The following is a 57442-nucleotide window of genomic DNA, read 5'->3' as shown; positions in this document are numbered from 1 at the left end:
CTTCCCGAAGAACATTCTGTCACCGACCAACAACCTGACCGCAGCCATTGCAGCAGATATGGGCAATACTGCCAACGGCGGCCTTCATAATATGGCGCTTTGGTCCATGGCACTGCTGCTGTACCTGATTTCCATTCTGCTGATCTTCATCATCCATCGTATGTCCAGGAAAGGAAAGAACGCATGAATAAACAGAACGAATCGCTTTATAAACATGCACGTGCTACTGATTGTGCCATGACCGGCATCTTCGGGGCAGTCGGCATCTTCATGGTTGCGTTCCTGATCCTGCTGACAGGATATATCATCATCAATGGATTCCGTGGTTTCATGCCGGAAATGCTCTCCACCGGGCAGAATGGCATTCTCAACCAGCTGTTCAATACCATATATCTGGTTATCCTTTCACTGCTGATCTCCGTGCCTCTTGGCATTGGTGCCGGTGTTTACCTGGCAGAATACTCGCGTCCAGGCAAACTGCTGGATTTCCTGGAAATCAGTATTGAGTCGCTGTCATCTCTGCCTTCCATTGTCATCGGCTTGTTTGGTTATCTGGTCTTCATCCTGATGACCGGTATGAAATGGAACCTGTTTGCCGGTGCACTGGCTGTGTCCATTCTGTCACTGCCATTGATCACCACGGAAACCAACAGTGCCATTCGTTCTCTGCCGCCGGAGTATAAAGAAGGCTCTCTGGCAACGGGAGCGACACTTGCGCAGACCATCCGCCACGTACTGATCCCGGCTGCGATGCCGCAGATCCTGACGGGTGTGATCATGGCAGCAGGACGTGGCTTTGGTGAAGCGGCTGCACTGCTGTACACCAGCGGTCAGTCCACCGTCATCAACTGGTCTAACTGGAATACTACATCGCCAACCTGTCCGCTGAACCCGTTCCGTACAGGTGAAACGCTGTCATTACACATCTGGGTGCTGCGTACAGAAGGATCTCTGAATCCAAATTCCGAGGCCATTGCCGGTTTTGCATCAGCTGTGCTTGTGATTCTGACACTGTGTGTCTCTGTCATCACAAGAAGACTTTCCGACAGTATTCGAAACAAAAATCAGAAGGGAAAATAGTCTATGAGTAAGATCAGTGTTCAGAATATGAATCTCTGGTACAGTGACTTCCATGCACTGCACAATATCAATATAGAGATTGAACCAAACGAAATCACCGCATTCATCGGTCCGTCCGGATGCGGCAAAAGTACGCTTCTGCGCTCGCTGAACTGCATGAATGACCTGGTCGAGGGGTGCCGCATTGAAGGAAAGGTTCTGCTGGACGGGGAAGACATCTATCACGGAAACCTCGATGTCAATGTGCTCCGCAAGCGGGTTGGCATGGTGTTCCAGAAGCCAAACCCATTCCCGATGAGTGTCTATGACAACATTGCCTATGGCCCGCGCATTCATGGTATCCGCAATAAGAAGATGCTGGACGAAATCGTTGAAAAGGCTTTGAAGGATGCGGCGATCTTTGATGAACTGAAGGACCGTCTCAAGAAGAGTGCCCTTGGTCTTTCCGGCGGCCAGCAGCAGCGTCTGTGCATTGCAAGAGCACTTGCATGTGATCCGGAAGTACTGCTGATGGATGAGCCAACCAGTGCTCTTGACCCGATCAGTACTTCCAAGATCGAGGATCTTGTGACAGACCTGAAGAAAAAATATACGGTTGTCATCGTTACTCACAATATGCAGCAGGCTGTGCGTATCTCCGATAAGACAGCATTCTTCCTGCTTGGTGATCTGATTGAGTATGGACCTACAGACAAGGTCTTCTCTACGCCGCAGGACAAGCGTACAGAGAATTACATTACAGGAAGGTTCGGTTGATAACTTATGAGAAATCGTTTTGATAATGAACTGCAGACGCTGGATGAGACAATGCATGAAATGGGTGAGCTCTGTGAGAGTTCCATTTCACTCTGCATCGAAGCACTGATGGATGGCAATCCCAAGAAAGCACAGGAAGTTGTAGCCAAGGCTGTGACCATTTCCCGTAAAGAGCGTGAGGTTGAGAATATGTGCCTGAAGCTGCTGATGGAACAGCAGCCGGTCGCCACTGATCTGCGTGTGATCTCCGCTGCACTGAAGATGGTATCTGATCTGGAAAGAATCGGTGACCAGTCCAATGATATTGCTGAAATTGTGATCACAGAGAATCTGTCTGCTGCCAATGATATTCTGAATCTGCGCCGCATGGCAGATGTCGTCAATGATATGGTCACAAGTTCCATTGAAGCATTCGTGAATAGAGATGCCCAGCTTGCACGTCACGTCATTGCAAGAGATGATGAAGTTGATGAAGCTTTCAATGATGCCAAGCAGAAGCTGATCGAAGTCTTCGGCGGCAAGAACAACGTCAATATGGAATACGCTCTGAATCTGCTGATGATTGCCAAATACTTCGAGCGTATTGGCGATCATACCGTAAACATTGCCCAGTGGGTTCTGTTTGCCATCACCGGTGTGCGTGAAGGCAATACCAACTGAGAACACATGAGCTGCCTGCGGGCAGCTTTTTTCATTTTGTCATGTATCTTTGTTTCGTGTATAATCGGCTCCATTGATGGAGGCGTGCATATGGGAATTGTTGTATTCGGAGCTTCTTTGATGGATATCAAGGGATATCCATTTGGAAAGTATGTGGCAGATGGCCGCAATGCCGGCAAGGTTGTTGAGGTACAGGGCGGTGTCAGCCGCAATGTAGCTGAAGATATTGCCAATGTGGAACTGAAGCCAACTTATGTCTCAGTGCTGGATCATTCATCCGCTTCAGAAGAAATTATTGCGAAATTGAAACGCCATAAGGTCAATACAGACTATATTGTTCAGCGCGATGGGGGCCTGGGCAAATGGCTGGCAATCTTTAATGAAGAAGGAGATGTGGTTGGTTCCATCTCCCAGCGGCCGGATCTCTCTGCCATCAGCGAAACATTGAAACAACATGGCGATGAAATCTTCTCCAAATGTGACAGTGTGGTTGTTGAGATTGATATGGAAGCTGATCTGCTCAAAGCAATCTTTGCACTGGCAGATAAGTATAACAAGAAGGTTTATGCACTTGTCTCCAATATGTCCATTGCCATGGAACGCCGCGATCTGATGATGTGCACGGACTGTGTTGTCTGCAACCAGGAAGAGGCAGGACTTTTGTTTTCAGAAGATTATGCCGGCATGAAGCCAGAAGAGCTTGCACCGGTGATCTGCCGCAAGGTGCAGCAGGCAGGCTATAGGCAGATGGTTGTCACCATGGGCGCACAGGGGGCAGTCTATGCATGCCATGGCAGGGAATATGGCATCGTACCTGCTCAGCGTACTGCTGTGGTGGATACAACCGGCTGCGGTGATGCGTTCTTTGCCGGTGTTACTATCGGCCTGACCTATGGCAAAACACTTGCCCAGGCATGCCGCATCGGAACAAGACTCGCATCAAGTGTCATCGCAACCACTGAAAACGTATGCCCGCGCTTTCAGCCATCCGAATTCAACCTGTTTCACTGCGCAGAATGAAACGTTTCCATTGCATTTTCCTTTGCAATTCTTATAATAAAAACCGGTAAAGGAAAACCGGTTTCCTCAGGTAGCGTATGAATGATTTTCTTACAAAGGAACAATGCAATATGAGTCATTATGCCCATGAAGTGCAGGCTGTCATGCATCACCGCTGGGCGATGACGGAAATCAATGGTATGTATTATCACATTCAGATCAAGCCGGATATTGTTGTGATTCAGGATCCGAATAATAGAAAAAATGATCAGGTCATGCCTACGGCAGAATTTGCAAGAATGCTTGATGCATTCCTTGCCAAAGGGGCACTCTGATCTTTTTTAGTTTTGGAATGCTTTGTGTCATATAATAGAAGACGTTGAGGAAAGAGGAATAAGAAATGGCGGATGAAGAAAAAGTTTATCATGTCCTGGTCATTAATCCGGGATCTACTTCTACCAAGATTGCTTTGTTTGAAAATGAGAAATGCGTCCTTTCCAGAAGTGTATTTCATGACAGTTCTGAGCTGCTGAAATTTCCGACGATCAATGATCAGCTGAATTACCGCATGCATGTCATGCGCAAATTCCTTCAGGATTCTCATGTTGACCTGCATCATATTGATGCTGTGGTTGGCAGAGGCGGACCATGCTATGCATGTGCTTCCGGCTGCTATACCATTGATCAGAAGCTCGTGGATGATACACGTGAAGTCAAGGGACATTTCTATCACAGTTCCATGCTTGGCGTCCAGATGGCGTATGAGTTTCAGAAGCTGTATGGCGGTATTGCCCTGATGGTGGATCCGCCTGTCGTGGATGAACTGTGTGATGAGGCCCGTATCACGGGTGTCAAAGGCATCTACAGAAGAGCGACTGCCCATGTGCTGAATGCCAAGGAAACAGCCCGCCGCTATGCTGCATCTATTGACAAGAAGTATGAAGATCTCAATCTCATTGTTGCCCATATTGATGGCGGTATCTCCATTACCTGTCATAAGCATGGCCGCATGATTGACGGCAATGATGCCGGCGGCGGTGAAGGTCCGTTCACACCAACCAGAATGGGTTCCATGGCCGTGACGGATGTACTGGATTATCTGTTTGACAAGGATAAATCTGAGGTCAGAAAGCTCTGTTCACAGGCAGGCGGACTGTCTTCCTGGTTTGGTACTTCCGATTCAGCAGATATCTTTTATAACAAGGTGCGCAAAGGCGACAAGATGGCAGCGCGCGTATGGACAGCCATGGAGTATCAGTGTGCCAAGTGGATCTGCATGATGGCAGCACCGCTGGAAGGCCACGTGGATGCCATTCTGCTGACAGGCGGCCTGCTGCGTATTCCTGGCGTCACGGATTATATGAAAGAACACTGTGAATGGATTGCGCCGATTCAGGCTTATCCAGGCGAGTTTGAACATGAGTCTATGGTTGCTTCAGCCCTTGCTGTGCTGCGCGGACAGCTGAAGCCGATGACCTATACAGGCAAACCTGTATGGGATGGCTTCCATGACAATTGATCGATGATTCATAAAACGAGCATTCCTGCGTGGGATGCTTTTTTCTTTGCCGGCAGGGCTGTGATACCATAGTAAGGCATACAAAAAGCAAAGGAGAAGTGAATCTATGCCGGAAGTCAGTATCATTCTGCCGGTTTATCAGGCTGAAAAATATCTTGTGAGGTGCATTGATTCCGTACTGCACCAGGAATATCAGGATTTTGAACTCATCTGCGTGGATGATGGTTCCAGGGATCACAGCCCATCCATTCTGGACGATTATGCACAAAGAGACAAACGTGTTGTTGTGATCCACCAGGCCAATGCCGGTGTTTCCACGGCCCGCAACAACGGTCTTGCCAGGGCGAAGGGGACATATATTCAGTTTCTGGATGCGGATGACTGGATTGCGTCCAATGCGACAATGGAGCTGGTACGCTGTGCCAAACAAAGCAATGCGGATATGGTCGTGGCAGATTTCTACCGGGTTGTTGGCACCAAGGTGGCACGCAAAGGATCCATTATATCCGATGATGTGCTGACTCTGGAGGAATATGCCGACTGCATGAAGCTGTCTCCGGCTGACTTTTACTATGGTGTTCTCTGGAACAAGCTTTACCGCAATGACATTATCCAGAAGTATCATCTGCAGATGGATCCCAAGGTCAGCTATTGTGAAGATTTCATCTTCAATCTGGAATATCTGCTGCACTGCCATGCCATTGCACCTTTGCAGATCCCGGTGTATTACTATGTCAAAACCGAAGGGTCACTGGTCACCCAGAGCCTTTCACCAAGCCGCATGCTGCAATCAAGATCACTGGTGTTTTCTTACTATGATGCCTTTTTCCGCCACGTTCTGAATGAAGAAGAATACCGCCGCTCGCGCCCAGAAATTGCCGGCTATCTTGTTTCCGCCGCCTCTGATGATCTGGTGATGCCGATGGCACCAGGCACCATGAAGCTCGGCAAAGAGACAGTGCAGGCTGTATGGCGCACCGATGGCAGCTTTCACTATGCAGTGCTGCTGTTCTATCTGCGCAAAGCCTATGAGACCCAGCTGAATACCGTGGCGATCAAGAACAATCTCGATCTTGAAGATGTCCTTGTCTTTGAAGCTGTGCGCAACTCCAATATGTTCTCCACCATGCGGGAAATCATGGATTTCACCGGTCTGTCCTATGCAGCCACAGCAGGCAGCGTGCAGAAGCTGGTATCCAGGCATCTGCTGCATGTGGAAATCATGAACAGCTTCCACATCAAGACAGGATCCCGCAGCCAGGATCTCAGTCATGATATTGATGTTGCACTGTCTGATCTGAATCAGGTTGAAGCAAAGGGACTGGATGACAGCAAGGCACAGCAGCTGATGCAGTTTCTGCGTGTGATTGTGCATAATCTGGAAAACTTTGTCAGTCATGTCTGAGGTGCATCACCTTAAGAATGATCTGGTCATTTTCTGTTGCTTTCCGCAAGAGCCCTGCTACAATACCAACCGTATGGAAGAAATGACAGAAAATAAGAATATCAGTGTCATGCTTTGTTCCGTAGGTGATGCGTATTACAGCGGACTTGGCATGAAGTCAAATCATAAAGAGGCAATGCGCTTTTACCGCAAAGCAGCTTCGCTGGGCAACAGCTATGCGATGTTCCGGATGGGAGAGTGCTATGAAAACGGGACCGGCACAGATAAAGATACTGAAGAGGCATTTCAGTATTACCAGAAATCGGCAGAAACAGGCTGCATTCCCGGTATGCTGAAAGTCGGCGATTATTACTGGAGCGGCATGGATGGCATTGTTGCCCAGAGCAAAGAAAAAGCGGCCCAGTGGTATCTGCAGGCTCTGAAAAAGAATGATGCCCAGGAAGAGAGTCTGGATGAGCCGTTTGTATATGTCAGAATAGCTGACTGCATGAAAGACGGTATCGGCATGGAGAAGAACCTGCAGGCTGCCCATGAGCTGTATCAGGCCGCTGTAGAGGATATGATGGACATCATGCCATATGACCGCATGTTTGATTACAGCATGCTGGAACGTGCTGAAAAAGGGGAAGAAGAACTGCGCAGCAAGCTCCACCTGCCCAAGAGCGAACCGGTAGGTGAGCTGATTTCCTGAAATCTTCTCTTTCCTTTTCTAAAAACTATGGTATCATTAACAAGCGTCATTAATGAGACCACATGCAGGAATACCCAAGTGGTTGAAGGGGCAGGCTTGGAAAGCTTGTAGATCGGTAACACGGTGCCAGGGTTCAAATCCCTGTTCCTGCGCCATGAAAAAGTCACTCGTCTGAGTGGCTTTTTTCTTTCGCTATATGCCTGCACCCAGAAAAAAAGCATCCGCTTGGGATGCTCATGCACGGCCGCAGTACTTACCATCAGCAGTGGAAACTTCCACAGTATCACCAGTGTTGATGAACAGCGGAACTTTGATCACCAGACCTGTTTCCAGAGTAGCATTCTTCTGGGCAGCTGTTGCTGTATTGCCTTTGACAGCAGCTTCGGCTTCGGCAACTTTCAGGTTGACCTTGTCAGGCAGCTCAATGCCAAGGATCTCACCATTGTAGAATTCAACCTTGACCATCATGCTCTCTGTCAGGAACTGCTTCTCCCATGTCAGACGGTCGCTCGGAATCTCAATCTGCTCGTATGTTTCTGTATCCATGAAGCACAGTGTTTCACCGGCATCATACAGATACTGCATCTCACGCTTGTCGATATTAGCTTCTTCGACACGGTCGGAACCAAGCAGGCCAAGCTCCTTGACAACACCTGTCTTTGGACTTCTGACCTTGATGGCAACCTTCATTTTTGCCATGGCTGTTTTATTACGGTCAACCGTAATTGCCTGGTAAAGTTCTCCATCCCAGACAAAACACTGACCTGGTTTGATTTCTGTTGACTGAATCATGATTTCACGCTCCTTTGATATCGTTCATATTTTCTTCAAATCCGGCAATATTGTCAATCCTTACTCAACATTGGGAAACGAACTGTTGACGATTCGTTTCCGCTCAGAGAATATTCTGCTAAAATACAGGTAAAAGACAGAGAGAAGAACTGATATGGACACAAAGGAGAAGCTTGCGGAAGCCCTCCGTGCAAAAATGAAGGAGAAGCCGCTTTCCAGAATTACAATTTCTGATCTGACCACTGCTGTTGGCATCAACCGGCAGACATTTTATTACCACTATCATGATATCTATGAACTCATTGAGGATATTTACTACCGGGAAACCATGCGGGCAATCGGAAATGATAATACGATTGAGACATGGCAGACAGGCCTGGCAAAATTGTTCCATGCCGTACAGAACCAGAAAGATTTTGTCGAGCAGACATTCCGCTCGATCTCGCGGGAACACATTGAGGATTTCCTGTACAGCATCATGGAAAATCTGATTATCAATGCAATCAATGCCACTTCAGCCGGGCTGCTGCTGAAAGAAGAGGACAAGAAGCTTGTTGCAGACTTCTATAAACATGCATTGATCGGGATGCTTCTGTCATGGGTGAAGGATGGCATGCGGCGCAATCCGGATGAAATTGTTGCAAAAATTGAAATACTGGCAAGGGATGGCTTCACACCAGCGATCTCGACATTTGTTAAAAACAGACAGCAGTGCTGAGAGCAGCACTGCTTTTGTCATTCTGGCAGAATTGACTAAATCTGTTTCAATGTAAGCACTTTCAAAGGCGACTGGAACTTCTTATAATAATACGCAGAGAGAATTTGAAAGGACGGAATCATTATGTACGATGTCATTGTGATTGGCGCTGGCATTACGGGATCTTTGCTGTCATACCGTCTGAGCCAGTACAAACTGAATGTATTGACAGTGGAACGCTGCCACGATATCGCGGATGGTGCAACCATGGCAAACTCTGCCATTGTACACACCGGATACGATCCGGAAGACGGTACCCTGAAGGCAAAACTCAATGTGCAGGGTGCCAGAATGTATGAGCAACTGACGAAAGAACTAGGCTGTGTGCGCAAAGTTGTCGGAGCCTATATTGCGGCTGTGGGACCAGAGGAAGAAGAAAAGCTGGATGTGCTTGCCGACCGGGCAGAGCGGCGCGGCATCACACATGCGTTCCTAAGCGGTGAACAGGCAAGAACAGAAGAACCAAATCTCTCTGATGCTGTCACCAAGGTGCTCAGCTTTCCGACAACAGCTGTCATTTATCCATGGGAAGTTGCCATTGCGGCCATGCAGGCATCCATTGGCAACGGCACAGAACTGAAGCTGGATACAGAAGTACGGAACATCGAAAAGAAGGATGGCTTCTTTACCATAGAAACAAACCAGGGCAGCTTTGATGCAAAGATGGTCATTAACTGCAGCGGCACGCATGCCGATACCATTGCACGCATGGTATCCGGCAAGGTTCCGTATCATATCACACCAAGACGCGGTGAATACTATGTCCTGGATCAGGATACGAACTTTGTCCACCATGTGATCTTCCCGGTGCCTGGCAAAAAGGGCAAGGGCGTTCTGGCAGTGCCAACTGTATATGGCAATGTACTGCTGGGACCGAACAGTGACTATTGCGATGACCCTGATGACAATGAGAATACTGTGCAGGGATTGGATTATGTCCGCACAGAGATCAATAAGACAATGAAGAATGTGCCATTCCAGCATGCCATCCGCACATTTGCAGGTCTGCGTCCAAGCTCTTCAAGCAAGGACTTTGTCATTCAGGAATATGAAGATGCCCCGGGTTTTGTGGATGTGGCATCTATTGAATCACCGGGCCTTGCCAGTGCACCAGCTGTTGCTGAATATGTGATTTCCAATTTTGTTGAAAAACATCTGTCTCTTGAAAAGAATCCCGATGCCGTGATGACAAGGAAACGGCCGCTGGTGATGGCAGAACTGACACCAGAGCAGCGCAATGAAGCCATTGCAAAGAATCCTGCCTATGGCCGCATCATCTGCCGCTGCGAGCAGATCTCCGAAGGTGAGATTGCTGACTGCATCCATGCTGTGTGCGGTGCACGCAGCGTCAAAGGCGTCAAGAAGAGAGTACGTCCGGGTATGGGCAAATGCCAGGGCGGTTTCTGTGAACCACGCGTTGTAGAAATTCTTGCCCGCGAGCTGAAAGAATCACCACTGGAAGTTGTTCTGGATGGCGAAAAGTCAAAAATCCTGGAAAGTGAGAACCGATAATGAGGAAATATCAGGCTGTAATCATCGGCGGAGGCAGTGCCGGCCTTTCCGCTGCAGTAACGTTGAAGGAAAACGGCATCGAAGATATTGTCGTCATTGAAAAGGACAGTGAACCAGGCGGCATTTTGGAACAATGCATCCATAATGGCTTCGGTCTGCAGACATTCCATGAACAGCTCTCCGGTCCTGCCTATGCGGAACGGTATGTAAACATGGCAAAGAAGCTGAATGTTCCCTTCAAGCTCAACACGATGGTGACCGCACTGCACCCGGACCGTACCATCGAATACGTCAATGCAGAAGAAGGCTATGTCACGGTACAGGCGGATGCCATCATCCTGGCAGTCGGCTGCTATGAAAGACCGCGCGGCGGCGTCAATATCATGGGCACAAGACCTGCCGGCATCTATACAGCCGGACAGGCACAGCGCTATCTCAACATTGACGGTTACCTTGTAGGCAAAAAAGTCTTCATCCTGGGATCTGGCGATATCGGCCTGATCATGGCAAGAAGAATGACACTGGAAGGCGCAAAGGTCTATGGTGTTGCAGAAATCATGCCATACTCCAACGGACTTCCCCGTAATATGAAACAGTGCCTGGAAGACTTCAATATTCCGCTGTATCTTTCCCATACAGTTACTCGTGTCTATGGCAGAGACAGACTTGAGAAAATTGAGCTGTCACGGGTCGATGACCACCGTCAGCCCATCCCGGGCACCCAGCAGTATTTCGATGTAGATACACTGCTGCTGTCCGTCGGTCTGATTCCCGAGAATCATCTGGCTGAAAAAGCCGGGATCAGGATGGATCCACGCATAAAGGGACCGGTTGTGGATGATACATACATGACCAGTGTGCCTGGCATCTTTGCCTGCGGCAATGGTCTGCATGTCCATGATCTTGTTGACTATGTTTCTCTGCAGGCAAAACGTGCTGCGCTAGGTGCTGTCCGCTATCTGAAACAGCAGGCACCAACGGGTACAGAATATCAAACAGAACCGGGTGATGGCATCGGCTATGTAGTGCCGGCACGCGTGCATTGTGATATCAATGACAACGTTGAATTCTTCTTCCGGGTCAGAAAGCCGATGGAAACAGGCACCCTGGAAGTACGCTGCGGTGATAAGGTGCTGCGCCATATGCAGAAGCACAAACTGATGCCTTCTGAAATGGAGCGTATGGTCATCACCGGCAAAGAGCTTGCCGGTCTGGATGGCAATCTGGTATTCAGCGTAAAGGAGGATCAGTGATGGAAGACAGAGAACTTGTTTGCGTATGCTGCCCGCGGGGCTGCCGGATCCACGTACAGATGGAAGAAGGCAAAGTCCTTTCTGTGGCTGGCAATTCCTGCCCCAAGGGAGATGCCTATGCCAGACAGGAATGTATCCGGCCGATGCGCATTCTGACTACAACAGTACGTGCAGAAGGGGGCATTCACCGGGTATGCCCGGTTATCTCCGCATCAGAAATTCCATTGGATCTGATGAAAGAAGCCATGGATGAAGTACGTACTGCGAAAGTGACAGCACCTGTCAAAGAAGGACAGGTGATCCTGAAAGATCTGGCCGGCACCGGTGTTGCCCTGGTCGCTTCCCGCTCGCTTGAACGCGCATAATCCGTTACCACAAGAAAAGATGATGCACAGATGCGCATCATCTTTTCAGATTGTTATCTGGCTTTGATGACTTAGTCGCCGCTGGCACCAAGAGTCACGGTAACCGTCTTCTGTGAGCCATCTCTTTCAATGACAACTTCAACGCTATCACCAACACGCTTCTTGTTCAGGATTGCACTCAGATCAGAGTAGCTGGAAATCTCAGTGCCATCCACAGAAACGATCCGGTCATATGCTTTGATGCCTGCCTGTTCAGCAGGGCCGCCGGATACGACATCACTGACATACAGGCCAGCCTTGTAATTCCCGGTATCCTGAGACAGCTCCTTGACATAGACACCCAGGGTTGCCCGGTCAGTCACCTTGCCGTTTTCCATCAGCTGCTGGGCGACATTCATGGCATCATTGATCGGAATGGCAAAGCCAAGTCCTTCAATGACAGTACCGGAAGAAGTTGTGCCGGAATCCTTGGCATTGACGATGCCGATCAGATTGCCCTGGCCGTCAAACAGACCGCCGCCGGAGTTGCCCGAGTTGATTGCTGCATTTGTCTGAATCAGATTCATGGATTCATTATTGATGACCATTTCACGGTTCGTGGCAGAAATGATGCCATCGGTCACGGTGCCGCCCAGTGTACCAAGCGGATTGCCGATGACAACGGCCTTATCGCCAACCTGAATCGTATCAGAATCACCAATCGTCGCAGCGCTAAGTCCGGTTGCCTCAATCTTCAATACGGCAATATCACTCTTTTCGTCCGTACCGACAAGAGAAGCAGTATAAGATGTACCATCACTTGTCACAACTGTATATTCATTGCCATCTGCCACAACATGGTTGTTGGTAACGATATAGCCGTCACTGGAAATAATCACACCGGAACCAGCCGCTTCTGTTTCATATGTACCGCCGAAGATACCATAACTTGTTGCAGTACCCTTGACCTGAATCTCAACGACACTTGGTGAAGCCTTAGCTGCTATCTCAGTTGTTGTCAGATCAGAGCTGCTGGAAGTGCTGGCACTTGTCTGGGTTGTTGCAGCAGTGCTTTGCGCTGCTTTATAAACAACGGTTGTGCCATTGCTGCTGTTAGACTTCACTGCTGCATATCCACCGGCAAAACCAGTGCCAAGACCAACCACCGCACTTAAGGCAATGGTCACGACCGGATGGCTCTTTCTTGTATGCTTTTTATCATGGCGGGGTGTCTCAGGCTCTGCACCGGCTGGACGTTCTGTGAATTCTGCATCCACAGTGGAATTTGTATTTTCATTTTCATTCATCTCACTCATTTTTTATACCTCCCGATTACGCTTATTATGATAGAGCCGGATTGTGAACGGCATGTGAACGATGCATGACGGCTTATGAAAACTGCATGTATACTATCTTCACGTGCATCTTCATTGTACAATGAATACTCCGGGAGATGAGAAAAATGGCAGTATTGAATATCGCAATGCCTGTGCAGAGAAAAGAACTGATGGATCTTCTGGCATCCCAGACCATGCCGCGCTATACGCTGATCAAAATGATTTCAGATATGGAAGCGCAGTATGAAGTGACAGATGATGGCAGCCATGGTGATCTGGTTTCTTATACAAAGAAGCTGTTCCATCATACAAAATTCGGCGGTGTCATCATGTTCCGCGTCCTGTACAACGGGCAGTTCTTTGAAGGCGGTCCGATCCTTGATAAACTCAAGAAATAAAAAAAGCGAAACACTCAGTGCTTCTGCAGGGCAAGCCCATACAGAGCACCAATTGATCCGCCGATGATATGAGTCAGCTGGGAAATGTTATCACTTGCTGTAATGCCGGCATAGATCTGTCTGCCAAGATAGATCACAGCAACAATGATCATCGTCAGCGGAATGCCTCCGCGGTTATTGCCGGTCACGCTTGCCATCAGAATGAAAGCAAAGTCAATGCCGCTGGCACCAAGCAGGGCCGTATTGTCCGGCAGGGCAAGATGAACAAGTCCGGTGACCAGTGCCACTACCAGGATCACCTGCAGGATGCGCCTGGAACCATATTTTTCCTCGAGCAGCGGGCCTACCAGCAGAAACATGATCATATTGCTGGCATAGTGATCGATCGAAGCATGGCCCAGAACATGTGTAAACAGCCGCACATACTGCATGGGATCACGGAAGGAAGTCCGATAGATGGAGAAGATCCAGGCATTTGCCCATCCGTTAGTCAGTGTATTGGCAATCAGAGCGCCGGCAGAAAGCAGCGTAAAGGTCAGAATGACCGGTGCGTTGAACGTAATCTTTTTCATAGGCACTCATTATAACGCAGCACTGCGTCCATTGATTGAGAATCAAGCAAGAAATTTGTATACTTATCAGGTGTGAAAAAGAGGGAATGAGAATATGGCAGAAAAAAATATCAAAATTTCCGGTCCGATTCATAATGAAGGCCTGGAAGAAGTCATCGGCCTGCTCAAACAGGGATCAACTCCTGAAAAACAGGCCAGACTTGGTGAAGAGCTGAAAAAGGCAAAACTGCTTTCACCATGCACGTTTGAAGAGACAAAGGATGCCCAGGGCAGAATACATGTCCGTCCTGACCAGATGAAGTTCTTCCTTCTCAATACGCAGGACGGCAAGACATTCTTCCCGGTCTTTACAGATTTTGAAAAGACCAAGCTGATTCACTTTGCAAAAGATGAACCAAAACATATTGTCAGCACGATTCCGGCTCTGGCAAGAATGCTGTCAGCAAAAGACCAGAAAGCGCAGGGACTGATCGTCAATCCAGGTGCTGATAACATCGTGATTCCAAAGAACATGGTACTCATGCTGGCTGGTGTACAGACCAAGGTTGCTCCGGCTCCATCACGTCCTGCTGTCAAGGCACAGTACAGTGAGCCTCGGATCTATCCAACCCGCATGGTGACAGCTGTTTATGACTACTGCACCGGTAAAAAGGAGATCAGCCGTGTCTGGCTGAAACAGAAGATTGCCGGCGGCACAGTCAGCTTCGTCTTTGTCATTGAAGCCGACAAGCAGGATCAGAGTATTGCGGACGGCATTCTTTCTGCTGCCACACCTTTGAGCAAGGATGTTCCGCTGGAAACCGTATGGTATTCAGAGGCAGCAGAAAAAGAAATCGTCAAGGGCGGTGTCGCTCTGTATGACAGGAATCTGGAGCTGTGATGCAGTACCGCCATCTGCATCATGATGAAATCAGCCAGGGCATGGCCCTGGTACAGCAGGCATTTGCCCAGTCTGTGCAGCACACACTGTCCCCAGAAGCCGTATCTTCGTTTCAGGACTTCCTGGATCACCATGGCCAGGAGCTTGTCTGGCTTGGCGCCTTTGACGATACACTGGAAGGCGTTGCTGCCTATACAGCGGAAACCTATCATGTTTCACTGCTGTTTGTCAGACAGGAAGATTCTCATAAGGGCATTGGCACCGGCCTGCTTTCCTTGATCAAACAGGAAGCACAGGATGACTTTGTCCAGAAGATCACGGTCAATGCACTGCTTTCTTCGGCAGCGTTCTATCAGAATTGCAGCTTTGAAAAAGCAGGTGTGCCAACCGATGCCGGCGGCATGAAGGTACAGCTGATGGAATGCCTTCTTGGCAGCAGATATCTTGGCAGAAAGTATACGGCAGAGATTGATCAGCCTTATGGCAGTCTGCATCCGTATCTGCCGGATCTGGAGCTTGCCTGCAATGCCGGCTATATTCTGCTGCATGGCAAAAATAACCAGGAAATCTGGCAGGATGCCTGTGTTTATGGACCCAGGGAGCCGCTGTCGACGTTTACTGGTATCGTGATCGGCATCATCTACCGCCGTGATGAAGAAAAAACACGCTGGATTCTGTCCAGCGGCATTGCGTTTGATCATCAGGATGTTATTGCCTCGATTGCCGGTCTTGAGCAGGACAGTGATATCCGGATTCAATGGCTATAAAATCAGCGGGGAAATCCCGCTTTTGTTTCAGGAGGTAATCTATGCGAACTGGTTACACAAACTGCTGTATCAAAGATCAGAAAAACGGTGCCTTTCTTGTGGAAGATGGAAAAATTCTTGCCATCGGTTGTGCTCAGGATCAAAGAATGCAGGAAGCACTTGCCAACGCGGATGAAGAAGTTGACCTGCACGGCCTGCACGTACTGCCGGGAAAGGCAGACGGACATGTGCATCTGCTGCAGATGGGCCGCAATGCCCTCAGTGTTGACTGTTCTGCCGGTGCAGCAGAACGTCTTGCCCATGCACCCCGCAGCCAGGCATGGCTGTATGGAGCCAACTGGGATGGTGATGCCGAAAAGCTTAACCGTACCATTCTGGATGAGGCAGTCAACGACCGGCCGGCTGTGGTCTTAAGCAGAGACGGACAGGCAATGGCACTCAACAGTGCGGCTTTGCAGGCTTGTGCGATCGATGAAAATACAAAGGTGGAGGCCGGCAGTATTGATGTGGAAAAGGGTGTTGTCAGACAGACAGGTGTTGATCTTGTCCGTCAGGCCATGCCGGCACCGGATGCTGAAGAAATCAAAACCTGGCTGCTTAAAGGCATGGAACTGGCAGCTGCCCAGGGGATCACGGCCGTTGGCAGTGAGGACTTTCTTTCCACCAATGAAACGTATCAGGATGTCCTGACTGCGTATGAACAGCTGTCCTATCAGCAGAAGATGAAGATCCGCGCATCAGAACTTGTTTCATTCTGTCAGATTGAAGATTTTGCCTCCTTCCTGGATGAGGGATACAGCTATGATGTTGGCAATGACTTCTTTAAGATTGGCGCTTTACTGCTGAAACTGGATGATGCATCCGATCAGGAACTGCGTTATGACGATGCCACCGTGCAGCTGTATGTGCAGATGGCAAACCGCTTCAATACGCCAGTCTGGTTTGATGCGGCATCCTTTGGCGCAGTTGATCAGGCACTCGATGTATTGCAGGATGAAATGTATCCGGACAATCCTCTGCAGGATGCCATTCTTGTCCATCGTGTTCCCTCTGCTGCGCAGCTGTCAAAAGTACAGAATGCAAAGATTGTTCTTGGAACAAGCGGCTTTCTGATGGAAAGTGACAGCAGTCTGTTCTATGGATCTGATCAGCCGTTTCAGCCGGTGCTGCCATACAGCAGCACACTTTCTGTCAATATACAGAATAGGCTTGGCTTTACAGGCAGCCTGCGCGAATCAGATCCAGCCGATTTCTATGTGATGGATGAGGACAGAGTCATGATGACTGTCGTGAATGGTGAAGAGGTATACAGACGATGATCAGATCGATCAAGAAGGAAGATATTCCAGCTGTTCTTGCCATTTACAACTGGTACATCCTGCACACGAATATTACTTTTGAAACAGAAGAACTGTCACTTGAAGCATTCACAAAGCGTATTGAAGCAGTTACCAGCCGCTATCCCTGGATCGTGATGGAAGAGAATGGTGTGATCAAAGGCTATGCATATCTTGGAACATTTAATCCGCGGGCAGCCTATGACTGGACAGCTGATCTGTCCATCTATCTTGATCATGAAGAATGCGGTCATGGTCTTGGCACACAATTGATGCATGCGATCCTGCAGGAGGCTGCCGAGGAAGGCTATTATCAGATCATATCCATTGTGACTTCCGGCAATGCGGCATCAGAACAGCTTCATGAAAAATGCGGCTTTGTGCGCAAAGGCAGTCTGGAAAATACGGGTTATAAAAACGGAAAATGGCTTGGTATTACATATTTTATGAAGACACTGCGCAATGCAGCAGGTGCACCAGAAGAGATACAGTATGAAAAGGAGAGAAAAGCAAAATGAAAACAGTCTGGGATAAACTGGATGAAACGGAAAAGGAGAATCTGACGTCCTTTAATGAGGCATACCGTCAGTTTCTCAGCCGTGCAAAAACAGAGCGTGAATTTACAAGTGAGAGTGAAAAACTGGCAAAAGAGGCAGGGTTTGTTTCACTGAAGGAAGTTGAAAAGCTGGAGCCCGGCATGAAGGTGTTTGAGATCAACCGCGGCAAGAATATCATGCTGTTTGTGATGGGCAGACAGCCTGTTAAAGCCGGCATGAATATTCTGGGCGCCCACATTGATTCTCCGCGCCTGGATATCAAACAGAAGCCATTATATGAGAAGGATGGTCTTGCTCTGCTGGATACCCATTACTATGGCGGCATCAAGAAATACCAGTGGACATGCCGGCCGATGGCTCTTCATGGTGTTGTCTGTAAGAAGGATGGCAGTGTTGTGCCGGTTGTGATTGGTGAGGATCCCAAAGATCCGGTGATCGGTGTGACAGAGATTCTGGTGCATCTGGCAGCAGAGCAGATGAAAAAGACTGCCGCAGAAGCAGTGGAAGGTGAAAATCTCGATCTGCTGGTTGGCTCCATTGCCCGAAAAGATACGAAGGAAGATGCCGTGAAAGCAAACATCCTGTCTTTGCTGAAAGAAAAATATGACATCGAGGAAGATGACTTCCTGTCCGCCGAGCTGGAATGTGTGCCGGCAGGGGAAGCACGCGACTTTGGCTTTGACCGCTCCATGATCATGGGCTATGGCCATGATGACAAAGTGTGTGCCTATACATCCCTGCGTGCTATTCTCGATGAAAAGGATGTGCCGGAGCGGACTTCCTGCTGCATCCTGGTTGATAAAGAAGAAATCGGCTCGGTTGGCGCAACCGGCATGCAGTCCCGCTTCTTTGAGGACGTTACGGCCAGAATGCTGGATCTGCAGGGTGATACACGCATTGTTGATCTCAATGATGCTTTGCAGAACAGCCGCATGCTTTCGAGTGATGTCAGTGCTGCTGTGGATCCTTTGTATGAATCCGTCTTCGATATGAAGAATGCGGCCTTCCTGGGACAGGGTATCTGCTACAACAAATATACCGGTGCCCGCGGCAAGTCCGGATCCAATGATGCCAATGCGGAATATTTTGCCAAAGTGCGCAGAGTCATGGATGACAATCATGTCATGTTCCAGACATGCGAGCTGGGTGCCGTTGACAAGGGAGGCGGCGGTACGATTGCCTATATCCTTGCCAATCTGAACATGGACGTTGTGGATGCCGGCATTGCCGTTGAAAACATGCATTCTCCCGCAGAGATTGTATCCAAGGCAGATGTGTATGAGGCATATCGTGCCTATCAGGCATTCCTGAAAGACATGGACTGATTTGCTGGCTGTACATATGCCGCTGTGGAAATTCCACAGCGGTTTTTTGCATGAAAAAAGCATTGCACTGTGACAATGCAATGCCTGTTATCTGTCATCCAGACTCTTGTAATCCTGATGGACAGGGCCAACATACTTATAGGCGGGACGGATGATCCGATTGGCAAATTCAACTTCCTCCATGCGGTGGGCACACCAGCCGCCCACTCTGGCTAATGCAAAGATTGGTGTATACAGCACTTCATCAATGCCAAGCATCCGATAAATCAGACCAGAATACAGATCGACATTGGCACATGTATGCATGGATTTTCCTTTTTCTTCCTGCATGACTTCCGGTGCCAGCTTTTCAATCATGCAAAGCATGTCATATTCCTTCTGATGCCCGGAGATGCCGGCCAGATGGCCGCTGTACTTCTTCAGAATCTGAGCACGCGGATCAGAGAGAGTATAGACCGCATGGCCGATGCCATAGATCAGGCCGCTGCCATCTCCTGCCTCCCGGTGCAGGATCTTTTTCAAAGCTTCTTTGACACTGGCATCGCTGCCTGGATCTACATCTGCGGCAAGCAGCTGATCCAGCTGCTTCATGACTCTTAGATTGGCACCGCCGTGACGCGGCCCTTTCAGAGCACCAATCGCTGCCGCAATGGCACTGTACGTATCTGTCAATGTACTGGAGACAACTCTGTCTGTAAAGGTGGAATTGTTGCCGCCGCCATGGTCCGCATGGCAGATCAGGCACAGATCCAGCAGCCGTGCTTCTTCATGCGTGAACTTCTGATCAGCACGGTACGTAGACAGAATATGCTCGGCAGTGGACTGGCCGCTGCGGGGATAATGAAAATACATGGACTGGTGCAGATAGACATGCCGGAATGCCTGATACGCATAGACCATCATCGTTGGCAGCTCAGCGATCAGATTGATCGACTGGCGGACAATATTCTCCAAAGACGTATCTTCGGCATTTTTATCATAGGCATACATGGCCAGTACACTGCGGGCCATCTTGTTCATGATGTTGGGAGAAGGGGCACTCATGATCATCATTTCCGCAAATCCATCCGGCAGTTCCCGGTGGCTTTCCAGCAGATGCTGAAAGAATACAAGCTCTTTCTTGTCTGGCAGAGTGCCAAGCAGCAGCAGCCACAGTACTTCTTCAAACATGAAGCGGTCCGTCCGGACAGCCTCATTGACAATATCATTCAGGTCAATGCCCCGGTAAATCAGTCTGCCATGCTGGGGAACAATGTTTCCATCCTGATCCCGTGTATAGCCCTGGACATCACAGATATTGGTCAGACCAGCCAGTACGCCCGTACCGTCCGCATTCCGCAGACCGCGCTTGACGCCAAGCTTTTCAGACATTTCTGGATCAATAAAATTTGCCTTCCGGTAGGCATCGCACAGGATTCTTAATTGTTCATCTGTCAAAGCAGGTGTATTTGGATAGATCATTTTTACCCTCCCCATTTATTACATTTTATTTCAGAAAAAGATTGCGTCAAGAGCATGAAAATTCGTGTAAGATATGAAAACGGAGTAAGATAAGACACAGAGAAAAGCGAGGGTGACGGTAATGAAAGTCGTTTTGATTCCCGGTGACGGGATTGGACCTGAGATTGCACAGAGTGTGCAGACGGTTTCAGATGCCCTGCATACAGGCATCGTTTTTGAAACATATCAGGCTGGTGCTGACTACTATCAGAAAAGCGGAAAACTGATGCAGGACGGCCTGTATGAGGCAATTGAACAGGCAGGCTATGCCCTGAAGGGGCCAACGGCAACGCCGATCGGAACAGGCTTCCGTTCAATCAATGTGCAGATCCGTCAGCATTTTTCGGCTTATGCCAATCTGCGCCCTGTCCATAACATGCCCGGTGTAAAGACAAGATATGATAATGTGGATCTGGTCATTGTCCGTGAAAATACAGAAGATCTGTATCGCGGCATTGAATACATGTATGATGCAGATACTGCCCATGGCATCAAGGTGATCACCAGAGAAGGATCTCTGCGGATTGCACGGTTTGCTTTTGACTATGCCCGCAGCCATTACCGCCATAAGGTGACATGTGTACACAAGGCAAATATCATGAAGCTGACCGATGGCATGTTCCGGGAAGCGTTCTATCAGGCGGCAAAAGACTATCCGGATATCGAAGCCAATGATGTGATTGTCGATGCTTTCTGCATGAAGGTTGTCACGGATCCATCCCAGTTTGATGTTGTGGTCAGTGAAAATCTTTATGGCGATATCATCAGTGATCTATGTGCCGGTCTTGTCGGCGGCCTTGGTTTTGCGCCAAGTGCCAATATCAGTGATACGGTCAAAGTATACGAAGCAGTTCATGGCTCAGCACCGGATATCGCCGGTAAGGATCTTGCCAATCCATGTGCGATTCTGATGGCACTGGGAATGCTGCTGGAAGATGCCGGTATGGATGACAAAGCACAACTGCTGAAGAACGCGATCAGGGATCTGCTGGAAGAAGGTACATACCGCACAAGGGACCTGGGCGGTACAGCTGGCACAAAAGCCTTTACCAAAGCACTTGCAGAAAGGATTGAGAGTGGAAAATGAAACTGATTGACAAGGGTGTTGTCATTGAACATGGCAGACCTGTAATAAAAGAACCTGATGATCAAAACGAAGCAGTCAGGAAAACCATTGCCGCAAAGATTCTGCGTGAGCATGATGACCATCAGGATCCATCGCTGCTGCATATCCGCTTCGACTCCCTGACATCTCATGATATTACCTACGTTGGCATCATCCAGACTGCGCGTGCTTCCGGCATGAAGAGTTTCCCGGTGCCATATGTTCTGACCAACTGCCACAATACGCTGTGTGCAGTCGGAGGCACAATCAATGAAGATGATCACCAGTTTGCCCTGTCTGTTGCCCATAAGTACGGCGGTATCTATGTCCCGCCTGGACTGGCTGTCATTCACAGCTATAACCGTGAAATGATGTCAGGCTGCGGCAGAATGATTCTGGGATCAGATTCCCACACAAGATATGGTGCCCTTGGCACAATGGGAATCGGAGAAGGCGGCGGTGAACTGGCAAGACAGCTTGTCAACTGCCGCTATGAACTCAAGATGCCGGAAGTGGTGCTTGTCTATGTCCATGGCAAAGTGAAACCAGGTATTGGACCGCACGATGTTGCGCTTGCTCTGTGCGGGGCAGTCTATGCCAATGGCTTTGTCAAAAACAGAGTCATGGAATTTGCCGGCCCGGGCATTGCCTCATTGTCACAGGAATTCCGCAATGGCATCGATGTCATGACAACCGAAACAACGTGTCTTTCATCAATCTGGGAAACCGATGACAGGACAGCGGACTATTTTGCAAGACACGGCCGGCCTGAGGCATATAAGCCGCTGCGCATCGAAGATGGTGCGTATTACCAGCGCTGCATTGACCTGGATCTGGATGAAATCACATCCATGATTGCACTGCCGATGCATCCATCCTATGCACTGCCAATCAAAGAGCTCAAACGCGACCCATACAAGTATCTGAAGGAAGCACAGGACAGGGCAAACAAGCAGCTCAATGGTGCTGTGAAGATGGATCTTGTTTCCCACATTGATGATCAGGGAAGAATTCATGTCGATCAGGGCATTATTGCCGGCTGTTCCGGCGGCACATATGAAAACATTTATGAAGCTGCTGAGATACTGGCCGGACATGATACCGGCTGCGGTGAATTCCGGCTTTCCGTATATCCGGATTCCATGCCGGTGTATAAAGGACTTGTTGAAAATGGTGCCGTGGACAAGATCATCACGGCCGGCGGCATCTTCCGTGAAGCATTCTGCGGACCATGCTTTGGGGCAGGGGAAACACCTGCCAATGGTGAATTCTCCATCCGCCATACAACCCGCAACTTCCCGAACCGTGAAGGCTCCAAGCCAACCGAGGGACAGCTTGCTTCCGTCGGCCTGATGGATGCCCGCTCCATTGCAGCAACGGCAGTGCATCAGGGCATTCTGACGGCGGCGGATGAAGAAATCTCTGCAGCACCTGCCATTCAGCCATATACATTCGATGGATCTATTTATACAAAGCGCGTGTATAACGGCTGGCAGAAAGCAGACCCTGCCTACCAGCTGCGGTTTGGGCCAAACATCAAAGACTGGCCGCAGCAGCCGGCATTAAAAGACAGCCTGCTTGTAAAGGTTGTCAGCCACCTGGATGATCCGGTTACCACAACAGATGAACTGATTCCAAGCGGAGAAACATCTTCCTTCCGCTCCAATCCGGAACGTCTCGCACAGTTTACCCTGTCAAGAAGAGATCCGGACTACGTCAGCCAGGCCAGGCAGATCAGAGAGATCAGAAATGATCCGTCTGCTTCTGAGATTCAAAACGTCCTTTCTGCCTTTGCCCAGCACGGCATTCATGTTGATCCTGCCGGGTTGAGCATTGGTTCTGCCATTTATGCCAGAAAGCCAGGAGATGGTTCTGCCCGCGAACAGGCTGCCTCCTGTCAAAGAGTACTGGGCGGCGCAGCTAATTTTGCAAAAGAGTATGCGACCAAGCGTTATCGCTCCAACTGTATTAACTGGGGCATGATTCCGTTTGTTACAGATGCCGGGACACAGCTGCCAAAAGGCGCTTGGGTGCTGATCACAAATGCCCGTCAGGCACTGCTGCAGAATCTGCCATATCAGGCATGGGTATGGCAGAATGAAAAGGTGGATCCGCTGACAGTGGAAACAGGCGATCTCAGTGAAGATGAAAGAGAGATCCTGGCAGATGGCTGCCTGATCAACTATTACCGCAGTCTTCATGAAAAACAGCATGCTGAATAGTCTATAATAAAGGACAGGAGAACTGTCCTTTTTATGTTGACTGTTGGATTGATCACTGCACACATCGCTTTGTTTATTTTCTGGATGCTTGATCTGCATCACAAGTACCATGGCAGCCGCCGCTGGTCAAAGGGACTGCTGATGCCATGCACCGCCCTGATTTATGTCCTGTTCTGCTTACTGCTGCATCATCATCCAGATCTTTTCCTGCTGTGCGGACTGATGGCAGGGTGGATTGGTGATCTGTTTCTGTTAAAGGACGATGATCCCCATTTTGTGGTTGGCCTTGTTTCTTTTCTGCTTGGCCATGTGTTTTACAGCATTCATTTCCTGCATGTCATCCAGCCATCTCATGTCCCGGCCCTGGTATTTCTTTCACTGCCGGTCTATGCAGCCTATGCCTGCATGATTATGCGCGGATTGTGGCCTGGCATGGAGAAGAAGCTGCATCTGCCATGTTTGATCTATCTCTGTGTCATTGCCTTCATGTCGTTTTGTGCTTTGTGCAGCGTGAGCGTGCATCCCTCTGCTGGTTCTGCTCTGGCCTTTGTGGGATCGATCATCTTTGTCATCTCCGATACGCTGGTTGCGTGGGAGCGTTTTGGCAATCCCGATATCCATGGCGTCATGGAAACCTATGTGCCCGCCCAGTATCTGATCATGCTTGGCATCCTGCTTGCATAAAAAAGAATGCCATCAGGCATTCAGCTCAGGAAACAGGAAGGCAATCATCTCCGGGACAATGGTTTCCCAGGTGGCTTCATTATGGCCGCCATTGACAATAATGCGGTTATGCACAAGACAGCCATGATCCGCAAAGGCATTGGAAAGATCCATCAGCCTGGAAATCATTTTCATCTCTGTCTTTCTGCTTTTGACCTCTTCCGCACCAAAGGAGCGGTAAATACGTGTCTTTGGATTAATCTTTGAAGTCCTGATCAAGGACAGGCTGCGTTTATAGGCAAACTCGGTTGCCGGTGATATGCAGGCAAACTTACTGTAGACATCTGAATAGCGGGCTGCCATGTAATCTGTCATCAGGCCGCCCATCGAGGAACCGCCGATTCCAACATGATTCCGGTCACTGCTGACCCGGTACCGCTTTTCAATTGCAGGCTTGAGGACATTCACAAACCATTCTGCTGTGATATCACCTTTTTTCTGCGTATCTTCCCAGCCTTTGATCTTCACCGGCCTGAAAGGGCAGTATTCATCCATGCGGCCATTGCCGATGTGATTGCAATCCTGTCCGACAACAATCAGATCCAGTCCAGATTTGTCGAGATACTCGCGGATGCCCCAGCATTTGCCATAGGTTGCGACTTCATCAAAAAACAGATTATGACCGTCAAACATATAGAGTACCGGATACTTCTTATGTGATGATGCATAGGAAGCAGGCAGATAAACCCAGATTTTGCGCGGTGACTGTGTAAAAGGGGCAATATCCAGTGAAAATTCTTCAACGGTTCCCATGGCGCTCACCCATCCATTTGATCCGGCTTTCCGTGCCGTTTTTGACGCGGATCAGATTTGCCTTGTGGCGGTATGTGATCAACAGCCAGAGAATCAGCAGGCATATAAAGACAAGAATATGACTGCGGTTGACAATCAGACTTGTGATGGCTTCAATGCCAACTGCTGAAATGGAAGAAATAGAAACAATCCTGGTGAAATACAGAATGGCAAAGAACAGAATGATCGGCCAGAAGAAGTTCCAGAACCAGGCGTGGGTAATGAAGACGGTAATGCCAAGGAAGTAGCCATAGGCTGTGGCGACGGCTTTGCCGCCCTTGAACTGGGCAAAGACCGGGAAGCAGTGGCCGATGGCACAGGCCAGTCCTGCGAGCAGAATGGCACTTGGATCAATCATGCTGGCAATCCACATGGAAATAAAAGCTTTAAAGGCATCCAGAAGGGTAACGGATATCGCTGCCGGCTTGCCAAGAACACGGCCGGCATTTGTGCCGCCAATATTGCCGGAGCCTTCCTTTCGGATATCTTTGTGATAAAATACTTTGCCGATGACAAGGCCCCAGGGGATCGAGCCGAACAGGTAGCTGATGAGCATGACAAGAAATACTTTCATATTGCGACCTCCGACAGACATTTTATCATACTGGGGTGGCGGCTGGGATTCATTCTGTGATGGTTGAAGTGCCGTGGTATGATATTGGCATTGTCAGCATAGAACGCGTGATACAATCCATATGTTTGAAGTGAGGAAGATATGACAGGAAAATACGAAGATGACAGCATACAGATTCTGACCGGACTGGAACCGGTCAGAAGGCGCCCGGGCATGTATATTGGCTCTACGGATGCCCATGGCCTTCATCATCTGATCTGGGAAATTGTGGATAATGCCGTCGATGAAGCAATCAACGGCTATGGCAAAAAGATTACGATCACACTCGAGAAGGATGGATCCTGTACGGTGGCAGACGAAGGACGCGGCATGCCGATCGGCACCCATCCCAGCGGCAAAAATACGCTGGAAGTCATTTTTACCGTGCTGCATGCCGGCGGCAAGTTCACAAGCCAGGGTGGATACAAGACAGCCGGCGGCCTGCATGGCGTCGGTGCCTCTGTTGTCAATGCCCTCAGTGAGTGGCTCACCGTCGAAGTGGCCCATGATGGCGAGCTGGTCCGTATGAAGTTTTCCAAAGGCGGTTCTGTGGTAGGACCTTTGGAGAAGCTTGGCAAGACCAAACGCTCCGGTTCGATCGTGCGCTTCAAACCGGATTCCACCATCTTTCAGACTGTAGATTTCAAATTTGATGTCGTGGCTGAAAGAGCAAGGGAAGAAGCCTTTCTATTGTCAGGCATCACGATCGAAGTGGAAGACAAGCGGCCCCATCGGGAAGCCAAAGAAGTGTTCTGCTATCAGGATGGTCTGATCTCATTCCTGGACTATCTGCATGAAGACAAGGAAGTGCTCATGCCACCGGTAAAGTTCTCCGGTGATTCTCAGGGAATCCATGTGGATGTGGCATTTCAGTATAATGATGGCTATCAGGAAAACACATATTCCTTTGTCAACCTGGTGCGTACGCCTGACGGCGGTACACATGAAGTTGGTTTCAAGACTGCGTTCACCAAGGCCGTCAACGACTTTGCCAGAAAATACGGCCTGCTGAAAGAACGTGACAAGAACCTGGAAGGCTCCGATGTGCGGGAAGGCCTGACAACAATTCTTTCAGTGTCCATTCCGGAGGAAATTCTGCAGTTTGAAGGTCAGACCAAAGGCAGACTTGGCACACCGCAGGCAAAGAGTGCCGTGGATGATGTCGTTTCAGCCAAGCTTGCTTTCTGGCTGGAAGAAAACCGCAGCCAGTCAGACATGCTGGTGCGCAAGATGATGAAAGCAGCCCAGGCCAGGGAAGCAGCCCGCAAAGCCCGCGATGATGCCCGCAAAGGCAAACGCTCCTCACGTCAGGAAAGAGTCCTTTCTGGCAAACTGGCACCTGCCCAGACCAAAGATACTTCCATCAAAGAATTGTTCCTGGTTGAGGGTGATTCTGCCGGAGGCTCTGCCAAACAGGGCAGAGATTCCCGCTATCAGGCTATTCTGCCTCTGCGTGGAAAGGTTCTGAACACAGAAAAATGCACGATGCAGGATATTGAGAAAAATGAAGAGCTCAATACCCTGATCTATACACTTGGCGCTGGTGTTGGTGCTGACTTTGACTGGCAGGAGAGCAACTACAACAAAGTCATCATCATGACCGATGCGGATGATGATGGCTCCCATATCCAGATTCTGCTGCTGACCTTCTTTTACCGCTATATGCGGCCATTGGTGGAACATGGCATGGTATACATTGCCCTGCCGCCGCTGTATAAAGTCACAAAAGGAAAGCAGAGCACTTACTGCTACAGTGATGATGAGCTGGATGCACTGCGCAGAAAACTTGGCAAGTGTGAGATTCAGCGGTACAAGGGACTTGGTGAAATGAATGCAACCCAGCTGTGGGAGACAACCATGGATCCGGAAAGCAGAACACTGATCCGGGTTGGCATTGATGATAATTCCATGGCCGACAAGCGTGTTTCTGTGCTGATGGGTGACAAAGCGGAGAAGCGCCGCAAATGGATTGAGGATAACATTTCATTTACGCTGGAAGATAACTTCAAGGTGGAGGAGTAATGGCAAAGAAGAAAAAAATAGAAGACAAGACCAGATACATTCCGGAACTGCTTGAAGATATCATGGGCAGTGGATTTGGCCGCTATGCCAAGTACATCATTCAGGAACGTGCTCTGCCGGATGCCAGAGATGGTTTGAAACCAGTACAGCGGCGTATTCTGTATGCCATGTATCATGATGGCAATACCTGGGATCATGCGTACCGCAAGTCAGCCAAAACGGTTGGTCTTGTGATTGGTAACTATCATCCCCATGGTGATACATCGGTTTATGATGCCATGGTGCGTATGTCGCAGGACTGGAAGGTGCGGCTGCCGCTGATTGATATGCATGGCAACAACGGCTCCATTGATGATGACCCGGCTGCGGCTATGCGTTATACCGAGGTGCGTCTTGCCAAGGTTACCCAGGTCATGGAAGATGATCTGGACAAAGATACTGTGGAGATGGCACCGAACTTTGATGATACTGAGAATGAGCCAACCGTACTGCCAGTGCCTTTTCCGGTCATGCTTGTCAATGGTGCAACCGGCATCGCTGCCGGTTATGCCACCAACATGCCGCCCCACAACCTGGGTGAGGTCGTGGATGCGGCCATATACCGTCTGAATAACCCGGACTGCACACTGGATGATCTGATCGAGATTATTCCCGGTCCTGATTTTCCTACCGGCGGTATTGTGCAGGGTGCCAAAGGAATCAAGGAAGCGTTTGCGACCGGCAGAGGCAGAATCGTGGTACGGGGCAAATGCCAGATCGTCGATGCAAGAACATGTCAGCAGATCGTCATCACAGAGATTCCGTATGAAGTGATCAAGGCACAGCTTGTTAAGAAAATAGATGAAATCCGTCTGTCCAGAGACATTGACGGCATCATGGATGTCCGCGATGAATCTGACCGCAATGGTCTGCGCATCGTGATTGATGTCAGCAAGGATGTCGATGCTGAAATGGTATTGAATTATCTGTACAAGAACACAGATCTGCAGATTTATTACTCCTACAACAATGTTGCCATCATTGACAAGCGGCCGGTACAGGTTGGACTGATCGGCCTGCTGGATGCTTTTATCGCTTTCCGCAGAGAAGTTGTGCTGCGCCGCTCTCACTATGAGCTCAACCGCATGGAAGCCAGATGCCATATCATCGAAGGACTGATGAAAGCAGTCTCGATCCTGGATGAGATTATCCGTATCATTCGTGCTTCCCGTGATAAAGCAGATGCGAAAAAGAATCTCATGGCTTCCTTCGGCTTTGATGAGCCGCAGGCAGAAGCCATTGTGTCACTCCGCTTGTACAGATTGAGCAATACAGACATCGTGCAGCTGCGCCAGGAGTTTGCCGAGCTTGTCAACCAGATTGAAGATACCAAGGCCATCATTGAGAACCCGGCGATGCTGAATGCTGTGATTGTCAGAGAACTGCGGGATGTGAAGAAGGAATATGACGATCCTCGCCGTACCGTCATTGAGGATGAAGTATCGCAGCTTGTCATTGACAAGACTTCCATGATTGCCAATGAGACCGTTGTTGTCACAGTTTCAAGAGATTCGTACATCAAGCGTGTATCTCTGCGCTCCTACCGTGCCGTGCAGGATCAGCCGACCGGTCTGAAGGAAGGCGATATGCTGGTTGGCACCATGCAGTGTGATACTGTTGATACACTGCTGCTGTTTACAAGCCATGGCAACTATGCCTGCCTGCCGGTATGGCAGATTGAAGAGGGCAGATGGAAAGATATCGGCATGCATCTGAACAAAGTGGTCCGTATTGAAGGCGATGACAAGATCATTGCGGCGATCCTGGTCAAAGACTTCCATACCTATGCTTCCATTGTGACAGTTTCCAGCGGCGGCTATATCAAGAAGACGCCGGTATCTCTGTTCAAGGTGGACCGCAATTCCAAAGTGATGCCATGTATGAATATTGGTGCAGAAAGCCAGCTTCTGGATGCCTTCTGCGTATATGAAAATGACAAGCTGGCAATGGTATCCAGGCAGGGCTATGCCTATCAGTTCAGTGTTGATCAGATTCCATCCACCGGCATCCGCAGCAAGGGCGTCAAGGCGATGTCCTTTGGCCAGAAAGATGCACTTGCATATGGATGTGCCGTGCATCCGGGCTGCCACACGGTGCTGTTTGCCACTGCAATGGGCGGTCTCAAGCGTATCAAAATAGAAGAGATTGCAGAACTTTCAAGACCTGCCCGCGGCAGTCTGATCTGCAAGAAGAACAAAACCAATCCATCTGTGCTGTACCGTAACATGGCCGTGGATGCCGGCAGCACCATCCTTTTCACGGATCCGGCGGTACATGAAATACCGGCATCAGAGATCCCGCTGAAAAAGAGTGATACTGGTTTCAGCCAGACTGTGGATCTGCATCCGGGCTTCCTGATTCAAAAAGGAATTGAAGAGTGCCGCATCATCGATTATCCTGAAGGGGAACAACAGGATGTCCATGATGATGTGGAGAAGATCAGCCTGTTTGATGACGGAGTCAAAAATGGGTAACCAGTTTCATCCGGATTTCTATATTCAGAATATGAGCAGTATTGATCCTGCCAGGCTCAAAGCACGCGGAATCCGTCTGGCTGTTATTGATATGGACAATACGCTGATTCCTTCCTGTGAAATGGTTGTGCCTGCACAGGCTCACCGTTTCATTGATGCCCTGCGCAAAGAAGGAATTATGCCGGTTGTTGTTTCCAACAATGTGTCCAGAATCACCCGCAGCCGCTGTGAGCAGCTGCAGATTGCCTGCTATCCTTTTTCGCTGAAGCCGCTGCCACGTGGATTCAGGAAAGTATTGCGCAGGTATCACTGCAGCCCGCAGGAAACAGCTGTGATCGGTGATCAGATTCTGACGGATATCTTTGGCGGCAACCAGATGGGCATGCTGACGATTCTGGTTGATCCGCTGTCTGAAAAAGATCATATGTTTGGCAGAATGAACCGCATGATGGCAGGCATTCTGCAGCATCTGGACCATCACATTCCACAAAGAGGAGAATATTATGGCAAATTGTAAGGGATGCGGCATCACACTGCAGTATGATGACCCCTCCGCTCCGGGCTATACCCCGAAAAAAGACAGCGAATACTGCCAGCGCTGCTTCCGCCTGATGCATTATGATGACCTGACGGTTTCCATGCGCAAAGGCATTGATCCTGATACGGTTCTGGATAGAATTGCTTCCATGAACGCACTTGTTCTGTGGGTGGTGGATCTGTTTGACTTTGAGGCCAGCCTGATTCCATCATTGAACAGGCGCATCAATACAGATGACATCATCATGGTGGCCGCCAAGCGCGATATTCTGCCGGATACACTGAATCATGAAAAGGTTGCCAGGTTTGTGTTTGCCAGACTGAAGGAAGAGGGCATTCACATCAAGGGATTGATTCTGACTTCCCGCCTGCATGGGCAGGGTGTGCAGGAAATCAAAGATGCCGTGAATATGTATGCCCATGGCCGTGATGTTGTTGTCATGGGCAGGGCAAATGCTGGCAAGAGTACACTGCTCAACAATATGCTTGGCAAGACTCTGCTGACAAGTTCCCGCTATCCCGGTACAACCCTTGATTTCAACCGTCTGGAAATTGATGGACAGACATACATTGATACGCCGGGTATTGAAATCACCGGCAGTATCCTGATGGATGTCAGGGAAGAAGACCTCAAGACCATTCTGCCTGCCAGAACCATCAAGCCGCAGATTTACCAGGTGAACAGGGATCAGTCATTCATCATCGGCGGCCTGGCCCGCTTTGATGTACTTGGCTGTGATCATGCCACTGCGGTATTCTATCTGTCGGATGGCCTTGGAATTCACCGCTGCAAGGCAGACCATGCCCAGGAACTGTTCGAAAAACATTATGGTGAATTATTTGTGCCGGTGCCGCTGCAGAAGAAATTTCGCACAGTGTCTTCTGGCAAGCATATGGCCAAGATGGATGCCGTGATCGGCGGTCTTGGCTGGATGTGTGTGTCCGGACAGATGGACGGGGTGCGCGTCATGGCACCTGATGATGTGAATGTAACGTTTAGAAAGGCGATGCTGTAATAAGATGCTGAATGGAAAACAGAAATCCTATCTGCGCTCTCTGGCGCAGACAGAGCGGGCAATCTTTCAGATTGGTAAAGATGGCCTCAGTGATACACTCATTGATACGGTTGGCAAAGCGCTGAAAGCAAGAGAACTTGTCAAGATCAGTGTATTAAAGTCATGTCCGAATGATGACCTGAAAGAACTTGCGTTTGATCTGGCCATGCATACAAAAAGTGAGGTTGTGCAGATCATTGGCCGTACCATCATTCTGTATAAGAAGGCAAAGGAGCCGGTGATCCTGCTGCCATGAAGAAAGCTGTATTGATCTGTCCCTTTGATCCCATCACTTCTTCTGAGCTGGACTATGCCAAGCATCTTGTCAAAAAGCATGGGCTTTCCACACTGTTTCTGGTGCCGTTTGGCAATGGCATATGCACCATGGCTGCAAGAAGAAAGATGCTGGAAACAGCCATAGCGCCTTACAGACATCTGGAACTGTGTGATCAGGTACGCAAGGAAGATAAAGTCTATTCGTATGATGATGCAGAAAAAGATGAAGAGAAGGTGCGTACCGGCAGTTTCTTTCTGGCACCTAAAGCTGTCCGCCAGATCATGAATGAAAACGGCTGGTACTATGAGTGTGTTGCCAGGGCGAACTGCAAGCCGCACCGCTATACACATTCCGTTGGGGTCGCGAAAACAGCCAGAACCATTGCCATTGCCCATCATATGGATCCTCTTGAAGCATACAAGGCAGGCCTGCTGCATGATGTGACCAAGGCATGGTCCGATGCGAAAAGCAGAAAGGTCATTGCCAGAGATATGCCAGAGTGGCTTACGATGTCACCAAAGATCTGGCACAGCTATACAGCGGTTGTTTTCTGCCGCCAGCAGCTTGATCTGCATGATGATCGCATCCTGCATGCCATAGCTCATCATACGCTGGGAGATGGCCAGAGCGATCTGGACAAGGTGCTGTATATTGCGGATAAGATTGAGCCGGGACGCGGCTATGACACAACCAAGGAAATGAATCTTGCCCTGCAGGATCTGGATCAGGCTGCGGCATTAATCATGCAGGAATCAAAGGCATACAGGGAAGAAAAGGAGGGCTTGGATGTCTGAGCTTTTGGATTTAACAGTAAAAACGCTGAGCGATAAGCTTGCTAAGGATATTGTCACGGTTGATATGAGAGCTGTATCACCGTATACGGATGCATTTGTCATTGCCACTGCTGCCAATGTGCGCCAGGCAAACGCCCTGGCTGACTATGTGCAGGATGCAGCTGAAAAGCAGGGATATGAAGTCAAGAGCAGAGAAGGAACTTCGGGCAGTACATGGGTGCTGCTGGATCTTGGTGAAGTGGTCGTTCATATCTTTACCGAAGAGACAAGAAAGCAGTACCGTCTGGAGGAACTGTGGGCGGATCAGCCGCAGCAGCGCTATGAAAGCTGAGTCAGTTTTTTGGTTATGAAGTGGTATCAGGAACGTTTTGTTTCACACCGTGACTGGATTCTGGACCATCTCGAGCTGCTGGATCTGTCTGCCCAGGAGGCAATTCTTGTCCTGGTGATTGATTTCAACAATGAAAAAAGGATTCCTGTCACCATGGAGAGCCTGGCTGCCAAGACGAAGATGAAAAAGGAAGAAGTGGATGAAGCTGTTTCTCTGCTGTGTGCCAGAAAGTATCTGGAAATCAAGGTCAGCCGAAGCGGGGTTGTCTGGAGTCTGGATGGTTTGTTTGAGGCAGATACCGCCAAAGAGGCAGGATTGATGGATGCGTCGCTGTTTGATGCGTTTGAGACAGAATTCGGCCGCACACTGAATCCAAGGGAAATGGAAAAGATCAGTGAGTGGAACCGGACCATTGACAAGCGGCTGATCCTGTATGCTTTGCGGCAGGCCAGTGCCTACCAGCAGCTGTCCATTGCCTATGTTGACAAGATTCTTTCTGACTGGCAGAAGAAAGGCATGACCGCTGAGAAGATGGAATGGGAGCTGTCACACTGATGGAACATATGACGCCAGTGGAAATTCTGGATGAAATGGGAAAACTGTTTCCCAATGCACGCTGTGAGCTTGTTCATGAGGACAACTATCAGATGGCAGTGGCAGTGGTGCTGTCTGCCCAGACAACCGATGCATCGGTAAACCGGGTTACACCTGCGTTGTTTGCCAAATACCCGGATGTCTATGCGCTGTCCAATGGCAGTCTGGATGAGATTGCGGACTGTATCAAGTCGCTTGGCCTTTACCGCAATAAGGCAAGATCCATACAGGGCATGGCCAAAGGCATCGTGGACCGCTTTGACGGCAAAGTACCGGATAATATGAAGGATCTGACTTCTCTGCCAGGGATTGGCCGCAAATGTGCCAATGTCATCCTGTCAGAATGCTTCAATGTCCCGGCTCTGGCAGTAGATACCCATGTCAACCGCATTGCCAAAAGACTGGGCCTTGCCAAAGCAGATGACAGCCTGATGGATGTGGAACGCAAACTGAAACGCAAGATCCCTCGTGACAAATGGATTCAGGCCCATCACCAGATGATCTTCTTTGGCCGCTACCTCTGCCATGCCCAGCACCCGGCATGCAAGCAGTGTCCCTTTACAGGCATCTGTCTGTATCTTCGCAAGAAAGCAAAATGAGCAAATGAAAGGCTTCCAGACAGGCAATGTCATTAAGTTAGGGCTTGATGATTGAAACGCTTTGTATTTTGTAAGAATACAAGGCGTTTTTTTTGATGGCCAAAAGGTCCGTATTTTTTTGGATGATTTTCTAAAAAACACTTGACAGCCAAAAATCAGCCTTTTTTACACAATCCGAAGGAAATTGTAGGAGGAAAAATTCATTATGATTTCCATTGATTCTGTTAAGTGCGTAGATGACATTTTAGCCAAGGCCATTGATATGGTCGAGCAAAATATAAGCTGCTATTGTACGCAGCCAGGTGTTGACTTCACTCGGATACGTGCACTGCCCGCTGGTATTCTGATTCGCTTCCTTATCCAGAAACAGGCCAAGGCATTAAACCAGGAACTCTCTGATTTCTTTGTTTCCAAAGTCCCGCCGTCTGCTTCAGCTTTCTGCCAGCAGCGTTCAAAGCTCGATCCCGAAGCTCTTGAAAGAGTAATGCACTTAATGACTGAAAACATTCCTGGAACCAGATTCTTCAAAGGCTATCGTGTATTCGCTTGTGATGGATCAGATGTACGTATCCCTTATAACCCTGATGATCCAGAGACATTTCTGAAGAATGATGAGAACAGCCAGGGCTACAATCAGCTTCATCTCAATGCTCTGTATGACGTTCTGAATCGCGTATATACAGACGCTATGATAGATACGAAACAGAAGTCTCATGAGAAAGGCGCTCTGCTTGATATGCTTAAAGCCCATGATCTGCCAGCCAAAACGATTATTACTGCTGACCGCGGCTACGAAAGCTATGAGCTGCTTGCCTATATGCTTGAAAACAGCATTCACTTCGCCATTCGTATAAAGGATATATTCAGCAGCGGGATCTTATCTGCCATTGATCTGCCAGATGAAGAATTCGATCGAGATATCACTCGTATATTGACAAGAAGCCAGACGAAAGAGATCAAGCAAAACAAGCAGAAATACGTATTCCTGCCATCAAACGTAAATTTCAGTTATCTGGATTTTGATCATCCGTTCTACAATATGACTTTCCGTGTCGCCCGTTTCAAAATCACGGACGGTACTTATGAGTGCCTGGTTACGAATCTGCCCAAAGATGAATTTTCCATCACTGAGCTTAAGGAACTTTACCATATGCGCTGGGAGATTGAAGGTGCATTCCGCCACTTGAAATACGATACAAACATGGTTTACTTCAATTCAATCAAGCAGAAAAACGCAAGACAGGAAATCTATGCCGCTCTCATCATGTACAACTACACCCAGCTTCTGATCAATGCTGTGCCGGTAGAAAAGGATGGCAGAAAATGGACGTATCAGATTGCTTTTAAGCCTGCCGTTACGAATGCGCGATTATTCCTGAAGAAGCTTATTACGACAAAAGCATTCATAGACAGAATAAAAAACTTCCTGAGTCCCGTACGACCAGGAAGAAAGTTCAAGCGCAATATAAAGTCACAACCAGCAAGACTGTCACTCTATAGAGCTGCCTAAGCAACTTCATTATACGAGGTCAGCCTTTGGATTCAATGATAAAGTGACAGATTGCTCAAAAGATGTTTTCGTCATGCCTTCTTTTTGAGAACCTCTGGATTGTCCTCTAAGAGCTGATCAAAAAAGAAGCTGAGTCCTGAAGAATAACATTATTATTCTTCATCCAGCTTCTTAACTTAACGGGTCAAAATCTCAATATCACTTTCATGAGCTTATCTTAATGACATTGTCCAGACAGGAAGTCTTTTTTCATGCAACGCTATTTTCAAAGATTTAGTTGATGAGGCTGTAAACACCAAAATATCATGAGCTATATGCCTCATAGAGGTTAATTGGCATTTTAAGCTTTGGGATCTCCGCACAGGTAAATGGAATCTGTTCAAACATTGTTTCCATGTATGCTTCTGATTTCCATTTGCGCATGTCCAGCCTGTACTTTAAATATTTCTTCATGACGATCCAATTCAAATAACCCTGGAGATGTCTTGTGCTGATACCATGTTTCTGCCTGATCATGTTTTTTAGCTCAGAGTGAAGCTCGTTTACTTCAGATACTGTATTGCCCTTTGGTGTTAAATAACCGTTAGATGGAATAATGTCACTGTTGAAGTGATTATCGCCCACGAAAGTTTGAATGCTATGGCTGTCATCACTGATAATTGTTGAATGCGCTGCGAAGTGAGAGCTGTATTGATTCAGAATTTCTGCACTCTCTCTGCCTAATCCTCCAATTTTAAAGAGAATATTGTCATGCTCATCAATAGCTGTTACCAGGCAGATCTTGTGATGGCTGGTGCCAGGTAAAGCACGCTTGGTTGAATGACGGCGATGCTTTCCACGCTGTTTGCTGAATCTTGGCATTTTATCCTTCCTGGTCCCTTTCAGGTTGATTTTGGTATAAGTAGGATCCAATTCAACATTTCCACTTAAGACCACATTATTCTGAATCTTTGCTGCAGCCTGATATAACTTGTGACGCATGTTGAAGCAGGTAGTAACTGATAAGCCTGTAGCTACACTCTGCTGAGTCAGAGTCATTCCGTTAAGCTCGCCAGAGATAAAAGTAGTCCAGATATCAAAGCTTGTTCTGGAATGAGTAAACATCGTACCTGTTGTTGCCATAAAAACAGATTTGCATTTTTTACATCTGTATTTCTGACGATTATGTGGGTTAAAGCCATTCTTAACAAAGTGAGTTGAACCACAATGAGGACATTTCTCAACATGCAAAGAGAGATTCTCGTAATTTGTTGTCGTACAGTTTACTTTCTCTCTGAATAGCTTTTCTAAACCAACACGAATGAATTCAATTTCGACAGGAGATAAAGAATTCAGGAAATTCTGATTAACGAGCATATCATCACCTCAACTGAAGTCATGATAAGTTATAGATATTAACTTGATGTACTTGTTCGGGTACATCAACTATTTATTTGAAAATAGCGTCATGCAAAAAAAACTCCTCTGGCCGTATGCCAGGGGAGTCTGGAATCTGTCTGCCGTTAATCCGCAATCACGGTAATCGTGCAGCTGCTGAAGGCACTGCGCTTGAGCTTCTGCCCGGTCACATCATTGCCGGATCCATCCGTAATGGTTACCTGACCAACCGTTTCCTTGCCATCTGTATGTTCTTCTGAAATCTTCTTTACACTGAGGCCATTGGTCTGCAGCCATGCTTTGATTTCATCATAAGTACCAGATGCCGGCAGGGTAAACTTGGCTTCCGGTGAGGTAAAGGTTGTACATACCTGCTGGCCGTCACCGCCAAGCTTCTCATAGCCATAATAGCCGCAGACCTGTGTTTCCGTCTCCGGTTCCAGGTTGTCAATTGCCTGTGTATAGTTTTCCGAAGAAGTCGCAATCTCAGCCAGCTTATTGCCATTCTGCGATACCGTTGCCTTGTACTGAATCGGCCCGTATACCCATGAATAATCAAACATGCGGGTACCGGTCGCCGCCTTGATGACAGTATTGCCATCTTTCAGTGAGATGTCCTTGGTCGCTGAAGCAACGGTCAGCTTGCTTGTATCTGGATACGCTGCCCAGTTGAACTGGACTGTATTGTCATCATCCGCCATTGAAGCAGTGAAGCTGGAAAGATCAGAGATCGAGCTTGCCTTTTCCGGATCAGCGAGTGTCTCATAGCCTTTCTTGACATAGCCGGTGGTGATGTACTTGCTGTCCATACCGTCAATTGTCTTGACATACGGGAAGACACCCTTGATATGGGTAATCTCAACAACATCATCCGGCTTGGTCAGATCAGCAGGGGCAGAACCATCTGAATACATCGTATCCAGCAGATCAGAACAGATCTTGCCCGGAATATTCAGGCTGTCCCAGGCATCCGTGAAGTAGGATGTCTCATTGGCATCGGCTTTATCGAAACCATTCCATGCGGCAATTGTGTATTCACTGGTCGCACACGTCATCCACTTGTCTTTCCGCGCACCCTCCGGAATGCCATATTCCAGACCGGCATCGCCATAGTCAGAAGTGCCGGACTTGGCAAATGTCTGATAATCACGCTTCAGGATCTGCGCATAGTTGTACTCAGAAGAATTGACAACTTTGTTCATCATGTATGCGGACAGATACGCAGCCGCATCAGAGAGAACCTGCTTTGGCTGATAATCATCCAGATCAGATACCGTGATCGGATCCTGAAAGCCGGAACGGTAGGTGATGCCTGTAATGCAGTGCGGCTTGATGTACTTGCCGCCGTTATACAGCATGGATGTTGCACCGGCAATTTCCTCCGGATTGGTTGTGAACTGGTTGCCGCCAATCGCCCAGGAAAGATCAAATGTACTGGCACTGTATTGTGAGAAGTCAAGTGACTGGAAATAATCTTCAACGGTATTCAGACCGACTTTGGAAATTTCTTCCTGCAGAGCCTGAATGGCAGGCGTATTCAGGGAAGTCTGGATCGCATATTCCAGTGTGACATCACCATGGTAAACACCGTCAAAGTTCTGGAATACCCATGAACTGGAACCAACAGGTTTATCGGTAACCACATGACTGGTTGCCCAGCCCAGATATTCAAAGGCAAGGGCATAGGAGAAGAACGGTTTTACACAGGATCCAGGGTTGTGATAAGCACTGGTCGCATGGTTCAGCAGCATTGCCGAATTGTTTGTCGTGTAGTTGCGGCCGCCGCCAATGGCAATGATTTCACCGGTACTGTTATTGACAGTGATGAAGCCAACCTCCATGTTGTCGCTTGGATAGGCGATGCTATCGACATTGCCGGCACAGATCTGATAGCTCTCATTCTGCACATCAGGATCCATGGCTGTCTGAATATCCATGGCAATGGTCAGCGGATCCTGACCGGTAATGGTCTGTGCTTCCGTCAGAACCTGATCGATATATGCCTGGTTCGGATCGGCATCGGTTGATGCTGTATCCTGACTGTGATCATACAGCAGATCTTCTACCTTGATGCTCTTGGCAAGATCATGTTCTTCCTGGGTGATGTAGCCATGCCGCAGCATCATATCCAGCACCTGATTGCGCCGCTGGGTGGAATAGTCGAGATAATTCATCGGATCATAGTAGTAAGGAGAATTGATGATGCCGGCCAGCAGGGCACTCTCAGCAAGATTCAGCTGGGTGACACGCTTATTGAAGTAATACTCTGCTGCTTTTTCAACACCGCGGATATTGCCCGAACCACCGAAGTTCATCTTGTTCAGATACAGCTCAAAGATTTCCTTCTTGCTGGCCTGTTTCTCCAGCTCCATTGCCAATGCAATCTGCTGCACCTTGTATTCAATATCACGGTTGGCAGTTGTGGAACCATCATCGGTAAAGAAGTAAGTCAGCTTGACCAGCTGCATCGTGAAGGTTGATCCACCCTGAGAGGCGGAACCGCTCTTCAGATTGCGCACGGCACTTGCAGCAAATCTTGCCACATCGAAGCCATTGTGCGTAAAGAAACGGGAGTCCTCAATCGAAAGGAAGGCATCAATCAGAGATTCCGGAATCTCATCATACGTGACATTCTCACGCAGCGTCTGGCCAACGTCGGAAATCTGGTTGCCGTCTTTGTCAAAGATCCGGGTTGATTCCTGCGAATACAGTTCCTCAATATTCAGCGTCGGTTTGTCTTTGAGCATGGCATTGACCGTCACCATCCCGACCGTGCCAATCACTGCCTCAAAGCCGACCAGCACCGCCAGCAGCACGGTAAGAAAGCTGAACCAGTCAAACTTCTTTCTCTGGATGTGCATATTTGGATCTTTCTCTTTCTTTTTTCTCATGTCGTACTCCTTTTACTGAAATAGAGCCTGTCTACAATCTGCAGATAATCAACAGGCTTTGTATACGAAGAAGGAATCAGATAACATTCCTTCGCAAACCATGCATGGGGGATGGAAGAACGGTCTGCCCGGTGAATATAGGACAGAAACGATTCAGCCGGACAATAGAACGTCTCATTCAGCCGTACAAAGCGCACAATCACAAAGGCAATGGCACCATGGCGCAGCACGGCTTCCAGATGTGAAATCTGGTGGGGATGAATACTCTTCAAAGGAAACGCTGTCAGCAGCTGATTGTCCTTGGCCTCAAAGTCTATGTACTTTCCCTTGTAGATGCCGTTGTAGTCAGTTGTACTTGGCAGCTTGAAGTATGCCTCGGTAATTTTGGCGGCAGAGCGGCGGGGATAATCCACATGGACAATCGTCACCGGCGTCGGCTTTTTATAAATCACTGCCTGATCACAGGCAAGATACGTTTTATTCGTCAGATTGATCTCTTTTTCAAGCTCCATGCCGCGGTCACTGGCAGAAATCTTACGGGCATCTGCTGCCATCGTGGACACAGGCTTTTTGCCATTTGGATAATTAATCATGTCTTATATCAGCCACCATTGAGATTATACAAGTGTTCACATAATTAAGGAAGAAAAGAAAATATCGTGAAAGATGAATCAGAAAACACATTTTCATGTCAGAGAAAAAGCTGTCAGTGATCATACTGATTACTGGCAGCCGGATTGACATGGATCAGCAAACAAGAACATAAATCAGGTTATTCTTTGGTTTTGCCATCAGACTTTTGATCTGGAAAGATCAGTCTGACCAGAACAGTAAGAGCAATCGAAAACGTGGAAAGCATCAGTCCTTTTTTTATCCCAAAGAGGAGTGCTCCTAACGCAAACATGGCGGCAAATAAGACAATATATCTGGTTAGAACATGCATCCGATAAATGTTCCTCCTAATACAACGATTGCCTGCTTAATGTCCGTGATTAGCATCACTTTAGCTTGAGCAGCTGTAAATCCCGCAGTATATACTATGCATCCGGCTAATTTATTGGACCAGTCCGGTCTGGATGAATGCTCTTTGTAATCAAGCCAAGCCCGGCAGCTTTTCGCATTTGAAAATCCGTAGTTCCAATAGTAATTGCATCCGTCTACTCCCTCACCGCTTTGTGCTGAAACTGATGATGGTGTAATGGCGAATACGAGAAACAGTGACATGGTAATTGAAACAGCGATTTGCACGACTTTTTTCATTGTAATCTCCCTCAAGAATATGCTGTGCGAATGTAAAATGTTGTTTCCTGATATGTCTTTACTAAGATTAGAATAAAGTAAGGCTATTAAAATGTCAATATATACACAAAAAGCATATTATACACGTTTAAATTTCTCCTTGGCTCGCAAATGTCGGATTCTTAGAAAGACATTGATTTTCTGGTGTATGGATGCGATAATTCTATGACAGGGAGGAAATCATGCATGGCAGATAAACTGAATCTGGATCCGGTTACGATTGTCAACAAGAAATTTGGCGTTGACTTCAAGGGCTATGATCCAAATGAAGTGGATCATATGCTGGATCAGGTCATTGAAGACTATCAGACATATCAGGACATGGTTGACTCTTTGAATGCCAAGGTGGCTGATCTTGAGAAGACGAATGCATCTCTGCGTGCCCGTCTGATTGAGGTCGAGGGCAAAGAGAGGGCCAGAGATGAGGATGGCGATCCGATGATGCAGGGCGCCAGCAATGTCGATATTCTCAAGCGGTTAAGCAGGCTTGAGAATGAAGTCTTCAATAACTCTGGCAGTCAGAACCGCAAACATTGAAAGTGGAACACTCGGGCAGCCGCTGGTATTTTGCCAGAGGAAAGTCCATGCTCGCACACGCTGCGATGCGTGTAGTGTCTGTGCCGGCCGAATCAATAAGACCGGGCACCCGCAAGGGTGACGGCGGAACGGAAACCTAAGGGCTTAGGCCTATGGCGGATGTCCCCAAGGTGTCACAGTGACGAAGCCATGCTGGAAACGGCATGGGTGGAACGCGATAAACCCCGCAGGCGAGAAACCCAAATCAGGTAGGGGAACTTGGAAGGACGAATTGAAGTCCGGATGAGCTGCATTCGTGCAGAGATAAATGGCTGCCACCTTCCTTCGGGAAGGGACAGAACATGGCTTACAGAGTGTGAAATTTCAAGAGGGCACTGTCCCTCTTTTCTTATGTGATATACTAATTCTGTTTCTTGATGGAGGTTATATGAATTTACCAAATAAACTGACAATTGCCAGAATGGTCATGATTCCTGTCATTATTCTGGTGTACCTGTTTCCCTATACCGCCTGCGGCATCCAGCCATCACACCTGATGGTCGGTTCTGTGGATCTTTCTGTGATCAATATCATCGTGCTGTTACTGTATGTCCTGGCAGCGATTACCGATGCCATTGACGGACACATTGCCCGCAGCCGCAACATGATCACAACCTTCGGCAAGTTTGCGGATCCGATTGCCGATAAGCTGCTGACAACAAGCATGTTCCTGCTGTTTGTCTCCAGAGGCATCATCCCGGTTGTACCTGTCATCATCATGGTTGCCCGTGATACGATTGTCGATGGCTGCCGCATGGTTGCCGCTACCAATGGCAAAGTCGTGGCGGCTGGCATGATGGGCAAGCTGAAAACCGTTCTGCAGATGGTTACCGTTGCCCTGGTGCTGCTGAACAATCTGCCATTTGAACTCATCGGTCTGCCAATGAGCGATATCCTGCTGTGGATGGCAGCGCTTGTGTCCATGATTTCAGGCATTCAGTATTTCAATATGACCAAAGAAGACATCATGGAGTCAAAATAATTGCACTTTTTTCAGGGAGCTGCATGATAGAGCTGCTATATAGAAATAAAGGAGATAAGTAAGAGATGACAAAAAAAGAAGAAACAGGAGCTTCCCAGGACAGCCGCCGGGATCAGCTGCTGAACGATGCTCTCAAAGCAATTGAAAAGGAATATGGCAAAGGCAGTATCATGCGGCTTGGCGATCGTGCCAATGTAGCGGTTGATGCAATTCCTTCCGGTTCCATCACTCTGGATGCTGCCCTTGGCATTGGCGGCTATCCAAAGGGAAGAATCATCGAGATTTATGGTCCAGAATCTTCTGGTAAAACAACCCTTGCCCTGCATGCCATTGCCCAGTGTCAGAAGCAGGGAGGCAGATGTGCCTTCATCGATGCTGAAAATGCCATCGATCCCCAGTATGCCAAAGCCCTTGGCGTTGATATTGATGAACTCATTCTGTCCCAGCCGGATTCCGGTGAACAGGCTCTGGATATCTGCGAAGTGCTCGTTAAGAGCGGTGCCATTGACCTGGTCGTCATTGACTCCGTTGCTGCTCTGGTACCGCAGGCAGAACTGGATGGGGAAATGGGAGATTCTTCCGTTGGCCTGCAGGCCAGACTGATGTCCAAGGCCATGCGCAAACTGGCCGGTGCCATGAACCATTCCAATACGACTGCGATCTTCATTAATCAGCTGCGTGAAAAGGTCGGCATCATGTTCGGCAATCCTGAGACAACCCCAGGCGGCAGGGCACTGAAGTTCTATGCGTCTGTGCGGCTGGATGTACGCCGTGGGGAAGCACTCAAAAACGGCAATGATGTCTATGGCAATGTGACCAAGATCAAGGTTGTTAAAAACAAGGTGGCGCCGCCATTCAAGACAGCTGTTGTCAATATGATTTATGGCCATGGCATTTCCCACGTGGATGAGGTGCTGAACCTGGCTGTGGAACATGACATCATTCTTAAATCCGGTGCCTGGTTCTCATACCAGGGCGAAAAGATCGGCCAGGGCTTTGCGGCCGCAAGGACATGGCTGGAAGACCATCCTGATACAATGGAACTCATCACGGATCAGATCAAGGAGATTCTTTTCCCGCATGATGAAACTGCTTCAGCAGATGCCCAAGCAGTACAGAACTGACTGCATACTTGTTCGAATGAAACCGATTGCACAGTACTCTGCAGACGCACAGTGCTGTGCTTTTTCGTGCTTGTGAAACAGCGCTTTCAAAAGTATAATGACTTATGGGAGTAAATTCTCATAAGATAACAGCTAATGAAATGGAGGTCTTGTTATGAATCCCATATCGATTGCCATTTTAGCTGTGATTGCTGGTATTGTCATCGGTATCATCATTATGATGATTGTCGGCAAAATGGGGCTGGACCGTGCCAAGGAACAGTCTCATGACATTATTGAAGAGGCAAATTCCAAAGCTGAAAATACTGTCAGTCAGGCAGTCCTGTCCGGTAAGCAGCAGGTAAGTGAAATGAAACTTGCGGCTGAGAAGGAAATGAACGCAGCCAAGAGTAAAATCCAGGCGGATGAAAACCGCTTGCTGCGCCGTGAGGACAATCTGAAACTGCGTGAGGACAGCCTTGCTCAGAGGGAAAGAAAACTCAGCGATAAAACCAAGAGCGCCGATGCAAAGCTTGCAAATCTCAGCAAAATGGAGGATGAACTGCAGCAGAAGATTGATGAGCAGCTGTCAGTTCTGGAAAAGACAGCACATATGTCCCAGGACGATGCACATAAGGAACTGATGGACATTGTTGCCAAGAAGTCTGAGAAGGAAGTGGGCGAATACATTCGTGAACAGCAGGATGAAGCCGAGGCACAGGCAAGTGCCAATGCCCGCAATATCATCGCCACAGCCATTCACAGATATGCACAGGAAGAAACGATTGAGCGTACGGTATCGACCGTAACACTGCCATCAGAGGAAATGAAGGGCAGAATCATCGGCCGTGAAGGACGCAACATCAAGGCAATTGAACAGGCAACCGGCGTCGATCTGATCATCGATGATACACCGGATGTCATTACCGTATCCTGCTTTGATCCGATCCGACGTGAGATTGCACGCCAGTCTCTGGAAACTCTCATGAAGGACGGCCGGATTCAGCCGGGCCGGATTGAGGAAGTTGTGGAAAAGACAACCCGTGATCTGGAAGACAACATCATGAAGATCGGCAATGAGACGATCTTCAAGCTTGGCATCGGCCGGATGAACAAGGAAATGATCCGTCTGGTCGGACGGCTGCGCTATCGTTACAGCTATGGTCAGAATGCTTTGCAGCATTCCATTGAAGTCGCCCAGTTTGCCGGTGTCATGGCCGCTGAACTCGGCCTCAACCAGGCTCTGGCCAAGCGTGCAGGTCTATTGCATGATATTGGCAAAGCCGTTGATTTTGAACAGGAAGGCAGCCACGTTGAGCTTGGCGCCAAATATGCCCGCAAGTATGGTGAGAATGCGATTGTCATCAATGCCATTGAATCTCATCATGGTGATACGGCACCTCAGGATATCATCGCGCTGCTGGTCGCATCTGCAGATACGCTTTCTGCCGCACGACCTGGAGCTCGCTATGAATCCATGGAAGGCTACATCAACCGTCTGGAGTCACTGGAAAAGATTGCCGGCAGCTTCGATGGCGTCGAGCGTGCCTTTGCCATTCAGGCAGGACGTGAAGTCAGAGTCATGGTCAAACCGGACAAGGTGGATGATGTCCGCATGGTAAAGATTGCCCATGATATCCGCGAAAAGATTGAAAATGAACTGACGTATCCGGGCCAGATCAAAGTTACGCTGATACGTGAAGTCAGGGTTCAGGAACTAGCCAAGTAAAAAGACAGTGCTCCATGCAGAGCATTGTCTTTTTTTTTTTGCGTTGCATATGCGTTTCATATCAATTAAACTTAAGACAGGTTGAGAAACTTAGGCCATTCCGCTAAAACGGAATGTCCGGAAGGGCAGTTTCATAATGAAAATTCTATTTCTGGGTGACATTGTTGCCCAAAGCGGTGTATCAGCTGTGTGTGCTTCCACACCTTTGCTGCAGGCGCAGTATCACCCGGATTTCATCATTGCCAATGGTGAAAATGCGGCCGACGGCAAAGGCATGACCAAGGAACTTTATACACGTTTGAAAGCAGCCGGCATCGATCTGATTACACTGGGCAACCATGCTTTTTCCAAACGCGCTTTTCTGCAGGATGCTGAAGACTGTCCGGATATCATCTGGCCGGCTAATATTGGCAGCTATGCACCCCAGAGGCCTGTTTTGATCCGTATCGTCAAGGAAAAAAGAGTTGCAGTGCTGAATATCCTTGGCAATGTATTCATGAACGCTGATTATGAGGATCCAATCCTTGTCACCAAGAAGATCATGAATCATATCTCTGCGGATATCATCCTGATTGATTTCCATGCTGAGGCAACAAGTGAAAAAAGCATCTACTTCCAGTATTTCAAAGACCGTGTCACAGCCATGATCGGCACCCATACCCATGTGCAGACCGCAGATGAAAAAGTCGAAAACGGCTGTGCCTTCATCAGCGATGTGGGGATGTGCGGCCCGTATGATTCCGTGCTTGGCAGAGACCGCAATGAAGCCATGGATCATGCCATCACCGGCTGCTCACACTATCGGCCGTCTGATAAAGAAGCAGTCGTATGCGGGCTGATGATTGACATTGATGATCACACCAACCGTGCTGTCTCGATTGAACGCATCCAGCTGCGGCCAGGGTCTAATGATTGAAAGAAACCGGTGTCAATGCTAAAATAGTTTCCGATAAGGAGGCTTATACAATGCCAGTTACAGTTGATAAGGATCTTTGCATCGGCTGCGGTGCCTGCACAGGTGTCTGCCCGGTTTCCGCACTGTCTCTTGATGACAACGGAAAGTCCCAGTGTGACGAGAGTGTCTGCATTGATTGCGGCACATGCATCGGCACATGCCCGGTTTCTGCTATTTCCCAGAAGTAAGCAGAAAAGGATGGATTGATTGGAAGAAAGACCAGCATCTGCTGGTTTTTCTTTGGCCGCTGTCTTGCTATAATATGGCCTCGGAGATAATGAAATGGAAAATAACATACTGAAAATGCCTGATCTGAAACAGGCAGCCAGCCGTAGTCGGAAGGCTTCCCAGGTGGAACATGATCTGTTCCATCTGCCCGAGGCTGCCCAGACACTCGGCCGCAATAAAAAATACTATCTGCGCACCTATGGATGCCAGGCAAATGTCCGTGATGGGGAAACCCTTGCCGGTATTCTGGAACTGATGGAATATACGCCGTGTGACAAACCGGAAGATGCTGATCTTCTGATCTTTAATACATGTGCGGTCAGAAGAACTGCTGAACTGCATGTGCTTGGTCTGGTCGGTGCATTGAAGGAACTCAAAGAGAAGCATCCGGAGAAGATTTTCTGCATCTGTGGATGCATGGCGCAGGAAGAAGCCGTCGTCAAGGAAATTCTGAAAAGCTATCCGCAGGTCGACCTGATCTTCGGCACCCACAATCTGTACCGCTTCCCGCAGCTGCTGCTGGATTATCTTGACCGTAAGGAAACAACTGTCGAAGTCTATTCCCAGGAAGGGGAAGTCATTGAAGATCTGCCGGTCAAGCGCAGTGATTCCTGCAAGGCTTTTGTCGATATCATGTATGGCTGCAACAAGTTCTGCACATACTGCATTGTCCCGTACACAAGAGGCAGAGAGCGCTCCCGCCTGCAGGCAGATATCCTCAAAGAAGTACAGCAGCTCAAAGATCAAGGCCGGAAAGAAGTCATTCTGCTGGGCCAGAACGTCAATGCCTATGGCAAAGATCTGGGCATGGAAGATGGCTTTACCACTTTGCTCAAAGAAGTAGCCGAAACAGGCATTGAGCGCATCCGCTTCTATACATCTCATCCCCGTGACTATTCCCGTACAACGATCCTTGCCATGAAGCAGTATCCCAATATCATGAAGGCACTGCATCTGCCGGTGCAGTCTGGCTCAGATGATGTCCTGCGAAGGATGGCCAGAGGCTATACCGCAGAACAGTACAAGGCACTGTTTGATGATATGAAAAATGAAATGCCGGAGATTGCCTTTACGACTGATATCATTGTCGGCTTCCCGAATGAAACTGATGAAGACTTCCAGCAGACACTGGATCTGGTAGACTACTGCAGGTATGATGCTGCCTATACATTTGTCTATTCACCGCGTTCCGGAACACCGGCTGCCCGCATGGAAGACAGCATCCCGGCAGAAGTCAAACGGAAGCGCCTTCAGATTCTGAATGAGAAAATTGCCCATTATGCCAACCTTGCCAATCAGCCATATCTTGGTCAGACTGTCAAAGTGCTTTGTGAAGGTCCATCCAAGAGAAATGACAAAGTTTATACAGGCTACAGTGAGAAAAACAAGCTTGTGAATTTCACCGGTCCTGATGGACTGGCTGGAAAGATCGTCGATGTGAAAATCAAAGAGGTGCATTCGTTCTCGCTTGATGGGCAGGCATTGTGAAAACAGGCCTGAATGTTTATAATAAAGGCGAATTCCAGCAACTTTAATGGAGGATAATTTATGAGCAAAGTTCGCATATTTGCGCTCGGCGGTCTTGATGAAGACGGCAAGAATATGTATGTCGTCGAAAACGGAAATGACATCTTTGTCATGGAGTGCGGCCTGAAATATCCCGAAGGGGAACAGTTCGGCGTACAGATGATCATTCCGGACTTCAAGTATCTGCAGGAAAATGAGAAGCGCATCCGCGGTGTGTTTATCACCCATGGCCATGATGATGTCATGGCAGCCCTGCCAAATCTGCTGCAGGTGATGCCGCATGTACCGGTATACATGGCACCATTAACTGCCATGATGTTTGAAAGAAGAGCAAAGAAACTCGGCCTGAAGGATTTGAACATCCATCGCATCAGACGCAATTCCCGCTTCAAGATTGGCAGCACAGAGATCCGCACCTTTGGCACAACCCAATCCATCGCCGATGGCTTTGGCATTGCCATTGGCACCGATGACGGCTTTGTCGTCTATACCGGCGAATTCATTGTTGATTATGATACCAAGAATGAAGCTTTCTCCTTTGATGTCACCAACATCACGGATCTTTCCAGTGCTGGTGTACTGGCATTGATGAGTGAGTCCGTCGGCTCAACCAGAAATGGCCACTCTGCACCAAATCACCGCATCACGGAACAGATTGAACAGTACTTTGATGAGACCAAAGGCCGTATGTTCATCACGCTGTTCAATCAGAATATCTACCGCGTGATGGAAGTCATTGAGCTTGCCAATAAGTATAACCGCAAGGTCATGATCTATGATGATGAGCTCAAGGATCTGATGAATGATATGGCCAAACTTGGCTATTACCGCATTCCGGCAGGCCTGGAAGCACCGCCGAGCCAGTTTACCAATGACATGGACAATGTCATTGTCATTATTGCCGGCAATGGCTCCAACATCTTCCAGAAGGTCCACAAGATTGCGACCAAGGAAGATGATGTCATTGAGTTCAGACCATCGGATACTGTGATCATTGCTTCTCCGGCTGTGCCAGGCACAGAGCGTGAGGAAGCCAGCATGGAAGATGATCTGTACCGTGAAGCCGGCCGTGTGATTGCTGTGGATGCCAAGCGTGCCTTTACCATGCACGCATCCATCGAGGATCTCAAGATGATGGTATATCTGCTGCGGCCGAAGTACTACATCCCGGTCAAGGGTGAATACCGCCAGCTGATTGCCAATGCCAACATCGCCCTGGATATGGGCTACAAAGCAGACCGGATCATTGTGATGGATAATGGTCAGATTGCAACGATCATCGATGGGCAGCTGCAGAGAAACTTTGACCGCATCGATGCTGAGGATGTGCTGGTCGATGGCAATGAAAACCTTGATGCGACCGGTATGGTCCTCAAAGACAGAGAAGTGCTTTCCACCGATGGTGCCATCATTGTAGGTGTTGTCATCAATCACAAGACCAAGGAAATTATCGGCGGTCCGGATGTACAGAGCCGCGGCGTGATCTATCTGAAGGATGCGGACTACATCGTGCAGGAAATCGGCAATATCATGGAAAAGACCATTACGGATGCCGTCAAGGAAAAACGTTACGATAATCTCAACTGCCGTGCAGAGGCACGTGACAAGATTTCACGCTATGTCATGCGTGAAACAGGCAAGCGGCCGATGATCCTGCCTGCCATTGTCGAAATCAATACAAAAGATTAGGAGGAACTGTGACGCAGAAGAAAAAGAAAAACACAAGAAAGTCAAAAGCACGCATCCGTCAGGAACAGCAGGAAGAGCTCAGACAATGGATCATGGTCGTACTGACTGCGGCATTGCTGCTGATCGGACTGATGAGAACCGGAACGGTTGGCATCTTTCTGTATAACCTGCTCCGGTATGTGCTGGGAGAATGGTTCTGGCTGATTCTTGCGGTCACTGTACTCTGGTTCCTGATTGCCATTGCTTCAGGAAAGCAGGATGCGGATGATGAAAAGAACCCGCTGCCGATGATCCTGGTGATTCTTGATCTTCTGCTGCTGTGCGGTTATTACACAGCCGGCCCATCTGTGGTCGGCTTTTCCGCTTTGAAGCCGCTGCTGACAAATATCAAAAGCTATTTCCAGACAGCTGTTACAGTATCCCCAGGCGGCGGTATCTGCGGCAATGGTTTATATGCCCTTGTGTCTATTCTGTTTGGCCGCAGCGGCACCGTTGTGATCATGATTGCCATTGCCTTGATTGCGACCGTTCTGATGGGCTTTATGGATGCCTATAAGAATGCCTTCCAGTATGTTGTTGATTTCTTCAGGGCACCGGAAAAGGAAGAACCGGAAGAGAAAGAGGAAGTGGAAGATAAGGAACATCCCAATCTCTGGAAGATGGTTTCTGAACACCAGCAGAAGAAGGCACATTTCATCAATGCGGATGAAGCTGTGGATGATGTCCCGCTGCAGGATGTACAGAAGAAACTGGAAGAGGGAGAAGAAGTTGTTGTCCGCTTTAAACCGACCAAGATCAGCCACAGCGGTCTGTCTGGTATTGATATCCGCGTGGACGATGATCAGGATGATACAGACAACATTGAACTGCTCAGTGATACAGAACCTGCTTTGGAAGATACGCTGAAGATGCAGCAGCCTTTAAGCCAGGAAAAGGATATCTTCATGAATGTGGATGATCTTGCCGATCATACGGAAGCGAAAGAATATTCTGAGCCTGAACCGCAGCCAATGGAACCGGCAGAGCCGGAGCCAGAGCCTGTCAGACAGACTGAAGTACAGGAAGGTAAAGCGGAAGAAGAACCTGTACCTGTCAATCTTCCTGAACGTGAAGGGGAGACTGCCCCTGCATCAGACGCAAAGCATGGGACTGTGGATTACCGCAATTACCGCCTGCCATCCATGAATAAAGTGCTGGATACGCTGCCGGCTCATTCATCCAATGATGAAAATCTGGCGGCTGCCAAGCGCAAAGGACAGCAGCTGATTCAGGCTCTGGAGACATTCGATATCAATGCCAGACTCAAGGATATGCATATTGGACCTTCTGTTACGCAGTTTGAAGTACAGCCGGATGCCAATGTCAAAGTATCCAGAATTCTTGGCCTGACGGACAATATCAAAATGCAGCTGGAAGCACGTGATATCCGTATTGAGGCACCGATTCCAGGCCGCAATGCCGTAGGCATCGAAATTCCGAATGAAAAATCTACGCCGGTCAAGCTGCGTGAACTGGTGAACTCTATTCCTGCCAAAGACAAAGATCAGCCGCTTGTTTTCTTTCTGGGAAAGGATCTGCTTGGACAGACCATTACCTGCCGAATTGACAAGATGCCGCATCTTCTGATTGCCGGTGCCACTGGTTCCGGTAAATCAGTCTGTATGAACTCCATCATCTGTTCTCTGCTACTTAGAACAAGGCCGGATGAAGTCAAGATGCTGCTGATTGACCCGAAAAAGGTAGAGTTTACACCATACCGCAATATTCCTCATCTGATCGGACCGGTGATCAATGATCCTGCCCAGGCTTCCAATGCCCTGAAGGTCATTGTGCGCATCATGGATGAGCGCTACAACATCTTTGCCGCAAATGCAGTCCGCAACATTGCCGGCTATCATGCACTGCTCAAAAGCAAGCCTGCCGCTGAACAGGCACGCATGGACAAGATGCCTTACATCGTTGTCATCATCGATGAGCTTGCTGATCTGATGCTGGTGGCAGGCAAGGATGTCGAAGCTTCCATTCAGCGTATCACCCAGCTTGCCCGTGCCGCCGGCATCCATCTGATTGTTGCCACACAGCGGCCAAGTGCCGATGTCATCACCGGTATCATCAAGGCTAATATTCCAAGCCGCATTGCCTTCAGTGTATCTTCATCGATTGATTCCCGTGTCATCCTGGATCATACTGGTGCCGAACGCCTGCTTGGCAATGGCGATATGCTGTATATGCCGATTGGCCAGAACAGTGCTACCCGTATCCAGGGTGTCTTTGTGACCGACGAAGAAGTACAGCGGATCTGTGATGCACTATCCCCATGGGCACCGCTATACGATGATTCCTTCATCATGCTGGAAGGCGTCAACGACCAGGAAGGCGGTGCTGTTGCCGGCATCTCTGATGATCCACTGTATCAGGAGATCAAAGACTACGTCATCGATGTCCAGAAAGCAAGCACCAGTCTTCTGCAGAGGCGTTTCGGGATTGGCTACAACCGTGCAGCCCGCATGATTGATGAGCTGGAAAGCACTGGCATCATCGGTCCGGCACAGGGTTCCAAGCCAAGGGAAGTCTATGTAAAAAAGGACCGCCCCAAAGATGATGAATGAAAAAGCAGGAAGTTAGTGCAAACTAATTGAAGCAGATTCTGTTCTGGTTTATCATAATAGGGCAGGAGGAATATCCCGATGAACTTCGCTGACTTGCTTGTGCTGCTGCCGATTGCAGTGGCGTTATACTTTGCATTCCGTTACGTTGCTAAAAATGGTGTTGAGTCCTGTGACTGCGGCTGCAGCAGCTGCCACGGTTCCTGCTCTCAGTTTCAGAAGCAGCTGAAGAAGGCAAAGAAAGAGCTTGATGAAGAAAAGCTGCTTGGATTATTCTGATTGCCCAAAGTCGTCAAAATGTTCCACATACAGCAGATTTGCTTAGGTAAATCTGCTTTTTTGTTTCAAAATCTGCAGATTTGCACGTTTGCACAGCATTTTTCATTCCGGTAGGATACTGCCATAGGAGGAAGATAAGATGTTTACAAACTGTGTTCTGGTAGGAAAGGTGAAGGAGGTTCCAGTGGTAGAAACAAGCGCAAAGGGAAACACATATGCCCATGTCATGATTGAATGTGAGCGTTCCTTTCCCAATGCGGATGGAAGATTGATGAGTGATGTATTCCGGGTAGTTCTCTGGAAGGGGATTGCGGAGGAAATGGCAGCCGCCTGCCGGGTCGGCTCACTGATTGCCATCAAAGGCAGGCTGGAATCACACAGCTTCACGCGTGAGGATAAAGAATACTGGATTCCGGATATCATTGCTGAAAGAGCACGTGTCATTGCTGCATAACGGATAGAGCTGGCTATCAGCTCTTTTTCTGATCATCAGGCAAAGATGTTAAGATTTTTTGATTTTGTCACCGTTTGTTAATTGTTACTGTTTTGTCACGAATACTACTTTCTATGATCTTCCAGAACACTGAGGATGCGCTGTACGTCCTTCTGACTGTCCGCTTCATAGATCGGATCTCTTCTACGCTCGCCCACCTTTACGCATTTGTAGTGTTTGCCATATCGATTGATGTACATTTCTTCAGTAAAGGCATCAATCTTCACAGTAATAGGTGTCTTCTGATAGATTTCGAGCATTACTCCATCAGCGTCAAAGGCTTCATATAATGAGTTTCCCATCGAAAACATATTGTTTCTCATGGTCCTTGGATATTCCGCATAGAACACGGCAGAATAATCAAAATCTGTCGGAAGCGGACGAAATGCATCGACTGGATCCAGAACCGGGAATGAGAACTTTGCGTTGAGATAACGAATGTACTTCTCATTAAACCAGCGGTTCAGCGTGTTGTAGTTATGTGGAATATGGAATCGAATGATATCATTCGGAAGGCGTCCCTGAGCAGTGCCGTTGTACCGCTCTACACGTCCTTTAGCCTGTGGTGAATTGGCAAAGATCATCTTGATATCAAGACGGGCAAGCATGTCCGCGAACTGTGACGGCTTTCCGGATTTAACACTTCTGAAGACAGAATCCTTGTCAGAATATGTTGCCATCGGAACACCGTACTTTTCAAGGATTAGACGCATCATGCGTGCATATCCTCTGGTACACTCTGTAGGCATGAACCATCCTGCGAGCACTTCGGTTCCTGCATCATCTACTGCCAGATGCAGTGCGTAAGCTCTGCCATCGTTAAACCAATCATATGGAGTGCCGTCAATCTGGATCAGCTCTCCGCGGCGGTCTCTCGGCCTACGAATTGGATGCGATACATGCGAACCATCTGTTCGAATCGGCTTGGCACTTGGTGACTTCCAACCTTCTCGTACGAAAAGATCTCTGAACCAAGATTTACTTCTATCCTTCAGTCCATATTTCGCTGCATCTCCTTTCCTCTCAGGATCTCTTCCCCAGATTACATCCTCTCGGTAGATATCTCTGAATTGTGCTATGGTAATGCTTGGATATGCTTTCTTGAATTCTTCTAAGTAACTGACTTCTTGGTCGGAGGCAGTCGTTACTGGCTTCTTGCCGGTATTACCATGAACAAGGATAGATTGCATATCCTTTTCATTCAGCTCCCCCGCAAGCCGTATAAGCTGTCTCTTACTGTAACCAGTTTTCTCAGTTATCTCTTGGTAAGTGATATGTGGATCGCTCTGCTTCTGAATCAGAAGTTTCAACGCTCCGGACTTGTCTTTATCGTTCTTCATAGAACACCTCCAATGAGGCATTCTACTCAAATACTGATATCCATCCCGTAAAAGGGTGACATTTTCAAAAAATCAGAAAGGTGACATTTTCATTTAACTATTACAATCATCAGGCAAAGAATCAAAAAAAGGGAGGAGAAATATATCTGAAATGGTTAAGCCTATCTATCCATTTTCCAACGATATTGCGTTCTGTGTCTCTCTTGGAGAACATCCAGCATTAACAAACAGTTCATTGAACGATCATGAACGCACAGCAGATCTCGAATATGGACCTGCGAAACAAGTCAGTCCGCTTTTGTATAAGAAAAGAAGGAACGTATCCTTCCTTCTCAGTTATCTACATGGTACAGCACGATTGTTCCTGTCTGTCTTGTCTTGTTCATGTCGATCAGACGCTGATTCTCACTTCCGCGGAATTCCAGTGAGATATTTTTCTTGTCCAGCATGAACGGTCCATCGACAAGGACATCCAGATAGGAAAGCATTTCATCGGTAACTTCTGTGTGCTTTCTTTCTCCAGGCAGCAGATCCTTGTCGAGTACAAAACCGGTATAACTCCAGATATCTTTCTGAGGATACATCTGTCTGACTTTCTTCAGCAGATGAACAAGCACCCGCTGGTTCTCCGGTTCAAACGGCTCACCACCCAGCAGTGTCAGACCCTGGATATATTCGTGATCCAGAGCTTTCAGAATTTCCTGCTCAGTTTCTTCTGTATAAGGCTTACCGAAGTTAAAATCCCATGTTTCCTGCTGAAAGCAACCTTTACAGTGGTTGGTGCATCCCGATACAAACAGGGAAACTCTGACACCTTCGCCATCCGCAATATCATATTTCTTTATATTTCCGTAATACATGATAATCTCCTGTACACACAAGAGGAAAGACATCCGTCTTTCCTCTTTGTTTCTGCATTAGTGAATATTTACAATTTCAAAGTGGACAAGATACCAGCGTAATATGTAAAAATATACAATTTCAAAGTGAATATTGCAAATATTTTGCGGTACATATTCACTTTAAAATATACAATATCAGAGTGGAAATTTAATGTCAACTCGCAATTGGCCCTCTATTTCTGCCAATAATTTGCGATAACTGTAGTTAATGCTATAGCTATGGCTGCAGCTGTAGCTGTAGCAGCTTGTATCGCGGTCACGGCGGCTGCAGATCAGATGAATAGCTCGATGCTTGAATTTATTGATAATGATTTCCCAAGCTTTCTGATGATATGCGAAATTACATCCTGTTGAAGATTCATCAGAAAGATCGGCTATTTCTGCAACGTTATGACAGTAGTAGCCATCAGGTGTACGATCAGTATCTGAGATATGTGTGTGAAGCACTGAAACAGGCAATGATGAAGCAGAGCCTTCTTCACGCAAATGAAACACCATTCGAAGTGATCAGAGATGGCCGGGCAGCAGGATCCAAATCCTACATGTGGGTATACCGGACCAATGCAAAGCTTCCTGGGCCAAAGGCAATTCTCTATCAGTACTGCCCAACCAGAGGACATGAGAATCCAAAGAATTATCTGAAGGATTTCAGCGGCACTCTGGTGACAGACGGATATGGTGCCTACCACAAGCTGGCGAAAGAAGATCCAGCAAAGTTTAAAGTGGCTGGATGCTGGATCCATTTGAAACGAAAGTCCCTGCGATCATAAAAGCAAATGGTAAGAAGTTCCAAAATCCAATTGCCACAGAGGCGGTACGGAAAATTCAAAGGGATCTCTGATTTCATTCAAAATCTGACATTGACTTATGAAAACGCTTACCATAATATTTTGAATAAGGGAGAATGTAAGACTAATGATAATAGAAAAGATGAAAATAAATTTAATGCAGTAACAAAAATCACAGGAGTAGATGATTTTGTTGATACGATGCCTGAAAAATATAATTAACAATTAGGAAGTTAGTTTAAAGATGGAAGACAATTGTCCGGCGTTCAGTGGCAAAAAATAGCTATGGCTAGATGTATTTACAGACCTGCATCATTATATTTATTTGATGAAGCAACTTCAGCGTTAGATTTAATGTCAGAAAAGAAGTTTTATGACATGTGTTGTTGCCAAATCATAATGACTGGAAAATGCTAATTAAAATGTCTCATTATTGCTTGATATAATGTCTCTGCAGTTAGAAAGGAAAAACCGCAGAGACTATTTGATTTTCGACCCAAGTATCTCCACGGCTGGCATAAAACCATGCTTATTATAGCAGGTGCAGAAT

At 48.1% G+C, this 57442-nt stretch carries 57 protein-coding genes, 1 tRNA gene and 1 other RNA gene (1 of these 59 cut by a window edge); 47 read left to right on the top strand and 12 right to left on the bottom strand.

Annotation, left to right across the window (positions count from 1 at the left end):
* The 10 genes from pstC to DHU66_RS00255 form a co-directional block, all read left to right on the top strand.
* On the top strand, positions 1-187 hold the final stretch of the coding sequence (gene pstC, locus DHU66_RS00300; protein ID WP_108773920.1) for a phosphate ABC transporter permease subunit PstC. It extends 725 nt beyond the left edge of the window; the window shows 187 of its 912 coding nt (coding positions 726-912); its start codon lies off the left edge, out of view; the stop codon is at positions 185-187.
* Positions 184-1080 carry a phosphate ABC transporter permease PstA gene (pstA, locus tag DHU66_RS12300; protein ID WP_209451700.1) on the top strand — a complete coding sequence of 299 codons (897 nt, stop codon included), beginning with the start codon at positions 184-186 and terminating at the stop codon, positions 1078-1080. The genes pstC and pstA overlap by 4 nt, the downstream gene beginning before the upstream one ends.
* Positions 1081-1083: 3 nt before the next feature.
* Positions 1084-1836, top strand: a complete 753-nt coding sequence (gene pstB, locus DHU66_RS12295) for a phosphate ABC transporter ATP-binding protein PstB (protein WP_108773919.1) — start codon at positions 1084-1086, stop codon at positions 1834-1836.
* 6 nt (positions 1837-1842) lie between these two features.
* Complete coding sequence (gene phoU, locus DHU66_RS00285) at positions 1843-2496, top strand: phosphate signaling complex protein PhoU (protein ID WP_108773918.1); 654 nt, start codon at positions 1843-1845, stop codon at positions 2494-2496.
* A 90-nt stretch (positions 2497-2586) separates the two neighbouring features.
* Positions 2587-3516 (top strand): PfkB family carbohydrate kinase, encoded by a 930-nt coding sequence (locus DHU66_RS00280; RefSeq protein WP_108773917.1) that lies wholly within the window; start codon positions 2587-2589, stop codon positions 3514-3516.
* Positions 3517-3593: 77 nt separating this feature from the next.
* Complete coding sequence (locus DHU66_RS00275; protein ID WP_108773916.1) at positions 3594-3830, top strand: hypothetical protein; 237 nt, start codon at positions 3594-3596, stop codon at positions 3828-3830.
* A 65-nt stretch (positions 3831-3895) separates the two neighbouring features.
* Entirely contained in the window at positions 3896-5014 is a 1119-nt protein-coding gene (gene buk, locus DHU66_RS00270) for a butyrate kinase (RefSeq protein ID WP_108773915.1), read from the top strand.
* Between the two features lie 106 nt (positions 5015-5120).
* Positions 5121-6419 carry a glycosyltransferase family 2 protein gene (locus tag DHU66_RS00265; RefSeq protein ID WP_108773914.1) on the top strand — a complete coding sequence of 433 codons (1299 nt, stop codon included), beginning with the start codon at positions 5121-5123 and terminating at the stop codon, positions 6417-6419.
* A 73-nt stretch (positions 6420-6492) separates the two neighbouring features.
* Positions 6493-7110: a tetratricopeptide repeat protein gene (locus DHU66_RS00260; protein WP_167836187.1), complete on the top strand. Its 618-nt coding sequence runs from the start codon at positions 6493-6495 to the stop codon at positions 7108-7110.
* Between the two features lie 64 nt (positions 7111-7174).
* A tRNA-Ser gene (locus tag DHU66_RS00255) sits at positions 7175-7265 on the top strand.
* 79 nt (positions 7266-7344) lie between these two features.
* Here DHU66_RS00255 and efp read toward each other — a convergent pair.
* The gene (gene efp, locus DHU66_RS00250; RefSeq protein WP_108773912.1) at positions 7345-7902 is read right to left on the bottom strand and encodes an elongation factor P; all 558 of its coding nucleotides are present in this window, start codon (positions 7900-7902) and stop codon (positions 7345-7347) included.
* Positions 7903-8056: 154 nt separating this feature from the next.
* On the opposite strand from efp, the gene DHU66_RS00245 reads away from it, so the two are divergent.
* The 4 genes from DHU66_RS00245 (at position 8057) to DHU66_RS00230 (ending at position 11789) form a co-directional block, all read left to right on the top strand.
* Positions 8057-8620: a TetR-like C-terminal domain-containing protein gene (locus DHU66_RS00245; RefSeq protein WP_108773911.1), complete on the top strand. Its 564-nt coding sequence runs from the start codon at positions 8057-8059 to the stop codon at positions 8618-8620.
* 123 nt (positions 8621-8743) lie between these two features.
* Complete coding sequence (locus DHU66_RS00240) at positions 8744-10171, top strand: NAD(P)/FAD-dependent oxidoreductase (protein ID WP_209451699.1); 1428 nt, start codon at positions 8744-8746, stop codon at positions 10169-10171.
* Positions 10171-11424, top strand: coding sequence for an NAD(P)/FAD-dependent oxidoreductase (locus tag DHU66_RS00235; protein ID WP_108773909.1), 1254 nt, complete (start codon positions 10171-10173; stop codon positions 11422-11424). The genes DHU66_RS00240 and DHU66_RS00235 overlap by 1 nt, the downstream gene beginning before the upstream one ends.
* The gene (locus tag DHU66_RS00230; RefSeq protein ID WP_108773908.1) at positions 11424-11789 is read left to right on the top strand and encodes a DUF1667 domain-containing protein; all 366 of its coding nucleotides are present in this window, start codon (positions 11424-11426) and stop codon (positions 11787-11789) included. The genes DHU66_RS00235 and DHU66_RS00230 overlap by 1 nt, the downstream gene beginning before the upstream one ends.
* A gap of 71 nt (positions 11790-11860) precedes the next feature.
* On the opposite strand, the gene DHU66_RS00225 is transcribed toward DHU66_RS00230, so the two are convergent.
* A complete protein-coding gene (locus tag DHU66_RS00225) occupies positions 11861-13084 on the bottom strand; it encodes a S1C family serine protease (protein ID WP_245309294.1) in 1224 nt (407 codons plus the stop codon).
* A 146-nt stretch (positions 13085-13230) separates the two neighbouring features.
* Here DHU66_RS00225 and DHU66_RS00220 point away from each other — a divergent pair, with 146 nt between their 5' ends.
* Positions 13231-13503 carry a hypothetical protein gene (locus DHU66_RS00220; RefSeq protein ID WP_108773907.1) on the top strand — a complete coding sequence of 91 codons (273 nt, stop codon included), beginning with the start codon at positions 13231-13233 and terminating at the stop codon, positions 13501-13503.
* A gap of 14 nt (positions 13504-13517) precedes the next feature.
* Here the strand turns inward: DHU66_RS00220 and DHU66_RS00215 are convergent, their stop codons facing one another.
* Entirely contained in the window at positions 13518-14075 is a 558-nt protein-coding gene (locus DHU66_RS00215; protein WP_108773906.1) for a rhomboid family intramembrane serine protease, read from the bottom strand.
* Between the two features lie 94 nt (positions 14076-14169).
* Here DHU66_RS00215 and DHU66_RS00210 point away from each other — a divergent pair, with 94 nt between their 5' ends.
* Genes DHU66_RS00210 through DHU66_RS00190 form a run of 5 tightly spaced genes read left to right on the top strand, consistent with a single transcriptional unit; the run spans position 14170 to position 18941 of the window.
* On the top strand, positions 14170-14955 hold the full coding sequence (locus tag DHU66_RS00210) for an enhanced serine sensitivity protein SseB C-terminal domain-containing protein (RefSeq protein WP_108773905.1): 786 nt from the start codon (positions 14170-14172) through the stop codon (positions 14953-14955).
* Positions 14955-15722 (top strand): GNAT family N-acetyltransferase, encoded by a 768-nt coding sequence (locus DHU66_RS00205; RefSeq protein WP_108773904.1) that lies wholly within the window; start codon positions 14955-14957, stop codon positions 15720-15722. The genes DHU66_RS00210 and DHU66_RS00205 overlap by 1 nt, the downstream gene beginning before the upstream one ends.
* 41 nt (positions 15723-15763) lie before the next feature.
* A complete protein-coding gene (locus DHU66_RS00200; protein WP_108773903.1) occupies positions 15764-17041 on the top strand; it encodes an amidohydrolase family protein in 1278 nt (425 codons plus the stop codon).
* Positions 17038-17577, top strand: a complete 540-nt coding sequence (locus DHU66_RS00195; protein WP_108773902.1) for a GNAT family N-acetyltransferase — start codon at positions 17038-17040, stop codon at positions 17575-17577. Before DHU66_RS00200 ends, DHU66_RS00195 begins: the two co-directional genes overlap by 4 nt.
* Entirely contained in the window at positions 17574-18941 is a 1368-nt protein-coding gene (locus tag DHU66_RS00190) for an aminopeptidase (protein WP_108773901.1), read from the top strand. Before DHU66_RS00195 ends, DHU66_RS00190 begins: the two co-directional genes overlap by 4 nt.
* Positions 18942-19028: 87 nt before the next feature.
* Here DHU66_RS00190 and DHU66_RS00185 read toward each other — a convergent pair whose 3' ends face one another.
* Positions 19029-20402 (bottom strand): citrate synthase, encoded by a 1374-nt coding sequence (locus tag DHU66_RS00185; protein ID WP_108773900.1) that lies wholly within the window; start codon positions 20400-20402, stop codon positions 19029-19031.
* 121 nt (positions 20403-20523) lie between these two features.
* Here DHU66_RS00185 and DHU66_RS00180 point away from each other — a divergent pair, with 121 nt between their 5' ends.
* Genes DHU66_RS00180 through DHU66_RS00170 form a run of 3 tightly spaced genes read left to right on the top strand, consistent with a single transcriptional unit; the run spans position 20524 to position 24452 of the window.
* On the top strand, positions 20524-21528 hold the full coding sequence (locus DHU66_RS00180) for an isocitrate/isopropylmalate dehydrogenase family protein (protein ID WP_108773899.1): 1005 nt from the start codon (positions 20524-20526) through the stop codon (positions 21526-21528).
* On the top strand, positions 21525-23768 hold the full coding sequence (locus tag DHU66_RS00175) for a hydratase (RefSeq protein WP_108773898.1): 2244 nt from the start codon (positions 21525-21527) through the stop codon (positions 23766-23768). Before DHU66_RS00180 ends, DHU66_RS00175 begins: the two co-directional genes overlap by 4 nt.
* 33 nt (positions 23769-23801) lie before the next feature.
* Positions 23802-24452 carry a lysoplasmalogenase gene (locus tag DHU66_RS00170; RefSeq protein ID WP_108773897.1) on the top strand — a complete coding sequence of 217 codons (651 nt, stop codon included), beginning with the start codon at positions 23802-23804 and terminating at the stop codon, positions 24450-24452.
* Positions 24453-24464: 12 nt separating this feature from the next.
* On the opposite strand, the gene DHU66_RS00165 is transcribed toward DHU66_RS00170, so the two are convergent.
* Together DHU66_RS00165 and plsY are read right to left on the bottom strand one after the other, a co-directional pair.
* Positions 24465-25244, bottom strand: a complete 780-nt coding sequence (locus DHU66_RS00165) for an alpha/beta hydrolase (RefSeq protein WP_108773896.1) — start codon at positions 25242-25244, stop codon at positions 24465-24467.
* Positions 25231-25857: a glycerol-3-phosphate 1-O-acyltransferase PlsY gene (plsY, locus tag DHU66_RS00160; protein WP_108773895.1), complete on the bottom strand. Its 627-nt coding sequence runs from the start codon at positions 25855-25857 to the stop codon at positions 25231-25233. The genes DHU66_RS00165 and plsY overlap by 14 nt, the downstream gene beginning before the upstream one ends.
* A 141-nt stretch (positions 25858-25998) precedes the next feature.
* Here plsY and parE point away from each other — a divergent pair, with 141 nt between their 5' ends.
* From parE to DHU66_RS00110, 10 genes are all read left to right on the top strand, one after another.
* Entirely contained in the window at positions 25999-27918 is a 1920-nt protein-coding gene (gene parE, locus DHU66_RS00155) for a DNA topoisomerase IV subunit B (protein ID WP_108773894.1), read from the top strand.
* A complete protein-coding gene (gene parC / locus DHU66_RS00150) occupies positions 27918-30431 on the top strand; it encodes a DNA topoisomerase IV subunit A (RefSeq protein WP_108773893.1) in 2514 nt (837 codons plus the stop codon). Before parE ends, parC begins: the two co-directional genes overlap by 1 nt.
* Positions 30424-30948: a YqeG family HAD IIIA-type phosphatase gene (locus DHU66_RS00145; RefSeq protein WP_167836186.1), complete on the top strand. Its 525-nt coding sequence runs from the start codon at positions 30424-30426 to the stop codon at positions 30946-30948. The genes parC and DHU66_RS00145 overlap by 8 nt, the downstream gene beginning before the upstream one ends.
* On the top strand, positions 30935-31984 hold the full coding sequence (yqeH, locus tag DHU66_RS00140; protein ID WP_108773891.1) for a ribosome biogenesis GTPase YqeH: 1050 nt from the start codon (positions 30935-30937) through the stop codon (positions 31982-31984). Before DHU66_RS00145 ends, yqeH begins: the two co-directional genes overlap by 14 nt.
* 4 nt (positions 31985-31988) lie before the next feature.
* The gene (gene yhbY, locus DHU66_RS00135; protein ID WP_108773890.1) at positions 31989-32279 is read left to right on the top strand and encodes a ribosome assembly RNA-binding protein YhbY; all 291 of its coding nucleotides are present in this window, start codon (positions 31989-31991) and stop codon (positions 32277-32279) included.
* A complete protein-coding gene (gene yqeK, locus DHU66_RS00130; protein ID WP_108773889.1) occupies positions 32276-33094 on the top strand; it encodes a bis(5'-nucleosyl)-tetraphosphatase (symmetrical) YqeK in 819 nt (272 codons plus the stop codon). Before yhbY ends, yqeK begins: the two co-directional genes overlap by 4 nt.
* Positions 33087-33425, top strand: a complete 339-nt coding sequence (gene rsfS, locus DHU66_RS00125) for a ribosome silencing factor (protein ID WP_108773888.1) — start codon at positions 33087-33089, stop codon at positions 33423-33425. The genes yqeK and rsfS overlap by 8 nt, the downstream gene beginning before the upstream one ends.
* A gap of 15 nt (positions 33426-33440) precedes the next feature.
* A complete protein-coding gene (locus DHU66_RS00120; protein ID WP_108773887.1) occupies positions 33441-33980 on the top strand; it encodes a DnaD domain-containing protein in 540 nt (179 codons plus the stop codon).
* Positions 33962-34618: an endonuclease III gene (gene nth, locus DHU66_RS00115; RefSeq protein WP_425349053.1), complete on the top strand. Its 657-nt coding sequence runs from the start codon at positions 33962-33964 to the stop codon at positions 34616-34618. Before DHU66_RS00120 ends, nth begins: the two co-directional genes overlap by 19 nt.
* Before the next feature lie 205 nt (positions 34619-34823).
* Positions 34824-36128, top strand: a complete 1305-nt coding sequence (locus DHU66_RS00110) for an IS4 family transposase (RefSeq protein ID WP_108773886.1) — start codon at positions 34824-34826, stop codon at positions 36126-36128.
* Positions 36129-36431: 303 nt separating this feature from the next.
* On the opposite strand, the gene DHU66_RS00105 is transcribed toward DHU66_RS00110, so the two are convergent.
* The 4 genes from DHU66_RS00105 to DHU66_RS00090 all read right to left on the bottom strand — a co-directional run bounded on the left by DHU66_RS00105 (position 36432) and on the right by DHU66_RS00090 (position 41656).
* A complete protein-coding gene (locus tag DHU66_RS00105) occupies positions 36432-37484 on the bottom strand; it encodes an IS1595 family transposase (protein ID WP_108773885.1) in 1053 nt (350 codons plus the stop codon).
* Between the two features lie 146 nt (positions 37485-37630).
* Positions 37631-40396, bottom strand: coding sequence for a transglycosylase domain-containing protein (locus DHU66_RS00100; protein ID WP_108773884.1), 2766 nt, complete (start codon positions 40394-40396; stop codon positions 37631-37633).
* Positions 40393-40989: a Holliday junction resolvase RecU gene (gene recU, locus DHU66_RS00095; protein WP_108773883.1), complete on the bottom strand. Its 597-nt coding sequence runs from the start codon at positions 40987-40989 to the stop codon at positions 40393-40395. The genes DHU66_RS00100 and recU overlap by 4 nt, the downstream gene beginning before the upstream one ends.
* Before the next feature lie 337 nt (positions 40990-41326).
* Positions 41327-41656, bottom strand: a complete 330-nt coding sequence (locus DHU66_RS00090; RefSeq protein ID WP_108773882.1) for a hypothetical protein — start codon at positions 41654-41656, stop codon at positions 41327-41329.
* Positions 41657-41881: 225 nt separating this feature from the next.
* Between DHU66_RS00090 and DHU66_RS00085 the strand changes: the two genes are divergently transcribed.
* The 12 genes from DHU66_RS00085 to DHU66_RS00030 all read left to right on the top strand — a co-directional run bounded on the left by DHU66_RS00085 (position 41882) and on the right by DHU66_RS00030 (position 53823).
* Entirely contained in the window at positions 41882-42232 is a 351-nt protein-coding gene (locus DHU66_RS00085) for a DivIVA domain-containing protein (protein ID WP_108773881.1), read from the top strand.
* Positions 42233-42239: 7 nt separating this feature from the next.
* An RNA gene (gene rnpB, locus DHU66_RS00080) (RNase P RNA component class B) lies at positions 42240-42586 on the top strand.
* 73 nt (positions 42587-42659) lie between these two features.
* A complete protein-coding gene (pgsA, locus tag DHU66_RS00075) occupies positions 42660-43253 on the top strand; it encodes a CDP-diacylglycerol--glycerol-3-phosphate 3-phosphatidyltransferase (RefSeq protein ID WP_108773880.1) in 594 nt (197 codons plus the stop codon).
* Between the two features lie 65 nt (positions 43254-43318).
* Positions 43319-44377, top strand: a complete 1059-nt coding sequence (gene recA / locus DHU66_RS00070) for a recombinase RecA (RefSeq protein ID WP_108773879.1) — start codon at positions 43319-43321, stop codon at positions 44375-44377.
* 154 nt (positions 44378-44531) lie between these two features.
* A complete protein-coding gene (rny, locus tag DHU66_RS00065; protein WP_108773878.1) occupies positions 44532-46085 on the top strand; it encodes a ribonuclease Y in 1554 nt (517 codons plus the stop codon).
* A 136-nt stretch (positions 46086-46221) separates the two neighbouring features.
* Positions 46222-47001, top strand: a complete 780-nt coding sequence (locus tag DHU66_RS00060; RefSeq protein ID WP_108773877.1) for a TIGR00282 family metallophosphoesterase — start codon at positions 46222-46224, stop codon at positions 46999-47001.
* A 50-nt stretch (positions 47002-47051) separates the two neighbouring features.
* Complete coding sequence (locus DHU66_RS00055; RefSeq protein ID WP_108773876.1) at positions 47052-47228, top strand: 4Fe-4S binding protein; 177 nt, start codon at positions 47052-47054, stop codon at positions 47226-47228.
* Positions 47229-47322: 94 nt separating this feature from the next.
* Positions 47323-48756, top strand: a complete 1434-nt coding sequence (miaB, locus tag DHU66_RS00050) for a tRNA (N6-isopentenyl adenosine(37)-C2)-methylthiotransferase MiaB (RefSeq protein ID WP_108773875.1) — start codon at positions 47323-47325, stop codon at positions 48754-48756.
* A gap of 60 nt (positions 48757-48816) precedes the next feature.
* Positions 48817-50484, top strand: a complete 1668-nt coding sequence (locus tag DHU66_RS00045) for a ribonuclease J (RefSeq protein WP_108773874.1) — start codon at positions 48817-48819, stop codon at positions 50482-50484.
* 8 nt (positions 50485-50492) lie between these two features.
* On the top strand, positions 50493-53093 hold the full coding sequence (locus DHU66_RS00040) for an FtsK/SpoIIIE family DNA translocase (RefSeq protein WP_245309292.1): 2601 nt from the start codon (positions 50493-50495) through the stop codon (positions 53091-53093).
* A gap of 78 nt (positions 53094-53171) precedes the next feature.
* Complete coding sequence (locus tag DHU66_RS00035) at positions 53172-53369, top strand: FeoB-associated Cys-rich membrane protein (protein WP_108773873.1); 198 nt, start codon at positions 53172-53174, stop codon at positions 53367-53369.
* 139 nt (positions 53370-53508) lie between these two features.
* Positions 53509-53823: a single-stranded DNA-binding protein gene (locus DHU66_RS00030; RefSeq protein WP_108773872.1), complete on the top strand. Its 315-nt coding sequence runs from the start codon at positions 53509-53511 to the stop codon at positions 53821-53823.
* 104 nt (positions 53824-53927) lie between these two features.
* Here DHU66_RS00030 and DHU66_RS00025 read toward each other — a convergent pair whose 3' ends face one another.
* Positions 53928-55202, bottom strand: coding sequence for a DDE-type integrase/transposase/recombinase (locus DHU66_RS00025; protein WP_167836185.1), 1275 nt, complete (start codon positions 55200-55202; stop codon positions 53928-53930).
* Positions 55203-55534: 332 nt separating this feature from the next.
* Positions 55535-56062, bottom strand: a complete 528-nt coding sequence (nrdG, locus tag DHU66_RS00020) for an anaerobic ribonucleoside-triphosphate reductase activating protein (RefSeq protein WP_108774455.1) — start codon at positions 56060-56062, stop codon at positions 55535-55537.
* A gap of 374 nt (positions 56063-56436) precedes the next feature.
* Between nrdG and DHU66_RS00015 the strand changes: the two genes are divergently transcribed.
* Both DHU66_RS00015 and DHU66_RS00010 read left to right on the top strand, forming a co-directional pair.
* Positions 56437-56874 carry an IS66 family transposase gene (locus DHU66_RS00015; RefSeq protein WP_108773870.1) on the top strand — a complete coding sequence of 146 codons (438 nt, stop codon included), beginning with the start codon at positions 56437-56439 and terminating at the stop codon, positions 56872-56874.
* A gap of 6 nt (positions 56875-56880) precedes the next feature.
* Complete coding sequence (locus tag DHU66_RS00010) at positions 56881-57114, top strand: hypothetical protein (protein ID WP_108773869.1); 234 nt, start codon at positions 56881-56883, stop codon at positions 57112-57114.
* The last annotated feature ends 328 nt before the right edge of the window (positions 57115-57442 follow it).

This window comes from Lactimicrobium massiliense (assembly GCF_900343155.1).
GTDB lineage: Bacteria > Bacillota_I > Bacilli_A > Erysipelotrichales > Erysipelotrichaceae > Bulleidia > Bulleidia massiliensis.
The sequence above is the reverse complement of the archived record's forward strand: the minus strand, read 5'-3'. Positions and strand labels throughout refer to the sequence as shown.

Coding starts and splice junctions, on each gene's coding strand:
- DHU66_RS00045 (WP_108773874.1), top strand. CDS start 48,817: ATGAGCAAAGTTCGCATATTTGCGCTCGGCGGTCTTGATGAAGACGGC.
- DHU66_RS00215 (WP_108773906.1), bottom strand. CDS start 14,075: ATGAAAAAGATTACGTTCAACGCACCGGTCATTCTGACCTTTACGCTG.
- DHU66_RS00205 (WP_108773904.1), top strand. CDS start 14,955: ATGCAGTACCGCCATCTGCATCATGATGAAATCAGCCAGGGCATGGCC.
- yqeK (WP_108773889.1), top strand. CDS start 32,276: ATGAAGAAAGCTGTATTGATCTGTCCCTTTGATCCCATCACTTCTTCT.
- DHU66_RS00165 (WP_108773896.1), bottom strand. CDS start 25,244: ATGGGAACCGTTGAAGAATTTTCACTGGATATTGCCCCTTTTACACAG.
- pgsA (WP_108773880.1), top strand. CDS start 42,660: ATGAATTTACCAAATAAACTGACAATTGCCAGAATGGTCATGATTCCT.
- DHU66_RS00105 (WP_108773885.1), bottom strand. CDS start 37,484: ATGCTCGTTAATCAGAATTTCCTGAATTCTTTATCTCCTGTCGAAATT.
- pstB (WP_108773919.1), top strand. CDS start 1,084: ATGAGTAAGATCAGTGTTCAGAATATGAATCTCTGGTACAGTGACTTC.
- nth (WP_425349053.1), top strand. CDS start 33,962: ATGGGAGCTGTCACACTGATGGAACATATGACGCCAGTGGAAATTCTG.
- parE (WP_108773894.1), top strand. CDS start 25,999: ATGACAGGAAAATACGAAGATGACAGCATACAGATTCTGACCGGACTG.
- DHU66_RS00100 (WP_108773884.1), bottom strand. CDS start 40,396: ATGAGAAAAAAGAAAGAGAAAGATCCAAATATGCACATCCAGAGAAAG.
- phoU (WP_108773918.1), top strand. CDS start 1,843: ATGAGAAATCGTTTTGATAATGAACTGCAGACGCTGGATGAGACAATG.
- DHU66_RS00180 (WP_108773899.1), top strand. CDS start 20,524: ATGAAAGTCGTTTTGATTCCCGGTGACGGGATTGGACCTGAGATTGCA.
- DHU66_RS00225 (WP_245309294.1), bottom strand. CDS start 13,084: ATGAGTGAGATGAATGAAAATGAAAATACAAATTCCACTGTGGATGCA.
- recA (WP_108773879.1), top strand. CDS start 43,319: ATGACAAAAAAAGAAGAAACAGGAGCTTCCCAGGACAGCCGCCGGGAT.
- DHU66_RS00175 (WP_108773898.1), top strand. CDS start 21,525: ATGAAACTGATTGACAAGGGTGTTGTCATTGAACATGGCAGACCTGTA.
- nrdG (WP_108774455.1), bottom strand. CDS start 56,062: ATGTATTACGGAAATATAAAGAAATATGATATTGCGGATGGCGAAGGT.
- DHU66_RS00265 (WP_108773914.1), top strand. CDS start 5,121: ATGCCGGAAGTCAGTATCATTCTGCCGGTTTATCAGGCTGAAAAATAT.
- pstA (WP_209451700.1), top strand. CDS start 184: ATGAATAAACAGAACGAATCGCTTTATAAACATGCACGTGCTACTGAT.
- DHU66_RS00190 (WP_108773901.1), top strand. CDS start 17,574: ATGAAAACAGTCTGGGATAAACTGGATGAAACGGAAAAGGAGAATCTG.
- DHU66_RS00030 (WP_108773872.1), top strand. CDS start 53,509: ATGTTTACAAACTGTGTTCTGGTAGGAAAGGTGAAGGAGGTTCCAGTG.
- DHU66_RS00185 (WP_108773900.1), bottom strand. CDS start 20,402: ATGATCTATCCAAATACACCTGCTTTGACAGATGAACAATTAAGAATC.
- plsY (WP_108773895.1), bottom strand. CDS start 25,857: ATGAAAGTATTTCTTGTCATGCTCATCAGCTACCTGTTCGGCTCGATC.
- miaB (WP_108773875.1), top strand. CDS start 47,323: ATGGAAAATAACATACTGAAAATGCCTGATCTGAAACAGGCAGCCAGC.
- DHU66_RS00120 (WP_108773887.1), top strand. CDS start 33,441: ATGAAGTGGTATCAGGAACGTTTTGTTTCACACCGTGACTGGATTCTG.
- rsfS (WP_108773888.1), top strand. CDS start 33,087: ATGTCTGAGCTTTTGGATTTAACAGTAAAAACGCTGAGCGATAAGCTT.
- DHU66_RS00035 (WP_108773873.1), top strand. CDS start 53,172: ATGAACTTCGCTGACTTGCTTGTGCTGCTGCCGATTGCAGTGGCGTTA.
- DHU66_RS00280 (WP_108773917.1), top strand. CDS start 2,587: ATGGGAATTGTTGTATTCGGAGCTTCTTTGATGGATATCAAGGGATAT.
- buk (WP_108773915.1), top strand. CDS start 3,896: ATGGCGGATGAAGAAAAAGTTTATCATGTCCTGGTCATTAATCCGGGA.
- DHU66_RS00055 (WP_108773876.1), top strand. CDS start 47,052: ATGCCAGTTACAGTTGATAAGGATCTTTGCATCGGCTGCGGTGCCTGC.
- DHU66_RS00085 (WP_108773881.1), top strand. CDS start 41,882: ATGGCAGATAAACTGAATCTGGATCCGGTTACGATTGTCAACAAGAAA.
- DHU66_RS00195 (WP_108773902.1), top strand. CDS start 17,038: ATGATCAGATCGATCAAGAAGGAAGATATTCCAGCTGTTCTTGCCATT.
- DHU66_RS00060 (WP_108773877.1), top strand. CDS start 46,222: ATGAAAATTCTATTTCTGGGTGACATTGTTGCCCAAAGCGGTGTATCA.
- DHU66_RS00245 (WP_108773911.1), top strand. CDS start 8,057: ATGGACACAAAGGAGAAGCTTGCGGAAGCCCTCCGTGCAAAAATGAAG.
- DHU66_RS00235 (WP_108773909.1), top strand. CDS start 10,171: ATGAGGAAATATCAGGCTGTAATCATCGGCGGAGGCAGTGCCGGCCTT.
- DHU66_RS00010 (WP_108773869.1), top strand. CDS start 56,881: ATGGTAAGAAGTTCCAAAATCCAATTGCCACAGAGGCGGTACGGAAAA.
- rny (WP_108773878.1), top strand. CDS start 44,532: ATGAATCCCATATCGATTGCCATTTTAGCTGTGATTGCTGGTATTGTC.
- yhbY (WP_108773890.1), top strand. CDS start 31,989: ATGCTGAATGGAAAACAGAAATCCTATCTGCGCTCTCTGGCGCAGACA.
- DHU66_RS00220 (WP_108773907.1), top strand. CDS start 13,231: ATGGCAGTATTGAATATCGCAATGCCTGTGCAGAGAAAAGAACTGATG.
- DHU66_RS00200 (WP_108773903.1), top strand. CDS start 15,764: ATGCGAACTGGTTACACAAACTGCTGTATCAAAGATCAGAAAAACGGT.
- DHU66_RS00210 (WP_108773905.1), top strand. CDS start 14,170: ATGGCAGAAAAAAATATCAAAATTTCCGGTCCGATTCATAATGAAGGC.
- DHU66_RS00025 (WP_167836185.1), bottom strand. CDS start 55,202: ATGAAGAACGATAAAGACAAGTCCGGAGCGTTGAAACTTCTGATTCAG.
- DHU66_RS00230 (WP_108773908.1), top strand. CDS start 11,424: ATGGAAGACAGAGAACTTGTTTGCGTATGCTGCCCGCGGGGCTGCCGG.
- DHU66_RS00015 (WP_108773870.1), top strand. CDS start 56,437: ATGCGAAATTACATCCTGTTGAAGATTCATCAGAAAGATCGGCTATTT.
- efp (WP_108773912.1), bottom strand. CDS start 7,902: ATGATTCAGTCAACAGAAATCAAACCAGGTCAGTGTTTTGTCTGGGAT.
- DHU66_RS00260 (WP_167836187.1), top strand. CDS start 6,493: ATGGAAGAAATGACAGAAAATAAGAATATCAGTGTCATGCTTTGTTCC.
- recU (WP_108773883.1), bottom strand. CDS start 40,989: ATGATTAATTATCCAAATGGCAAAAAGCCTGTGTCCACGATGGCAGCA.
- DHU66_RS00090 (WP_108773882.1), bottom strand. CDS start 41,656: ATGAAAAAAGTCGTGCAAATCGCTGTTTCAATTACCATGTCACTGTTT.
- yqeH (WP_108773891.1), top strand. CDS start 30,935: ATGGCAAATTGTAAGGGATGCGGCATCACACTGCAGTATGATGACCCC.
- parC (WP_108773893.1), top strand. CDS start 27,918: ATGGCAAAGAAGAAAAAAATAGAAGACAAGACCAGATACATTCCGGAA.
- DHU66_RS00170 (WP_108773897.1), top strand. CDS start 23,802: ATGTTGACTGTTGGATTGATCACTGCACACATCGCTTTGTTTATTTTC.
- DHU66_RS00240 (WP_209451699.1), top strand. CDS start 8,744: ATGTACGATGTCATTGTGATTGGCGCTGGCATTACGGGATCTTTGCTG.
- DHU66_RS00275 (WP_108773916.1), top strand. CDS start 3,594: ATGAATGATTTTCTTACAAAGGAACAATGCAATATGAGTCATTATGCC.
- DHU66_RS00110 (WP_108773886.1), top strand. CDS start 34,824: ATGATTTCCATTGATTCTGTTAAGTGCGTAGATGACATTTTAGCCAAG.
- DHU66_RS00145 (WP_167836186.1), top strand. CDS start 30,424: ATGGGTAACCAGTTTCATCCGGATTTCTATATTCAGAATATGAGCAGT.